This window comes from Kitasatospora sp. MBT63 (assembly GCF_000710465.2).
In the GTDB taxonomy this organism is placed as follows: domain Bacteria; phylum Actinomycetota; class Actinomycetes; order Streptomycetales; family Streptomycetaceae; genus Kitasatospora.
The window spans coordinates 7,711-61,258 of sequence record NZ_JAIZ01000687.1; the positions used below are offsets into that span (position 1 = coordinate 7,711).

Genomic DNA, 53,548 nt, shown 5'->3' on the forward strand with positions numbered 1-53,548 from the left:
TCACCAGATGCTCAGCGCGCCCGAACGCGCGGCGCTCAGCCCGGCCCGGCCGGCCCCCGGGGCGGCCGCCTCCGACCCTTCGGGTCCGTACGGCGTCGACACCGACGCGCTGGAGCAGTGCCTCCTCGACGCCCTCGCCACCGACGCGCGGCTGGGCGCGGCGGCCCTGGCGGCGCGTACCGGGCACCCGGAGAGCACGGTGCGCCGGCGCCTGGCCCAACTGGCCGCCCAGGGCCGGCTGGTCACCCAGGTCCTGGTCGAGCCGCGCCGCCTCGGGCTGCCGATCGAGGCCAAGCTCCTGCTGCACGTGCCGCCCGACCATCTGGCCGCCGCCGGGCAGGCCCTGGCCGACCATCCGGCGGTGCACGGCGCGTTCGCGACGTCGGGCCCCTCGAACCTGCACGCGGCCGCCTACTTCCCGGACGTGACCGCGCTCTACGGCTTCCTCTCCCACGACCTGGCCGGCCTGGGCATCAGCCACGTCGAGACGGCCATCGTCGGCCGTACCGCCAAACGCACTCCCGCGCCGGTCCGGCCCGACCGGTCGAGGTGAGGCGCCCTCGTGGCGGGGAGGGTCCCGGCGGTGACCGGAGGCGCGGGACCGGCGACGGCGCCGCGACGGTGATCGCGACCGGGGACCTGCCAGGCCCTGCGGCTCGGCCGCCTCGCCCGGGCGCGGCGGACCGTGGCTCGTGGTCGTCAGGTCGGCCCGGTAGTTCCCCTGCTGCCGCCCGGCCCCGAGGCGGTGCTGTGGGTTACACGAGGTCAGCGGCCCCACAGGTCGACGCTGGCCGACCAGGCGATACGCCTCTCGGTGGTGACGAGTTCGCTGGGGGCGTCGACCGGGTCGGTGACGATGGCGCGCTGCGCCGGCTGCCGTCCGCACGGGCGCGGTACCGCTCGACGAGCTGGGTGCCGTCCCGGAAGAAGGAGGTCTTGTCGGGTTCGTGGCCGTCCATGGCGAGGCGCCACTTCGCGGCGCGCTTGGCCGTCCGGGTCGTAGCGGTGGGCCCACGAGCCGCAGTCGGGTGTGTCGACACGGCCGACCTGGCCGGGAACAGAGCTGAGCGGCGAGCATCGCGCCAAGGTGCGGCCGGCGCACGCCGTGGCGCGTGCGGTCCCGATCGGCCGTGCTCTCTGCCCGCAGCTTGAGGAGCACCTTCAGCTTGCCGTTTGACGTCCGGCTTCGAACAGGCGGCCCCGGTGATCACTCGTCCGGTGCTCCTGGGACGGCGGCACGGCTACCGGGGGTGTGAACGAGATACGCGCCGGAGGGACGACGGAATCATCTTGAAGCCCTGCGCCCGGCCCCGCATTCCAGGGGGACGCTCGCGCTGTTCTGCCAGCGGCAGAACACCGGCCGGACCGGGCTCGACGATCACTACAGTCCACTCTCATGAGGACGATTACGACGCGCACGGTCGAGTACCCGGCGGACGGTTTGACGATGACCGGCCACCTCGCTCTCCCGGCGGGTGCCGACCGCAGGCCCGCGGTGCTGCTCGGACCGGAGGGCATGGGGCTCAGCGACGTCGAGCGCCGCCGGGCCGACGCTCTCGCCGAGCTGGGATACGTAGCGCTGGCCTTCGACCTTCACGGCGGACGCTACTTGGGCGCCCCCGAGGAGATGCTGGCCCGGTGCATGCCGCTGCTCGCCGATCCGGACCGGATGCGGGGCATCGGCCATGCGGCGCTCGACGTGCTGCGCACCGAACCGCGGACCGACCCCGACCGGATCGCCGCCGTCGGCTACGGCACCGGGGGCGCCGTCGGGCTGGAACTCGGGCGCGACGGCGCCAACCTGCGCGCGATCGGGACAGTCAACGCACTGACCACGGGCCGGCCGGGCGAGGCGGCGCGCATTCGCTGCCCAGTGTGGGCCGGGGTCGGGTCGGAAGACCCGATCATGCCGCCCGCGCAACGGAACGCGTTCACCGCTGAGATGCAGGCCGCAGGCGTCGACTGGCGCCTCACGGTCTACGGCGGCGCCTTGCACGCCTTCCACCACCCCCCGGTCGACCACCCCACGGTCCCCGGCGTCGGCTACCACCCACAGCACGCACAGCGAGCCTGGCGCGACGTCGTCAACCTGCTCGCCGAGTGCCTGCCCGTGACGGAGGATCTTGGGGCATGACCCAGGCAGACAGCCCTGGCGCCAGGCGGACGATCACTCGTCCGAGTGCTCCTGGGGCAGCGGTACGGCCTTCGCGTGATCCCGATCGGGCAGCTTCGATTCAACGAGGATTACGACCCGTACCTGCTGATCGTCAAGGACGGCACGGTGGCGAAGCTCTTCACCTGGAGCGCCGGTTCGGATGATGCCGAACCGTTCCTTCAAGGCCTGTAGCGATCGGAGCGAGCCGCAAGGAAAGCTGGCCTCAGTGGGTGGGCCAGCAGGCTTCCGCCGGCGCGTCGCAGTCTCGAGCCCCGTCGTGGGGGAGCCTGTCGTCCGGCATCCCCGGCCTGCAGCCCGCACGGGACGGTGGTCCGCACGCCCGTCCTGCTTCCCGCAGCACTCCGGGACACCGGCGAAAAACGGCTTGTCTCCCCTACCGGCGGTCCGGCACAGTGGGCACATCGCGCCGCACAAACCCAGGAAGGAGCGCGAGACGTGAACGCCATTCGTGTCCAGTCGTATCAGCGCTCCTCGAGTTCCCGCAGCAGCGGGGCATCCTCGTAGCGCGTTGACCGGCCTTGTTGCCGGGCCGCCCCGGGGATCGCCCCCGAACGGGCGGCCTCTTTTCGTGCGCCGCCCCTGTGCCGGATGGTGCAACTGGCAGCATGCCTGACTCTGGATCAGGAGGTTCGGGGTTCGAGTCCCCGTCCGGCAGCGCAGTACCGGGAGGGTTGGCCGAGTGGTAAGGCAGCGGCTTGCTAAGCCGTCGTCGGGTGCAAGCCCGCGCGCGTTCGATCCGCGCACTCTCCGCGCAACACAGCACAACAACACAGTCATGGAGGAGCCAGCCGACAGGTGGCGCCGGCCTCGGTCTCGAAAACCGTTGGGGTGCGCGAGCATCCGTGTGGGTTCGACCCCCACTTCCTCCGCCAAGGGCGAGCTGGGCATGGGAGAGCCCAGGGGCCTGTAAAGCCCCCGCTTCGGCTGTGGCGGTTCGACTCCGCCCTCGCATCCGGCTTCTGCCCTGAGCACTCCAAGATCCTCAAGTCGCCGTCGAGGGCACTATCTGCAGTGCCTCCAAGTCTCGAGAGACCTCACACGATGAGCAGGAGGCCGGCGAGATCAGCACGCTCGTGGTGGGTGAAGCGGGTGCCGTGGTACAGCACCGCTCCTCTCGTGGGACCGGTCCCTGCGGTGTGCAGCCGAAATCGGAGGGCCGCCATGCTGCGCATGCTGTTCGGAGGGTCGGCTCCCGAACCCGTCACGATCCCGCGAATCGGGCTCCGCGGCCGACGCGTCAAGACGGCATCTGACTGCGCCGCTACCGGGATGGGTACGTCTTGACGCTGACTGCGTGCCCGGCTCCGCGTTCGCGGATCAGCGCCCCGGCGGACGCAGCCTGCTGCCATCATGGCCCACCTTGCCCGCTGGGCACCGGCTAGCACAGCGGCCCTCGCTGGGCGTCCGGCGCTGGGTCAGCGGGCATCGTCAGGGTGGCCACCGCCTGGCGTGCAGAGGGTCCGCTCACTCCTCGACGTACAGGAACTCCGGCCCGTAGGTCTTCCCGCTGCCGTCGGGCAGCGCCAGCTGCACGAGTGTCCGCGCCTCCGTGCGCATCCCGCGCATGTGCCCGATCGCCGTGAGCAGCGTGGCTGAGTCGCCCGTCTGCCAGGCTGCCTCCAGCGCTCGCAGCATTGCACTGAAGTGCGCGTTGAACGCGCCGAGCACCTGCTGAACCGCGGGCGCGGGCGCGTTCGGCCCGCCGTTGCCCCATCCGCCCGGGGGCACTCGCGCCATGGGGAACGCGGGGGGCAACGGGACGTCGTCGCCCTGGAAGTCCCAGGCGACCGGGTTCTCCGACACCTTGATCATCTTCTTGCCGCGGAACATCTCCCGGAACACGTAGTAGTGCGCCAGCTCTCCGGGCTTGCCGGGGAAGGGGTTCTCGGGTGAGGCGGAGGTGCCCTCGCCCTGCTCCTTGATGATCTCGATGGCGGCCCGGACCTTCTCGATGGTGTCGAGCGGGAGGATCTTGTTGCCCTGTCCGTGGGCCTCCAGGGAGAACTCGATCTGCCGGGCGCCGCTGATCAGGTGCTGCTGCGTCTCGAAGGCCTCACTGATCGCTGTGTAGAAGTCCCCGATGGTCGCGGAGGCGTTCACCTCGGAGACCGGGTGGTTCGGGCTCTCGATCTCGGAGAACATCCCGACCGATTCGTGGGTCAGGCCCTCCAGGAAGACGATGAGATCGGGCCGCACGCCGCCCGGCAGCCTCTGCCCGTACTTGGGAACCACCTTTGGATCGGCGAGGATCGGTGTCCCTCCGATCGTGGTGAGCATGTTGCACACGAGTCCCATGTGGGTCATCTCGTCGAAGATGATCTCCCGGATGGCCTTGGCGACCGTCGCGCCCGACTCCTTGATCGACCACAAGGCGCTCGCGTAAGGCCCGATGGTCGCGATCTCCACCATGATCGCCTGCTGCAGGGAGTCCCTCAGCCACTCCGCGCCGCGGTCCGTGGGAAGGACTTCCAGCAGCTCGACGATGGCATTGCTCTCGTACTCCAGGGCCTGGGTCACGCCGCACCAACCTATCTCTTCCGTGTACGGACAGAATGAAAGCGTCATCCATTCGGCAGGTCGATCACGTGCTGGGCGCGCCGAACTTGGCGGCGGTTCACCCGATCGCGGCATCGCGGCCCCGGTGCCTCGTCATGCGGACACGCCACAGATGTGACGCGCACCATGGTGCTCCTGCTGGTACGTATAGGAAGAGTCTCGGAGGTGGAGCCTGATGCGAAGCCGACGGGGCATCAACTCACGTCATACGAGTGAGCCGGGCGACTTCGCGCAGGCGATCGACATGCCGCGCGCGCCCGACCGGCTGTGTATCCGGCGACCTGACCGGCCACTACTCCCAGGCCGCGCCGCACGGCGATGGGTCCGTCGGCCCGTGCGACCACGGCAGAAACCAAGTTTCCCCTGATGACACTCAGTACCCGCCGTCCTTCATGCCATGGGGGCGAGCCGCAGCAACCACCCGAGCTGATCGGGACGATCACGCTGAAGAGCATCCTGATGGAGGTGTACGGCCAGCATGCGCACGCCCGTGTTCGAGCTTCATATCCGGCCGATGTTCCGCGCCACCGACAAGGCCCATATGGGTTTCGCATTCGACCTGTGGGACTACGACGATGTCGTCGCGAACGCCGACGACATCCTGGCGCGACTGCAGGAAGACATGCCGCCACCGGCGACCGGCGGATTGTGGCCGCAGGAATGGGTCACGCTCTTCCAGGTCTGGAAGGACGGCGCCCGCAAGCGCCTGGACCTCGGCACCGCCGCCTTCGCCCTCCAGCAGGACAGCACAACGACCGCCATCACCGCGACCGGCACCTTTCCGGCCGCCGGATTCGAGGGCTGGCTTCAGCTGGAGAGTGAGACGGAGACCTCGAAGACCTACGTCCTGTACTTCGAGGCCCCGGACACTCCCGTCGGTGGCCTGCCCCAGTCCTTCAGCCTGGAGGAGAGTTACCCCTCCACCGACACCCGGTCCGTCTTCATCCACAGCAGCGCCGGAACCCAGCCGCTGAACTGACCGTGTCACCCGGACCCGGACTCTGACCCGGACTTCGGGCGTGGGAGCGGAGATGTACCGGCGGGAGTCGGGCCGTCTGTTCAGCGTTGGTAAGGACTGTCGTCACGACCGAGGAGTCCGTCATCGCGTCGCAGGCGTGCCCTGCCCGCGCCGGTGCGGGCAAGGTCGACCGGGGCGGGGTGCCCAGCCCGATACCGGTCCTGACGATGCGGTGGTGCGGGTGCGGACGCCCTCCGGGTCGGCCTCGCGAAGTTCGGGTCGGGCCCGGCGCGGCGGGCAAGGAGGTCGACGACCGCGTGTGCGTAGGCGTAGTCGTGCCCCTGCCTCCGGGAGGACCTCGGGTTGTCCGGGAGGTAGCGGTATGCACTTCCCGTCGCATCCGAGCTGCTCATGGGCCGTCCCAAGCTCAAGGTGCCTGGAATGCTGAGACACGGGCCATGTGGTCGCCGCCGCAGTACTGGCAGCCGCCACCGCCACGTCCCCGGTCGGTGCGAGCCCGGCCGACCCCGACCCGGCCGAGGCTCGAGGCCGGCGATGTGGAGAGAGCCCGCGTGGAGTTCCAGGAAGCACTGGACAGCGGATCCGAGGTCCTCCAGATTCGCGCGTTGTGCCCTGCTCGAAGCCTTGGAGAAGGCCTGCGACAGCGACCCCGATCCATGACCAGGCCGGATCTCGAAGCCCTCATCGAGCGGACCCGGCCGACCGCGGCCGCCATGCGGCTCGACATCGACCTGCTCGACCTACCCGCCAGCACTCGGCGGTCACTGGCCGATACCGCACGCCTCAGTCCGCGGCTGGCCCACGAGTACACCTGCCTGGCCAGCCTCCCACCGACACCGTCGCGCAGCAGGGCCCTGTGCTACCTTCGCCTCGCGCTGCCCAGCAGGGGCGAAAGGACGGATGCCTGGAACGACCCGTGCCTACGGCCACTGCGCGGACAGTGAGTTCCAGCAACTGGCGGACCACGTGGCCCCGGCAGCCTTCGTGGACCTGGCGGCTTTCGCCGCTCACCAGCAAGAACTCATGGACGCGGACCCGAGCTCGCCAACGGATCTCATCCGCTGCACCAGCACCGCCGGACAGCGAGCAGCGCTGGCAGCACAGCTGAACACGTCACCCTTCGTCGTCGGGCGGTACCGGCACATCGCGCGACTGGCCCGACTCGACCCCGAACTCGTGAATGCCGCCGTACTCGGCCTTCTGGTGAACTGCGAAATCGATTCGCCGACTCGTCTCAGATCGGAGGTCCAGCGGGACTCCGCCGCGCTGCTCGACGACCTGAAGCGGCGGGCCGACAATGCCGGTGTGGACCTTCCGGCAGATCCGCACCGGCTGCCAGCGGCCGTACGGACAAGCGGTTGGCGAAGCGCAGCAAGGACCCTGCAGCACCGGAGACACCGTGGGGCGAGTCGGTAGCGGGCCCACACCGCCGACCCGGACTCGTTCTACCTGGTCGAGAGCCGCTACCCGGCCACCGACAGACCTGCTGAGCGTCTGCAGGAACGAGGCCGCGACGGGTGGCCGGCAGTCCGCGGGTGGCGTCCTCCGGGTGGAGCGCGCCACCCGTGCGGGTAGTCGGAGCGGTGAGGGCGGAATGGTCCTGTCGGGAGGGTGACGGCCCGTGCCCGGGGTCACATCTCGTCGTCGGTGGGACCCGTGCACGGCATCGAGTTCAGGGGGTGCGGGGGGCGTGATCGCGGTGCCGGGCAACGGTGAACCAGACATACCTGATGCACGGTCAGTTCATCCTTCTTGCCTGCCCACTTCCAGCCAGGCCACGCGACGGGCCCTACTGCTGCCCGAGCCGGAGGTAGAAGAACAGGTCGAGGTCGGCGGCTCGCTGGGGATCGCGCTCGGAGACGAGCAGTTCTCGTCGTGTGTCCCGAGCGCTCGTTCCCAGATGCTCGGCGTTCAGGTAAACCGGGCCTTCGGTTTCGGGGTCGATCGCCCAGACATGGGCGGACCGGACCCGCAGCCGGCACAGGACCCGAGGAAGCCTGCCGCCCTTCCACCCGCTGGACCCGACGCTCTCCGTGTCGACGATACGGGTGCCCCACTGATGCTGCGGCGCGGTCGAGAAGAACGTGCGCGTCATCGCCGAGGGCCGCCACTCCAGGGTGCCGACCGGCCCCTCGGCCGTGGTCACCTGTCCGTCGAGGCGTACCCGGTGGAACCCGAACGGAGCGGTGAGCCCGCCGCTTTCGCCGTCGAAGCCCGACGCGCGTGCCCAGTAGACCTTGTCCGGGTCCGTCCCGGGGTACGGCAGGTCCAGTTCGACCTCGACGACCGGATCCGTCGGCCTGGGCGTCGACGCCAGCTGCACCGGCTCGCCCCGGAGGGTCGTGCCCAGGCTGATCCCCCCGACGAACGCGTCGTACGGCACCTCCAGCCCGTTCAGGATGAGCGACGTCCTCCGCACGCCGCTATCGACGTCGTGCCGAACCAGATCGCGGGGCCTCTCCTCGGGGTCGAGCAGTCTGATCGAGTCGAGCAGGAGGGTCGGGGCTTCCACGTCACCGCTGATGTTGGCGCACAGCACGTCGAGCGCGTCCTGCACCGTGCTGGTGTCCTGGAACAGGTTGCACCCGCGGGGTCGATAGCTCGTGGCCAGGGCCGTACGGAAGCGCGCGGTGAACTCCAGCGGTGGGCCCTCGGGGGTGCCGGTGGCCGAAGCGAGCGTCGCCCGGACCTGGTGGGGCTTTCCGATGTGGGAGTTGAGGGACCATGCGACCTCGCACAGACCCTCGGCGTCGGTCTGCGTAGTGAAGGTGCTCGCCTCGTCGACGGTCGTCCCTGCCACCCGGCTCGGGACACCGCCCGGGGGCATGCTCCAGGTCACCGTGGCCCCTTGGACAGGGGTGCGTCCGCGCATCACCGCGACCCGCAGCAGGCCGGGCGCGGTGACGTAGTCGGTTCCGGAGGGTGCGAACAGGTCCTGGCCGTCACCACCCCGATACAGCAGCGCACGGTCGGTCAGCGCCGCGGCCGGCACCCGGCAGTCCTGGGCGGACGTCGGGCCGGTGAGAGTGGCGAGCGGGGCGTAGCGGATCTCCGGGCCGTGCGGCGGCTCCGCCTGGTCCTTCGGCCAGTCGATCGACCCGTCGGCCCGGGCGTAGAACGTCCAGAAGTCGCCGCGGCGGAACACGCCGTCGCTGCCGCCGCCGAGCCGCATCCGCAGGCCGTCGCCGAGGTCGAGGAGCTGGGAGCGCCCCGGGTCATCGGCCGACGGCCGCACCGTCGCGACGCCCGTGCCGTTCGGGTAGGCGTCCCAGAGCCGCAGGAACCAGCCCGCGGGTCGGTCCTTGACCAGGTCCGCCATGCCCGCCGCCGCGGCCTCCAACGTGACGACGTCGTTCGTCGCGCGGTTGACCTGGAAGAGCCTCTCCCGGCGGGCGGCGTCGCGGGGGTCGACGTCGTCGTGCTCCGACACGAATTCGGCGTAGGCCCCGGGAGCGAACCAGTTGAGCGGGTCGAGGGCCGGCGGCTCGACGGTGATCCTGGTGCCGTCCACCTGCACGATCCCGGCCAGCACGGACGCGTTGCGCCGGGACAGCTTCAGGGTGAGCCCGTCCAGGCCGAACTGTGGGCCGTCCGCGGCCTGGTGGTCCGTACGGGGGATGCCATCGTGCACCTCGATCCGGTACAGCAGGTTCTCCGGCCTGGAGTACCCGCCCTGCGGGGCCAGCGAGCAGGGATCGGTGTCCGGCGCCGCGGTGTCCGGCAGCACGGTCAGGGTGCCCGACGACGGTCGCACCAGTGTGAGCCAGGCGGGCTGCGTCATCGAGGCGGCGCAGCCGGGGCGCCCGCCCAAGCCGCCGTCGAGGGCGAGCGGGAACACCTGCCAGTCGATCAGGGCCCGGCCCGCGGCCTGGGCGTCCCCGAGCGCCGGATCGGCGTACTTCACCTCCTCGACCGGGTCGACGTACCGGATCAGTGACTTGAGCACGAGCACCACCGGGGCGTCCGCGGTGGCGGCTGGGGTGGTGTCGGTGCGGGGGTGCGGCTGGGTGCTCAGCAGGCAGTTCGCGGTGGTGTTCTCCACCAGCCAGCCGCCGAGGTAGCCGTGGCCCCTCCCGAGCCCGCAGGCGTCCGGCGTCGCCGCCGGTGTCACCGCGAAGGCGGCCGACCCGGGCGGGACCACGAGGCATCCGTGGCTGCCGAGCATGTCGTCGGTGGCGGTCTCGATGCGGTCGAGCAGGTGCCCGCTCTGCTGGTCGAGGTCGGCGTCCAGCAGTACCTGCCCCTGCCGGCCCAGCAGCGAACGCGGCCGCCGGTCGTCCTTGGCCCGGACTGTCAGGCGCGTGGCGTCGTTACGGGTGGTCATGGCTTGTTCCTCCGTGCGGTCACGGCGCTGGAGCGCGTGTCGTCGATGATTCCGGCCTCCAGGGCGACCGGGAGGTACTCCTCCGTCAGAGCCCGCACGTTGGCCACGGCGATGCCGTACGCCGCGTCGGCGAAGGCGCCCATCTCGGCCTCGTCCTCGCCTCCCGAGCGGATGCTGTCGGGAGCCAGCGGGTGCAGCAGGGCCAGCGTCGGCTCGTCGGTGGAGGTGTCCAGGAAGAGGGGTTCGTTGGCGAGCCGGACGGCCTCGGCCTCGGCCGGGGCCAGCGGTCGGTGCGCGGCCCGCTCGGCCGCGGCCAGTGCGAGGGACGGCTGGCAGCGGAACGTGCGCGGTGTTGCGGAGCCGGGGGGCACATAGCTGTACCGCACACACCCGCTCTGCCGGCGGGTCACCTGGACGGGCTCGGTGAACAGGGCGTTCGTCGCGCGCAGGGAGCGCAGAGACGATGTCCCCAGCACGGTGACGTTGCTCAGGGTGACGTCGAGGGCCGGGGCGGCGAGGGCATCGCCCGGTGCGTCGTCGGCGGTCACGACACTGTCGCTGACCACGAGTTCGCCGCTCACCCGGTGGGTGGTGTCCCCGAGCCTCAGCGGGCCGCAGATCGTGCGGTCGATCGTGACCCGGACCCCGTCGAGCTCACCGTCGGCGCCGACCGCGACCTCGCCCGGGGCACGCACCGTGACGTACCGCAGTTCCAGCCCGGCGAGTGCCCCGCTCCGGAGCCGCAGGCCGCGGGTGAGCTCCAGACCGTCGAGCACCAGCCGGCCGGCCGGAGCGCTTGCGGCTCCCGTTCCGCGCAGGACCCGCATCGGTGCGTCCACCGTGTAGCGCCGCTCCCGGCGGACGACGAACCCGCGCAGGGCGGGGTCGGCCGGCGCACCGGGCGTCTCCTGCGGGCGCCGCCACTGGGCGGCGACGAGATGCACCTCGGCTCCGGGCGGCACCGTCACGTCGAACGTCGTCGAATCGGCCGGGGCTGCCTCCAGATCGCAACGGGCCAGCAGGACCAGGCTGCGCCGCCCCGCACCCTGGGCGGCGACCTCGGCGAGGGCGGCCGCGAGCGTGGGGACGGTGCGGCCCGAGGTCTCCGTGGAGCCGCCGGTCGGGGCGACGGCGTCGACCACCCAGACCAGGTCCTTCGAGCCACCGGTGTCCCGGATGTCGAACGGCTGGTCCGGGGCGTTGCGGTCCTGGGGGCCCGCGCCGACTGCCCGGCCGGCGGCGGTGGTGCAGGCCACCCGCACCTCGGCGACCTCCGGCAGTCCTGGGGCCCCGGGCAGGGCGATCCGCCCGGTCACGGGGTCGACGGCGCAGGCGATCGGACGCTTGGCGCTCCGGCGCTCCGGGCTTTCGGCCCCGGGCTCGTACCAGGTGTGCGTCACCTCGGCGGCCGGCCGGCCGGTCGGCGGCGACTCCAAGTTGACGATCCGGATCTCCTCAGGCGGGACCCGTTCAAAGTCGGGCCGGCCCTCCCGCCGGAGGAAGACGGTGAACGGCGCCCCGGCGTGGTCGAACCACGGCCGGTCGGGAAGCTGGGGCGGCCGCTTCTCCAGCCAGGCGGCGCGGAGCTCCGCGGTCTCCTGGTGCAGTGGGAGGCGGCGCAGCCGGTCGGGCAGGTCGACCTCCCGGGGCCTGGTGCCTGCGGCGTCGGCGCGGCGGTCGGGGTTGAACAGGCGCAGTTTGGCGCCGGGCTGCTGCGCCAACTGGAAGAGGCCCGGTAGTGGCGGTGTGCCGACCTCCCACCGCCGGGCCCTCGGGAGTCCGGCGACGTCCGCCGTCGTGACGTGCTCCACCGTCGGAGCGGGGAAGGTCATGACCAGTGGCCGCAGGAGGTGCACGCCCACCGAGGTCGGCGCGTGGCGCCCGGCGGGCCGGCCCGGCCGGGGCTGGTCGACCCGGCGGACGTCGAGCAGGCGGGGCAGCCGGTCGAAGGCGCCGCCGACCGAGGACGCCGTCCCGCCCGATGTGGGATCGGCGGTGGTCGGCCGGTCCGCCCGCAGGTCAAGCAGGTGCCCGAGCCGGGCCAGCCGCTGGTGGTACTCGACCACGACCGCGGGCAGGCCGGTGACGTCGGCGGCGGCCGACTCCACGACGCGGGCCGTCCCCTTGCCGCGCCGGTACCGGATCGTGTTGGCCACGAAGGCCCGACGGCCGGTCCCGCCGTCTCCCGGAACGCGGTGCAGCGCGGGCGCGGCGACGAGGGCGGCGATCGCGGCGAGAGCGGCCTCGTCGGCGGTCTCCACGAACAGTGCGTCGTACCACGCCTCGATCTCGGCGTCGATCTCGGCGCTCGCCAGGCCCAGCACGCCGAACAAGGCCCGCAGAGCGCCGGTGGAAGCCAGGTCGGCCTGGCGCACATGGGCGGGCAGCAACCCGTACAGGGCTGTGGCGACGGCCTCCACGCGGGTCTCCGGCAGGGCCGTCCCGTCGTACGCGGTGGTCGGTGCACTCATCCGGTCAGCTCCGTGAAGGTGATGTCAGGCCCGGCGACGGACAGCAGCCGGGCCGGGTCCAGCCGGGGCCGGCCGGTGCTCGGGTCGGTCACCATGGCCGCGGCGGGGCAGGGGAGTCGTCCTTCGGCGTCCTCGGCCGCACCCGGCGCCGAGATTGCGGTGAGTACGGCGGCCACCACCCCGGGGACGTGCTGCACCGTGGCGATGATCTGCGAGCGGTGCACGGCGGTGCCGAACGGACGGGCCCGTCGGCCGAAGTCGCGGACGAGGGCGGCCCGGACGGCGGCCTCCACGGCCGGCCGGGGCAGGGCCGGGTCCGAGGCGAGCGCCAGTCCCACCGACATCGGCAGGTCGACGAACCCGGCGATCGCCACGTGCGTCCCCGGTGGCGAGGCCGCCACCAGCGCCTCGTGCAGGCCGGTGACCAGGTCGGAACCGGCCGCCGGCGGATCGAAGGACGTGGTGGCGACGGTCAGGCAGACGATCCGGCGCAGCCCCGCCCGCAGTTCCACGACCGAGGCTCTGCCGACCCCCCGGTATCCCTGGGCGAACGCCTCGAAGTCGGCCAGGGAGACCACCCGGTCCAGGGTCCGGATCGTCTTTGGGGCGGAGCTGCGCAGCTCCTCGACGGTCTCGGCGTCGCTGCCGCCCGCCGCGGGCAGCGGGTTGGTCACCGTGGCGATCCCGTTCACCGGTGTGAGGATCTGGGTCAGCCGGTCGTTCGGGAGGTTTCCGGCCGATCCGCCTCCGATCCGGTAGCGGGCGGAGACGTTGCCCGTCCCGCTCGGCAGGCGGCCGGCGAACTGCACCTCGGCCCCGCCCTCGGGTTGGTCGGTGACCCGGAACCGGAGGCTGTCCGGCCCCTCGTCGTACAGAGTGTCGGCCGGCTCGTAGCGCCGGTCGTCGACCCGGATCTCGATCGCCGGGGCATATCCGCGCGTGCCCGGTGCGGCGAGCCGGGCGAGCGGCGACTGCTTGAGGGGGAAGCGCGGCAACGCGACCGTCCGATCGCCTGATCCCAGGATCTCGGCGCCCGCGGCGGGTGTCCGGGCGTGCGAGGACGGGACGATGTTGGCGAGCACGGTCAGCGTGGCGCCGGTCCACCTCCCGACCGGCGGTCGCTCGAGGACCACGAGCGTCGCCCGTTGCTCCGGCGAGCCGCCCGTGCGGATCTCGGTCCGCAGCACCGTCGCCGCCTCGGACATCGGCTCGCCGTCGGCCGTCCGCCCGGTGAGGATCACGCGCCGCCCGGGCGGCAGTACGACCGCCCCGGTCAGGTAGAACCGGTCGGGCAGGTTCTCCGACACGAAGGCCGGGTGCTGCGCTGGTGACGCGGTGCCGGTGATCGGCAGGACGCGATCCTCGGGGTGGACCAGGAGGTCGCCCCGGGCGGTCTCCAGCTGGATCGTTGTCTCGCGGACCTTGGACTTGAAGGCGGTGGCGAGGGCGGTTCCGAGGGTGACGAGGGTGCATCGGGCGGAGAGGCCGAAGTCCGACCGTGCCGTCTCCCGGGCGGCGACGATGCGTTCGACACCGGGATGCGATTGGTCGGAGCCGGAGTCCAACACCACGGCGCGGCCCGGCGCGGCCGCCGGGTGCACGGAATCCAGGTGAATGCGCCAGGCCTCGCCGGAGACGCTGCCGACAAAGAAGTCCGCCCAATCGATGGGCAGCGCACGCTTAGGAAGAGCCTTGCCACGCGCCCGGCGCACCGCCTCCGGCATGAACATGAGGTCCGGCGCGGTGGCGCCGAACGGCTGGGCACGCTGCCCGAGAAGGATCACCGTGCCGGGGCGGGACGGCGCCGTCAAGGCATCGGCCACGGTGAGCAGCTCACCGGCGGCGAGCGTGAGCACGGTGCGTGCGGGCACCGCGGCGGCCGCGATCTCTACCGCTGTGACCAGGGCGAACAGCCAGGAGGCTGTGCCGGTCTGCGTCGGACCGGCGTGGACCAGCACCCGGTCGCCGACCCGCGCACCCAAGGCGACCCCCTCGACCTCGACGCCCGTGGTGGCGGCCGAGATCACCGGCAAGGCCGGGGCGCGCAGCGGCCGGAGCGCGTTCCACCCGGCGCGGGCCTCCACCGCCGAGTCCGTCTCGAAGGTCACCGGCTGGCCGCCCTGCTCGGGCACCGAGGCCACCTGGAGGCCCTGCGGGATCGTCACGACGTCCGGCACACCAGGAGTCACGGCGCCCTCGGGCGCACCCGGCGTGCCGACCCGGAAGGACAGCAGAGCGTCGGCGGCGATCGCCGGCCGGGGCAGGTGGCCCAGCATGCCGGTCAGCCGGACCAGCGCCGCGCGGTCCTCGGTACCGGGCAGCGTGGAGTCCACGGCGAGCCGGTGCAGTGTCCAGCCCAGCACGTGGTGCGCACCGGCCGCCGCCGCGAGCAGGGCGACGGCGGGATCATCAGGCGCGCGCCCGAGCGTCGCCAGCGGCCGGCCACCGAGGGCCTCGGCCCGCGAGATCCGGTCGAGCAGCCGCTCCAGGATCGCGCCGTAGCGGAACCGCGCCGGGGCACCCGGGAGCTGCCCGGAATCGACGTGCGGGCCCGCCGCGGAGTCCCCACTGTTGCCGCATCCGCAGCTCATCGGCCACCTCCGGTCGTGATCCGAAGACGTCCGCGCTCCGGGAAGCTCGGATCGTCACGCAGTTCGAGCACCTCGGCCGCCACCGGGCGGATGACCCCGCGGCCCAGCTCGCCCTGGGCGGGCCGCCCGAAGCGCTGGAACACCAGGGGGGTGACGCTCTGGACCCCGGGGACGGCCAGGACGGCGGCGAGCAGCGAGGAGAGGTACAGGGGGGTGCCGAAGGTGAACCGGTCGGGATGGAAGAACCCGGGCGCGCCACCGATCCCGGCGGGCGACAGGACCGCGCGCACCTGCCGGCCCACCTCGCTGCGCACCCGTCCGGGCTCGGCGCACACCGACAGGTCCACATCGAGCGGTACGGTGCGGGCCGCGCGGACCGCGACGTCGTACCCGGCCAGCCGGTAGGCCTCCAGATGGGCGAGCAGGCCGGCACGGAAGGCCGCGTCGACACCGGCACCGCCCTGCCGGTCGACGTGGACGAGTACGGTCTGCCAGGCGCCGGTCCAGCGCGGGACGGCGACGGCGTCGGAGACGCCGGGGTAGCGGCGGGCGGCCTCGGCATAGTCCTCGGGGATGACCGCGCGCTCCTGGCGGCGGAACGCCCGGGGGGCGGCCACCCGAACCGCCGCGTCCTCCTCCGGCGCCGTGCCGCCCGACGCCGCGACCGGGTTGGTCACTCGCGAGATCGGGAGGCTCCGGTCGGTGTCACGCAGGACGACGTGGCCCAGCGCGTCCGGTCCGAGGCTCCCGTCCGGGCCGGTGCCGAATCTCCCGCTCACCGCGAGGGCGTCACCCACGGCCGGCGCCAGGCCGTACCTGCCGTCGCCGAACCGCAGGACCGCACGGCCGTCCGGTCCGGTCTCGACGACGAAATCCCGGGAGAACCGCCCGCTCGCGAGCAGGTCCCGTCGGACGGTCCAGGGCGCGAAGGCGTCGAGCAGGGTGATCTGCGGAAGGCAGCGGGCGGGGTCGACGGTCACCAGGGCAGCGGCCGGCGTCGGCCCGGCGTCGGCCGGCCCGTGCTGCGCGACCCGTGCCAGGGGCCCGATTCCGCCGGTCACCCGGGGACGCCAGACCGTGCCCGCCTGCGGGGCGGCTGGGGACAGCTGTGGCGTGAGCGCACCGGTGGCCGACGGCGGCAGGTGCAGATGTGCCGGCGGCGGAAGGGTCGCTCCGTGCTCGGCGAGGACGACGTTGCCCTGCGCGACGGCGCAGACGACGTGCCGTGCCGGGCCGGACGGCTGCGGTACGCGGGCGGTTACCGGCAGGTCGAAGGGCAGCGCGTCGGCCGCGTCCCACTCGACGTCGATCAGCGGCGTGTCGTCGGCGAGGACGTCCGTCGCCGTCGACACGCGGGTCAGCCGTACGACGTGCCGGTGCGCCGGATCGGCGTCCTCCAGGCGCCCGGTGTCGGGTGCCGCGATTTCGGCAAGCAGAAGGAGGTGGCCGGGTTCGAGGCGTCCGGGCCCGTCGACCGCGTCCACCAGGGTGGCGGCGGTCGCGCCGGCGGGCAGCGTGCAGCTGTCGTCGCTCCAGGTGTGCAGGGCGATGTCGTCGCGCCGCCGCCACAGCTCCAGGTCGGCCAGGGTCTCGAAGACCACCGGCGAGGAGGCGAGGAGACCGGGGTAGTCGGCGGCCGCCACGACGGTGGGCAGCGCGTCCGAGCGGGGCAGTACCGGCGTCCCACCAGGCAGCAGGTGGCCCTCGCCGAGGGCGGAGCCCGGGTCGAGGGCGAAGCGGACAAAGGTGCGCGCGGAGGCGCCCTCGCCGGGTGTGTAGTCGAGCAGTCGGGCGTGGCGGGTCACCGAGGTCCGGGTGCGAGCGGTGTCCAGGAACGCCTCCGTGCCCACCCAGTCGAGGGTGTAGCTCTGCTGGTCCGCGCGGAAGGCCAGCGCCTCGACGATCGTGGTCGTCAGGTCGACCGGGTCGTCCTCGCGGAATCCCGGGACGAGCACCGCCAGCCGGTCCAGCATCAGCCGCCGGAAACCTGCCCAGTCGCGGGTGCGGTAGTCGAAGTGCGGGTCTGGCGGGGCCGGCTCCGGGGGGTCGGTGCAGCCGGGCTCGCAGTCGCCGTCCGCGGGGCAGTCAACCGCGAAGGAGAAGTCGACCGCGGAGAGCCGTGGGTCGATGAACGCCGGCGGAGTGGTCGTTCCCGGCCAGTCCACGATCGCGAGCCGGTACGTCGAGAAGTCGGTCGGCTGGCCGCCGGGCACGGTGACCGTGTACCGCGACACCTCCGAACCGCCCGGCGTCGCCGCCACGATCGGGTCCACGCGGGGCGCCGGGAACCGCACGCCCCCGGTGAGCGCGATGCGGTCGCCGGTGAGCGCGGCGAGCGGCAGCGGGAGAGGCTTGACGAGCACGATGTCGATCCGGGTCGGGTCGGCCGTCGTGCCGCCCCGGTGGACCTCCAGGTAGTCGATCCCGGACATGTCGGGCTGCCCCGACGCGGCCAGGGCGGACCGTCGGCGCTCGTCGCGGCAGTGGTAGCGGGCACCGGTCATGCGAGGTCCCTCCGCAGCCGTACCTGGCCGGCGGCCCCGGTCGAGTGGACCTCGTAGTCGACAACGATCTCCAGCAAGCCTGTTCCGTCGGCGGGTTCCACCGCCACCTCCAGCACCGTGAGCGTGTCGCCGAGCCACTGCTGGATCGCCGCCTGGAGGGCGGCGCCGAGCGCGACGGTGGTCGGGCCGCCCTGCGGAGCGAACACCAACTGCTTTGCTGGACTGCCGAGTTCCGGTCGCATCACACGTTCGCCGGGTAGCGTGAGGACGAGCAGTTCGAGCAGCTGACGGACATGCTCGGGGCTTCCGTACGGTACCTGCGCGCCGTGCCCGAGCGCGGTGACGGCGAATGGGAAGGCCAGTCGGCTCATGTGCTCACCTCGCTGTGCTCGGCGTGGGCGATCGCCCACGCGTACTTCCCGATCGTTCGCCGGCTCATGTCGCGACCACCTGGGTCTGGGTGGCGCAGACGATCGGCGGGCCGGCCGGGATCTGGTCCGCGGAGAGGCAGAGCGCCCCGACGGGGTTGACCAGCAGCGGCTGCCCCGAGGAGGTCACCCTGGCCGCTCCGGCCAGCCACTTCGTGCTCACGCAAGGCTGGGGCTTGCCCGGCGGCACGGTGAACGGGCAGCCTGCGACCAGGCCTTGATCGGTCAGGACGGCGGCCGGGGCGCCGGACACGGTGACCCGCGGGCTGGCGGTGACGACGGTCAGCGGAGCTCCGTGCGGGCAGGTCACGGTTGCTCCGGTGTGCAGGACGGGCCCCGGCATCAAGGCTTCCTTCCGCTGCCCGGCGGGCAGCTGGCTGGGGACGGATGGACGGCTCACGGGCCGGGTGTCGCCCGGTGCGTGGCGGGTCGCCGGCTCAGGTCACCACGAGCGCCCCCCCGTTGATGATCACCGAGGGACCGGAGAGCACGATCGACGCGCCCTGACCGTTGCTGATGCTGACCCCGGCTGTGCCGACGATGATCGTCGCCCCCGTCGGCGTCATCACCTGGACCTGGGACGCGGGCAGGTCGGAGAGGGTGACCGAGACTCCGGTCGTGGTCTGCAGATGGATGTTGGGTGTGACGGGGGTGCCCGCCATCGCCAGGAGCGGAGCACCGGCCGGCTCGGGCCAGAACGCTCCGCTCCAGATGGGGTAGTCCGGGTCGCCGGCCTCGAACTCGACCCAGACCGCGCTGCCGGTCTGCGGCAGCGCGATGATCCCAGCGGTGCCCTTGGCTGCGAACGGGAGTGCGGGGAGCGCCCAGGTGGACGGGAACAGCCCGTAGTGATCGGAGAGTTGAACCTGGACCCGGCCCTGCGCAAGGGGGTCGGTGGTGTTGAGGACGGTGGCCCGGTACTTCCCGTAGTGCCTGGGTCCTGTGGTCATGGCGTCACCTCCGGGACGTTCGAGAGCAGGCCGTCCCGGGCGAGCTGGAACGCCTGCTTCCAGCTGCCCCGGCCGAGAGTGTGGGTCACCGACCGGACGAACCAGAGGCCGTCGTGCGCCCGGCCCGCGCCGCGCACTCCGACCAGGGCGCGGGCGTCGAGGGGCTGCCCGTAGCGGGCCAGGTCCATCTGGCCGGTGGCGGTGACCGGGTCCACCGCGCCGCGACCGGCCAGCAGGGTCATCATGACCTCCGGCAGCGCCATCCGGTCGGTCCCCAGCAGCTTGGTGCGGGTCGGTACCAGCGGTCGGGCGGCCAGGGGTGGTTTGAGCAGCTCGATGTCCGGCAGGGGGACCGGGACGGCGAAGTTCGCGACCTTGACGTGCGCGTACGGCAGGATCGCGGCGTTGCCGTCGGCGGAGAAGCTCATGCTCTCCAGGTTGGACGCCGCGTCCATGTCGACGGTCAGGGCCGGCTGCACGGCGCCGGCCCGCACCGGGGGTCCCCAGTAGGCCGTGTTGGCGCCTGGGACCGGCCCCGGCGTCACGTAGAACTCGCAACTCGCGTCCTTCGCCAGCTTCGTGGCGTACTCGAAGTCGGTCCCCACCTGGTGGGAGAACCTCTCGACCGGGTTGGCCACCGGCTGGAACGGTGGGGGGACGGTCAGCGGCAGGACACCGAACGGCGCGTACTTGGCCATCATCAACGCCACCCGGGCGAACGGCGGCATCCCGGGATACGGGAAGCCGGTGAGGTCGGCCACGTCCATGAACCCGGAGACGTCCTCGCCGGTGACGACCAGCCGGTGCTCGCCGGGGCGGCCGGTGGCGGTCACGTCCTGGCGTTTGATCGGGCCGTCCGCCAGCACCTTGGGCACGCCGCGCAGCGTCGCCACGAGCACGACCCGCACCATCGGGTCGAAGAAGCCCGAAGGGAGCAGCGAGGTCGCGATAGGTGAGGTCTTCGCGTAGGTGAAGCTCAGCTGGAACCCGGACCGAGTCCCGACCGCGTGGGTCACCGTCGCGCCGTCCAGGGCGTCGAGCACCTCTCGGGGCGCGGGCGCGACGGCCACCGGTCCGGTGAGGACTGTCAGCGTGACGGTGCTAAGCGTTGCCACGGGCGGTGATCTCCAGGGGGAGCGGGATCATGACGAGCCGGCTGTCCGAGCCGGTCAGCCGGGCGGGGTCGGCCTCGCCGGCGGCGTCGACGACGCGCCACCAGAGCGCGGGGTCGCCGTAGGCGTCGTAGGCAAGGGTGTCCGGACGCTCCGCACCGTCGAGCCGGCGGTGCCCGAGCGGGACGTGGAGTCCGGGCGCGGGCAGGATGCGGCGCGCGAGGTGGACTTCCGTGGTGCCGTCGTCGCGGACGCGGCTGACGACGGGGATCCCGTAGTAGCGGCTGTTGGGCGGGAACGGTGCGGCGGTCACGGCATCCTCGCCAGGCCGAGCGTCCGGATGTCGGCGCCGCGCCGGCCAGCCAGCCGCTCGCGGCGGCGGGCGGCGGTGAGGAAGAGCTCGGCGCCCTTGGAGCCCATTGGCAGGTCGTCGAGGGACAGTACGCGTAGTCCGAGGCCCACCCGGGCGAGAACCGGGTTGAGCCGCGTGTCGAATGCCTCCTCGGTGACGGTGAACTCGGTGATCCGTACCGGCAGGGTGCGGTTGGCGCCGAGTACGAGCAGCAGCAGCGGGGAGGGCAGCGGGAGGATCTCCAGCGTTCCGCGCCGGGTGAGCGCCTCGGCGGCGACCAGGTCGGCGGTGGCCGGCGCGATCATGGTCTCCAGCTCGGCGAGGTCCGCGCCGATGCCCTTGGCGACGGTGTCCGGGTTCTCGGTGGGATGCTCCAGCCGGTCGGTCGCGTCGAGAACGACTTCGATCTTCAGGGTCTCCACCGGTGGCCCGACCAGCCGGAGCGCCTCCAGCCGGTCGCCGCCGTCGGTGGTGGCACCGCGGGGGGTGAGGGTCCGGGAGAGAGTCTCGGGGTTGTACTGGAACGGGACGGTGCGCACGACGGCTCGCCCGTCGCCGTCCATGACGACGAATCCGCCCCGCATCGTCCGTGGTGAGCCCGGGAACGCGGTCATCGCGGTCCTCCCTTCGGTACCCGTGTGGTGAGCCCTGCCGTGTGGGGTCCGGTCATTTCTCGACCGCCTTGCCGCGTTCGAGCATGTCCTTGACGACCTGCATCGGGTCGATGGACTCGGGCTCCAGCTTGATCTGGGACAGGCTCGGCCAGGTGATCTCGCCGTTCTTGGCGTAGGCGATCCGGCCGAGGGTGAGTTTGAAGTCCGGTCCGAGCGCGGCCGAGACCGAGGCCGCCTCGTATGTCCAGCGGTGGGAGAACACCCCCCAGGCGGCGTAGAGCTCGGCGACCAGCAACACCTTGGCCGAGGCCGTCAACCGGCCCTTGGCGTAGGCCTCGGCGTCGAACGAGAACCCGTCCTTGTCGTAGTCCGCGGCGACGGCGATGCCGCCCTCGCCGTCGATCCGCAGCGACGGTGTGATGTCGATCCCGCCCTTGGCGCCGACGGCACCGAGCGCCACTTCGGCCCCGATGTAGGCGCCGAAGGTGCCCGACAGCTCGGCATAGGCGGGCACTGCGAAGGTCCCCACGAGCTTCGCCGCGACCTTGGGGTCCTCCTCCAGCGGGTAGAGCTCGCCCTTGAACAGGATGCCCTTCAGCATCACCGGCCCCACCCCGTAGCCCAGTTGGAGCGAGCCGCGCAGTTCGAGGAACGCGGTCACAGCCGGGACGGGAGTGGGGACGGAGACCTTCACTCCGACGCCCTTCAGCAGCGGCACCGTCCCGCCCTGCGCCGACGGCCACCTGCGGACCAGCACGATGTCGCCGACGGCGACCTCCCCGAAGAGCCTGAGCCGCTCCTTGGTGATCTCCACCCCGAGCACCGGCCGCAGGTCCTTGGTGACCTGGTAGCCGATGCTGCCCTTGCCCCAGTAGTGGCCCTCCTCGTCGAAGTTGAGGTTCAGCGAGCCGTCGGCCTTGGCGGTCCTGACGACGATCGTGGCCGCGCCCGAGAACCGCCCCTCCCGGTCCTCCTCGGTCCGGTTGTATTCGACCTTCATCGTTGCCTTGAGCTGCTTCCAGGCGATGTCCGCCTCGCCCTGGAGGAACAGGCCGCGCTCGCCGTACCGGCCGCGCAGCTTGACCGAGTCGACCAGCGGAAGCGGCTTCGGGACCGTCACCGACCCGGTGTGGTCGAGGCTCTGCCCGTCCCAGCGAGTGCTGAGATCGAGGCGGGTGTTGCGCACGCTGGTGACGATCCCCCCGGTCGCGTACGGCGCGAACTTGCCGGCCACCGTCCGGAAGCCGAGTTCGACGTTGGCAGTGGCCCCCGGGATCGCCGACGAGTCGGCCGTGACCTTGCCGGACCACCCGGCCTCCGAGTTCCACTCCACGTGCCCGGCCGCCGCGTTGATGCCGGGGAGCTTCCCCGCGGGGGTCAGGTCGCCGGCGGCGACGAGCGCACCGCTCTGCAGGGTCACGGTGAGAGTGCCGAGCAGCAGGGGCTTGGCGGCCGGTCCGACCGAGAAGGTGAGCTTCCCGCTGGGCACCAGGGAGGGGGAGAGCTGCAGGGCGAGTTCGCCGCCGGTGAACCGGAACGCCGCGGGCAGTGGCGAGAGCAACTTGTCCGCGGGGATCGGAGCGGCCAGCTTGAGCTCGTCCTTGGTGTAGAGGACGTTGATCTTGCCCAGGAACGGCACGGAGGAGTTGATGACCCCCTTGCCGGTGAGGTTGCCCTGCTCGTCGAGGGCGGCCGTGGTCAGCATGCCGGGGCTGAGGTACGGGTAGTAGAACGCGATCTTCGGGTTGTCATTCTTGTCGAGCTTCAGCCTCCTCGCCTCGCCCGGGGGCGCCGCGGTGGGGTCCGCGTCGGTCTCGGGCCCGGCGGCGGTGGCGGCGGCCGGGGCCGTGGCGGGCACCAGTTCGGCGTCGAGGGTGACCGTCGAGTCGGCCCCGGTGGCCTTGACGGCCCTGCTGTCGAGCACGCCCAGGACGGTGTCGTGGGCGGACTTGGCCCCCGTCTTGGCGCGCCGGTAGGTCTCGATGCGCAGGCCGGGCACGAGGCGGCGGACGAAGCTGTCCAGCAGGGTCTCGCCGGTGTCCCGCAGCCGCACCGTCTCGCTCTGGCCACCCGCCGCGAGTACGACCGGTTTGCCTGCCGCCTTGGCCTTCTCCGCCTCGGAGCCGTGTACGGCGCCTGAGCGCAGCAGGCTCTCGATCTCGAAGCTGGCGTCGGGCTGCCCGGTCGGCACCGTCGCCCTGGCGATCCGGATCTGGAGCTTGCGGACGTTGGGGCCGCGCATGGCGGGGTCGCGGATCTGCCGGACGAGGCCGACCAGGGCCTGGTAGGTCTCCTGGCCCGATGACCGGTTCTTGGTGCTGGTCAGCAGCTGGAGGTTGGAAGGGATCGACGTCCCGCCCAGTTGCTTCTCGACGATGTGGTCGACGTCGCACTTAGCGGGCCCCAGGCCCTTGGCCAGTCCGGTGACGACCTGTTTGACGGCGGGATCTGCCAGCTTGGTGCGGACCGTCTCGTTGTCGTTCGCCGCCGCGGTGATCGCGCCGGCGAGGCTCGTCGTCGACGCGAAACCGAAGGCTCCCAGCCACACGTCCTTGTACTTCTCGCCGCCCTCCTTGTACGCGGCGACAGAGTTGCCTTCGATGAGGGGGTTGAACACCAGACTCCCGCCGGCCGCGGCGTTGTCGTAGGCCTGCTGCACCCAGTGGCCGGCCCCCTTCTCCAGCGGGAGGGCGAACTCAGCTAGCCCGACGACCAGTTCGGTCGTGCCGATACCGGCCGGCTCGTCGGTGACGATCGTCAGACCGGGAGGCAGGTTCTGCGCGGGGCCCGCGGTCCTCCCCGGCTGCGCGGCCGCCTGCTGCGGTGCGGCGCCAGGGCCCGGCGCGGAGGCGGGTACGGGTGCCGGGACGGGGGGTGGGGGTGCCGTGCTCCTGCCGGACCGGCGGACGACCGGCGCGCCCGGCAGCGGCTCGACCGTGGGCCGGCCGCCATCGGCGAGCGCCTGGACGGCCCGGTCGGCCTCCGCCTCCGGCCGCGGGTCGTCCACGACGGGGGTGTGGGAGCGGCCGAAGCCGTCGGTCTGCAGTACGTGCGCCAGTTCGTGGGCGAGGAGGCCGCGTCCGGCGGGAGTGTCGGGGCGGTACTGCCCGGAGCCGAAGACCAGGTGCGTCCCCAGTGAGAAGGCCCGGGCGTCGAGGGCGGCCGCCGCCTGGTCCGCGGTCGGGCCGTCGTGGACGCGGACTTGGCCGAGGTCGCGGCCGAACCCGGCTTCCATCTCCGTGCGCAGGGCCGGCGGCAGGGGGCTTCCGGGCTGGGCGACCACGGCGTCCGCGTGCTCGGTGCCTGGGCGCCCGGTCACCCCGCCCGGCGCGGAGGAGGGGTCCGTCGGCGCTACGGGAGCGGGTCGAACGGTGGCCGTCGGGACGAAGGCAGGTGCCACGGTGGTGGCCGGGCCGATGCGCGCCGGGGCGGGCGCGGCGGTGGGGTGGGCCTGCCGCGCCGTCACTGACGGGCCCGGGGTGAAGACCGGCGCCGGCGCCTGCGGGGTGCCGGTGCGCGGGTCGGCGCCGTGCCGGGCAGGACCTCCGGACGACCTCGGGTGCGCCTGCCGGGCGGTGCGCACGGCCTGGGCCAGTCGCCTCATCGCGGCTCCCCGCTCCCGGACTCGGCCCGTGCGGCCTCGACGATCGCCGTGGCCACCTGCTGCGCCCGGCGCTGCGCGGCGTCGGAGCGCGGCCCGGTGGCGGGCGCCGCGGCCTCCGGCCACGACCGCAGCGCCTGTTCGAGCGCCGCGGGCAGGGCGTCGGCGAGCAGTCGCGCCTCGACGGCCGAGCGGGCGGTCACCCGCAGGGTGCCGACCCGGACCAGGACCGCCGGCGGAGGTGTGGTCATACCGGTTCCTCCCAAGCCACGAGGGGGACCGGGAGGTTCTGCTTGCGCAACTCCTCGGCGAGCTCGGCCTCGATCATCCGCCGGTCCACCGGGCGGTCTCCAGCGGCGGCCAGGAAGGCGGCGCCCAGAGCGACGTTGCGGATCGATCCGCCGGTCAGCGGCAGCGGGGCCAGCGCCTCCCAGCGCACGGATTCGACCGGGGTCTTCGGCGGGAAGGCCGAGCGCCACAGTCGGTGCCGCTCCGCCTCCGAAGGCAGCGGGAAGTCCACCACGAACCGGAAGCGCCGCAGGAACGCGGGGTCGATGGCATGCCGGAGGTTGGTGGTGATGACCGTGAAGCCCGAGAACGTCTCGATGCGCTGGAGCAGGTCGCCGACTTCCGCGTTGACGTGACGGTCCGTCGCTGAGGCGACGCTGCCGCGGGTGCCCCAGACCGCGTCTCCCTCGTTCCAGACCATCATCGATCCGGAGCACTCGGCGGCCTCGAACACCGCCGCGACGTTCTTGGAGGTCTCGCCCACCCACTTGGAGATGATCTGGCTCAGGTCGATCACCATGACACGCAGGTCGAGGGAGGCGGCGAGCACCTCCGCCGCCATCGTCTTGCCCGTGCCGGACGGGCCGCAGAAGAGCGCCGCCACTCCGCGCCCGCGCCGGTTGCCGCGACCGCCCACACGGGCGGCGAAGCCCCAGTCGTCGAACACCTTGGCCGAGTGGCGCACATGCGACTCGATCCGGCGCAGGGCGGCCTCGGTGGCGGGCGGGAGCACGATGTCGTCCCAGCCGTAGGCCGGCTCGACCAGACCCACCCCTGGCAGCGGGGACGGCGTGAAGGATCGGGCGGCGACGTGCCAGAGCTCAGCCGCAGCGCGCGCCTCGTCCGGGGCGGCGTCGACGGCGGCCGCGGCCCGGGCCACGGCGGCGGCGATCCCCTTGGCGTCCAGCCGGAACTGCGCGGACACCCGGTCAACGCCGCGCCCGAGTCGGGCGGTGCGTTCGGGGCCGAGCGCGGCGGCCCAGCGGCGGATGGCCAGATCGGGGTGGTCGGCCCGGGCGGGGAGGACGTGGGACCCGCGGGCGAGTCCGTCGGGGATCTGGGGGCCCGTCAGCAGCACATGACCGAGCACGCGGTCGGCGAAGGCGGCGACCGGGGCGCCTGGCGGGCCGGTGGCGGTGTCGATCACCAGCGCGGCCGGGTCCAGCATCGCCTCGCGGCTCCACCGTGCGGCGAGGCGGTCGCGGGCTTCGGCGTCCTCGGGGATGTCGCTCCCGGCGATCCGCCACGGGGCGAGGCCCAGGGCGGACAGTATCGGCGCGACGTCCTCGGGAGCGGCGTCCGGAACCAGTACGAGAGGTGGCAGGCCGAGCGGGCCGCGTGAGGCCAGCGACCGGGCCAGGTCGGCCGTCTGTTCGCCCTCCTCGTCGGTGCCGGCGGGGACCGGGACCGGCGCCATCCGGGTGGACACCAGCGGGTCGTGGACGGGTTGGCCGAGCAGGCGGTCCAGCACCGGCGCGGCCAGCGTCAGCCGGGCCTCGACGCGGGGCGCGGGCGGCTCCACCGCCACGAGGTCGAAGCGGACCAGCGGTAGCGCCGCGCCCAGCATCGCGGGGTGCAGCTTCGGGACGGCTCGGCAGGCCAGCCACACCGGCAGCCCGCCGCCCGCCACACCGCCGTTCGCCGTCGTCGCGTCGGCCACGGCACGGGCGACCGGCTCGGAGGTGCCCGCCGCCAGCAGGAGCACGATCAGCTGGAGTTCGGCGACGGAAAGGTCGAAGCCCTCGGCCATGCGTCGCAGCGGGGCGTCCGGATCGGCCCGCTCCATCCACTCCACGAGCGGTGCGAACCCGTCCACCGAGGGCTCCCCGCAGGCGATGCCGGTCAGCACCGACAGTGACACCGCCTCGGCGAGCCTGGCGAGTTCCGGCTCGTGAGGGTGGGCGTAGTGACCCGTTTGCGAGGGGCCGTCGGCGCCCGGGCCGTCGGTCTGCGGCGTCGTCATCAGGCTCCGTCCGCGATTGTCAGCGTGTTGCCCGGCGGCACGGCGGTGGACGGTGCCGGGTCCGGTCGTACACCGACCCGGGCCTGCGTCACCTCGGTGACCGGGGGATAGGTGTCGCCGGTGTCGAGGAACACGGTCGTCACCAGGAAGTGGGCGCAGGGCCGCATCGGCGACTGCAGGGCCGACCAGATCTTGGTCGACAGGTCGATGTCGACCGGTGCCTGAGACACGGAGATCTGCTCCGGCTGGCGGGCCGGATCGTCGAGAGGCTCGGAGGTGAGGAGGTCGATCAGCCGGGTGGGCGTAGTGGGGATCAGGATCGAGTCGAGGATCGACCGGATGAGCGGCCGGGGGACGATCCCGTGCCGGTTGAGCGCAGCGATCCCGAGGCCGAGGAGCACCTCGCGTTCGAGGTCGGCCCCGGTCGCGGCCAGCAGGTAGTGCAGGTCGACGGCCAGCGGGGACGGACCGACCCGGCGCCCGCCGGAGTCCACATGCGGCTCGTGCATGTTGCGCCAGGCCGGGTTGGGTGCCACGTGATGGAGGAACAGGTGCAGGCTCGCCGGCTCCGGCTGGGGGGCGGGCGCCGGGGTGGCTGCCGTCGCCGGCGGGCGCGGCGGCGGGTCGACCGAGACGGCCGGTGCGGTCAAGGACCCGTAGGCGAGCTTGAGGCGTCGCTGGAGCACGGCCTGCAGGACGAAGGTGGTCGCCGGGATGGCGAAGTGGGCTGTCATGAGGTTCCCCGTTCCGTCCCGCTCCCGGCGCCGGACGCCAGGTAGTCCTCCAGGGTCGGCCCGGTCCGGATCCGGGGGCCGGGGCGGCGGGCGGGAGTCGTCGGTGGTTCGGCAACGACCCGCACCTCGACCCGTCCGATCTCGACGACCACCGGGGTGGGTTCCGGTGGTGGGTCGGCCACCGGCCGCGGTTCCAGGGGCAGCGGGTCGGCGCGCACGACCTCGAACGCGGGGGTGGCTCCGGCGGCCGGTGCATCGTGCGTGGGCGCCATGGCGGCACCGACCACCTGGGCTGCCGCCGCGCCCTCGGTGAGGGTTGGTGGCAACGGTCGGGCGGCGGCCGACGGGTACGGTGCGGCCACGGGGGTGGCGCCCGGAGCCGGTGCCGGCGGGGTGATGCTCCGGCCTGCCGGTTCTCCGGCGTCCGCGGTGGGCGTCGGACCGGCGGCCGGCGCGAGGAGGGCGGGTACAACGGCGCGCGAGGTCTCGGCTCTTCGGCCGAGCGGGCGGTCGCGGCCGCCCGCCGAGGCGCTCGGACGCGGTGGCGCCGGGATCTCGTGCGTGGACTGCCCCGGCCCCGGAGCGGGCGCGGCGGCGGGAGGTGTGTCCACGGCGGTCGGACGCGGTGTCACAGGGCTCTCGTGCGCGGTCTGCTCCGACCGCGGCCGGGGCGCGGCGGCAACGGTGTCCACCGGCGGGGGAGTGGCGGGGTGGGCCGGGCCCGCCCGGAGGCGGTGATCGGCAGGGGACGGGGGCGCGGTGGATCGGTCGTCCGCAGGAGGCGGCAGCAGGTCGAAGCCCGTCTCCTCCCAGTCCTCCTCGAAGCGGGAGCGCGGTCTCGGTTCTGCGGAGACGGCCGGCCCGGTGTCGTCCACGGGCTGGTCAGCCGCCATGTTCCCGGCGCTCCGCAGGGCCTCCGCGTACGCCGACCGTCGTGCTGTCATCAGGCCCCCATCAGGCGTCGGGTCTGGGAGCGTCCCTCGGTGAGGAGTTCCACATAGCGGTGGCGGCGCTCGGCGGGCAGCCGCAGGATGGCCTCCTCCGACCAGCCGTAGCCGCGGGCGATCACGTCGATCTCGCGCAGCAGCCCTTCGACGAGCAGGTCGAGGTCCCTGGCCACGAAGGCGGCGGGATCGGCGTCCGCCGCGATGTCGTGCTCGCACCCCGCGCAGGACAGGTGGACGCGCATCGAACCGGCCGGGTCGAGCGCCTCCCAGGCGTCAGCGAGCCGGTCGAGGTCGTCCGGGCCCAGATGCGGGATCGGTGGCTCCAGGCAGGTGTCGCTTGCCAGCGCATGCAGACTGCCGGCCGGGGGCCGGCCCCCGAACCGGGTGAGGTCGGCGAGGACCGGTAGCCGGAACGTCAGGGCGACACCGTCCACGAGGAGGCGCGCCACCGCGCCGACCTTGGCGGGGGGCAGTTCGGCCATCCGGCCGACGGGCAGTGTGAACTCGTTGTCGGTGCTGCAGACGGGGCAGCCGACGTGCGCCTGGACCGGTCGGCCGACCACGGCCCGGTGCACCGCGAGCAGCCGCCGGTTTCGGGACCCCAACGGATAGTCCAGCGCGTCCGGGCCGTCGAGTGCCAGTAGCAGGCCGACGGCACGTTCTGCCGTGGACCGGCGCGGGGCGAGCGGCCACAGCCGGACGACCTCCTCCGCGTTCGGAGCGGGGCCGTGCCCAGGGGCGGTGTTCATCGGACGGCTCACGGCTCGACGTAGCTGGGCTCTTTGGGCTCCAGGACCGCGTAGTCGCGTTCCCAGCCCTCGTTCTCCAGCTTGAGCTTGGAGATGGCCACCGCGTTGGCATTGGCGTCGAGGTCCGGCAGCGCCTGGTACTCCGAGACCCAGCACCGGTAGACGGAGTAGCTCAGGACGACCTGTCCGGCCTCGTTGAGGAGTTCGATGATGATGTCCTTGCGGAAGTCGGCGAGCGACACCTCGCCACCTGCCGCGGAGCCGTAGTTCCACGTCTTGTTCGCCCACTGCTCGAACTCCTGGTCGTGGGTGACTCCGCGTTCGAGCGTGATCGCGTCGTACTCGGTGCGACCGGGGGACTTGTAGGACGTGGAGGGGTCCCCGCCGGAGCGGTGCTTGACGACCTCGGTGGTCCGCTTCAGGAGGGAGGCCTTCGAGACCCCGGCCACGTATCGGCCGTCCCACTTCACGCGGAACTTGAAATTCTTGTACGGGTCGAGCCGCTGGGCGTTGACCGAGAACTGTCCCACGATGTGCTCCTGTCTCAGACGGCCGGCTGGACGATCTGCTTGAGGCTGATCACCACGAACTCGGCCGGTTTGAGCGGCGCGAACCCGATCACGAGGTTGACGATCCCTTGGTCGATGTCGGTCGGGGTGGTGGTCGACGCGTCACAGGCCACGAAGTAGGCCTCCCGCGCCGAGACGCCCTTGAACGCGCCCTGCCGGAACAGACCGTGCATGAACGCCGTGCTGTTGAGCCGCAGTTGGGACCAGAGCTCCTCGCCGTTGCGCTGGTGGACGGCCCAGCGCAGCGACTCCGAAAGGGAGCGGAGGATGTGGTTGGCGGTCCGGCGGACGGGGATGTACTTCCACTGGCTGGCGAGCGCGTCCGCGCCGTCCACGGTACGGGAGCCGAACGCGACGGTCTGGTAGATGGGGAAGCGTCGGATCACGTTGAGCCCCAGCGGGTTCACCAGTCCCTGCTCGGCATCGGACACCTCGACGGAGGGGCCGTAGGCACCGGCCACGAAGGCATCGGTGCCGGCGGGTGCCTGCCAGACCCCCACCCGGCTGTCGGTCCGGGCGATGACGCCCGCGATGGCGCCCGACGGCGGATGCGACACGATCGCGCCGGGATGCAGTGGGTCGTCGACCCGGATGTTCGGGAACCAGGCACCGGCGTGGGTCGATCGCAGCCCCAGCTTGGTGGACTTCCACGCCGAGGCGGAGCCGATGTCGACGGCGTCGGGCGGCGGGTCGACGATCAGAAAGGCGAACTTGTCGGCACACACCCGAGCGGCCTCGGCGTACGCGGTGAAGGCGGCGTCGCCGTGGTGCAGCGCCTTCGGGTCGGTGAGTGACGGGCGGACGAGATCAGGCAGGCAGAGGAGGTTGAAGAACGGGTCTGTTGTGTCGAGCGCGGTGATCGCGGCTTTGAAGTCGGCCGACGCCGGTTGGCCGGCCGGGTCGCCGTCCGAGGCTGCCTTGCTCTGCACGGCCTGGGCGACCTTGTACAGGTGGCCGAGCCGGTAACGCGACGGGTTGGCGACCTTCTCGACGATCGAGTACTCCGTCAGGAGGGAGGTGTCGGCTCCCGGATCCGCCAGTGTGACAGTGGCGTCGTGGATGCGCTCGACGCCGGGCGCCCCGGTGGGGCGGCTGACAGTCAGGCACAGGAGGGAGCCGCCCTCGTGGAGGCTGCCTTCGATGACGGCTCCGGCGAGCATCTTCTTCCCGTTGGGGTCTGCCTTGACCGCCTGGTTGATCGCGGTCACGAGCCGGGTGACGAGTTCGACGCGGCTGGTCGGCTTGGCCTCGTCCTTCCGGAAGACGGTCACCGGAATTCTGTCGACCCAACTGAGGGCGTCCACCGTACCGTCGTCAGTCTTCCGTCCGATCACCGACAACCTGATGGTGACCGGACCGGCGAAGGTGCCCGCGGTGGGGTCGGCGCCGATTCTGTAGATGCTCCCAGTGGCCTGCGGGCCCGCCTTGCCCACACCGCTCAGCGTCAGTCTGACCAGCTGGGATCCGGTGGTCGGATCATTGACCACGGTGTCTGCCGTCCTGGCTCTGCCCGCCTCGGTGGTGAGGTCGGCGAACCGCTCGACCAAGCCGGTGACGGGGTCCTGGACGGTGAGGTTGAAGCGGTTCCTGTCGTACGTGGCCGTGGCATCGGTGGAGTAGGGATTCGCCCCGATGTCGAACGGGTCGATCTCGACGAAGAGCGCGCCGCTCGCGGCGCCCGAGCTCAGCGCGGTCACGGTCAGGGAGGGCTTGGTGGAGTCGCCCTGCAGGATCGTCTCCTCGGCGGCGGCGGCGTTGTTCGCCGGAAGCCGGATGACGACGGCCTGGCCGCCGCCGTTGCCGAAGAAATGCAGCACCGAGTACGACAGCGAGCTCTTGGTGTGCAGCCCGCCGAAGTTCCGCTCGAAGTCCGCGAAGTTGAGGCAGGTCACCGGTCGCTGGTCGATGCCCGTCCAGGTCGGGCCGATGAAGAGCGCGACCGATGTGGGAGCGCCGGCGACGGTCCGGACGCCGGAGTCCAGCTCGCGGGTGTAGACACCGGGATAGGTCAGGTTGAGCATCTCATCGCCTCCGTGGGCCGGGGCTTTCCTGGCGGGTGGCAGCGACGCGCGACGGCGATTGGTGTCGGTGGTTCCCAACCCGGGGCAGGGGCGTACGTGACGAACCATCAGCTCGCTGCTGCCGCACCAGGCTCCCACTGCAGTTTGTGCACTGTCGATCCTCCAAATGGCTGATCAGTGCGGTGTTTCGGGAGTACCCAGGGCCTCGGGGTCGGCGGCTTTCCAGAGGCGGATCCCGGCCGATGCGAAGGGGCACATTGGCGAGCGAGTGGTTCATGCCGTCGAGACGGGCCTCTGGGCGCCGGGCGACCGGCGCCGGCGGAGGATCGAGCTTGATCCACCATGACGGCCGCCATCGTCGTAGTGGTGAGGGCGACAGTGGGGCCTCGTCATCGGTGGGACTGCGGTGGTCGAGGCTACTGTGCAACCTTCGTATGGTGTAGCAGTTTTGGATCCAGGACGATCGCGTTGCCACGCTGCCGCCCGGCTGGACCCGGTTCGTCGAAGCCGCCGCCCGGACACACCGCCAGCTCGCCCCGGTCGCTGCCGTACGCCGTGCCGACCCGAACCCCGGGCAGCACACTCCCGTCGCCGCTCACAGGAGTGAACGCGAGGACCGGTGCTACGTCGACGGTGTTCGGGTTGGTGATGCTCAGCATCTGGTCGATGCGGTTGGAGCCGCCATGTGCCTGGTACGCGAAGGTCGGTGGCGTCACCGCCGACTGCGCCGGACCCCTGGTCCGCGCGGGGTGAACACGCGTGGCAACGGCTGCGACGAGGGTGATGCCGCTGGCCAGGCTTATCAGCTGAGGAGAAGAAACGCAGGGAGTCTAGTAGTTGCGGTTCCATCAACTGGTTCTTGCCGTCGAGGCAGGCCGACGGGCAGGAAGGACGCCGGGACGCCGTCCAGGCAGAGCGTCAGCGAACACCCAGCTCCGGCGGTCGTGCGGGCCGGGCGCGGGGCGGCGGTCCGGCAGATGCTGAAGGGGTGCCAGTGCGGCGGCCACAGGACTGGTCGGGATCCACGACGGAGAGGCCCAACTTCCCTACGCTGACCGCCGGGAGGCACCCGCGGGGTGGCCATCCGGACCTGGCCGCGCCGACCGGGTCGTCGGGTGCCTCGGCTGTTGGACAGCGTCGTCCGTGCCCGGACTCGATCGCGGGGACGTGGAGTTGGTGGCAGACCCCCGACGCCCACATGCGACACGGCTACCTGATCACCTTCTGTGCAGCCGTGCTGGCGAGGGCTCCCAGGTCGATCGTGCCCGACCACGCGGGTCGGAGTCACTACCTCCGGGCCGCGGGTGTGTCCGGGTACGGCCGTTACCCAGCGCTGTCCGCACCTTCCGCCAGGTCGACGCCACCAGCGACACGAGCCCCGCCGTCGCGGTCTTCAACAGCACGATCTTCTGCGTGTACAGGGGTGCCGGAAGCGACAGGCGGCTGTGCTGGCGCAACTTCAACAGCACCACCTGTGGCTCCGCCACGGCCTTCCCTTCAGGGGGACTTCGCTCGCGCCCGTGCTGCCCGCGTACAACGGCAAGCTCTACTGGCTGATCGACGACAGCGGTCTGCGCTGGAGCAGCTACGGCGCCGGTATGCGGAGCGCCTTCACCGAGATCGGCGGCAGCAGCCCGTACGGCCCCGGGATGGCTGCCCTCGGCAACCGGCTCTGCGTTGCGTGGCGAGGCTCGTCCAACGAGGAGCTGTACTGGAGGAGCTTTGACGGCTCCGCCTGGACTGCGCTTCAACGCTTCCCCTCGGGAGCCACTTCCAACGCGATGGTCCTGGCCGCCCACGACGGAAAGCTCCACTGCGAGGTGCGCGAAGACGGCACCAAGGAGACGCTGCGCTGGTGCAGCTTCGACGGCACCACCTGGTCCAGGTTCACCGCGCTCGCCGCAGCAAGCCCGACCCACCCGGGCGTGGCCTCCTACAACGGCAACCTCTACGAGGCCCACATCCAGTAGAAGCTCCCGGGCCGGACGCGCGTCCGCCCCGGGCGGCCACGGCCGCCCGGCGTCGCAGCCCCCCGGTCCTCGCCGATCGCGCCGGGGACCGGGGGACATGGGGTCCTCAGTCCGGGGTATTGGCCGTCCGGCCTGCTGGGGGCCTGCCGTCAGACGGTCGCCGACCAGGAGGGGGCGCTGGCGATGCCGCACGTGTTCTTGCCGCGAGCGATCTTGCCGAAGCCATCTTTGCCCCACGAGGTGCCCCAGCTGTTCTTGACGATCCAGTAGTCCACGCCGCCTTGGGTCCCGTAGCCGACGATGGAGACGACGTGGTCGATCGTCCTCGGGCAGCTCGGGTTGTCGAGGATGCCTTCGCCGCTGAAGGACCGGAAGTCGGAGTTCTCGCCCGCGATGCTCACGACGACGGGGCCCTGGGAGACGGCGGCCTTGATGGCGTTCTCGTCACCGGCGGGGATCTGGGTCCAGTGGACCTTGCGCGGCCCGGGCGGGTTCTCCGGGCGAAGCAGGGAGGCCAGGGTGCAGGGGAGGGTGTTGCGGCCGGGGGTGAGATGGTCGGGCTCGTCCTCGGGTGCGTACACGTAGTTGTGGTGCTGGCCCGTCGCGATCTCGACGGCGCTCTCCACGACGGCGGCGGTGGCGTATCCCTCGCTGTCCGGGCACAGGCCTTCGTCGCGGACGGGTTGCACGGCTCCCCGAGCGCGCCAGTCGAGGGAGTCGGGGAGATCGTCGGCGTGCGCCGGCGTCAGCCCGGCGGGCGCGGTGGTGAGTGCGGCAACGGTGAGCGCGGCCGCGGTGAGGGCGAGCAGGGAACGACGGGCAATGACGGCTCCTGGGTCGTGCGGACGGTGAGGTGCACAGCGCCGCCGTCGGCGCCTTGCCGAGCGTGATCAGTCCCCGCGGGCCGACGTGACCATGCCGATTGCCGGCCGCGGTCAGCCTGCTGCGCGCATCGGGCCGGCCGGCCGGGCCATCGGCACCGCCCCGCCGGGACGGCCCTACCAGGTCAGGTGGTGCCACCATCGCCGGGCGGGTGAGCACGAGCAGGTGCCGGCGTCGGTGGCGACGCGGTTGGTCGACCGGGAGCCATGGCGTCGGGGCCAGCTCCCCGGCCCGTCGGGCACTGATTCCGTTGCCCACCGGGCGCGTGCCGGTGCAGACACCGGAACGCCTTGACCGGCTGACGCTCCGTCCAGTGGGTGCTGTCGGCCGGTCCGCCGCCGCGGCCGGCCCGGTGCAGCCATGCCGTTGTTCATCCTTGACCTCCGGCGGGGCGGGTGGTGGCGCGAGTGCTGCAGGGCGCCGGCCGCGGGTGCCCAGTGCCAGAGGGTGTTCCAGTCCTGGTCCGCGGTCCGGTGTCCATGTCCGCGCTGGACAGCAGGCCGATCAGGAAGAGGACCACCACGGTCACCGAGTGCTGGTTCACACCGTTCGGCTGACGCGTGCACCCTGCCCGGGGCTCCGGAGCCCCCCACCAAGGGGCATGGTCACGGCCACGCGCGACCCGGCCACCTCGACGCCTGACGGCTGCGATCGGAGCAGGGTGCGGCGCCCCGGGTAAGGCCGGGCGTCCGGCTGCCGGCGGCGCCGGCTCCGGTGGGCACCGTGCGGGCGGGCCCGGGCGTCCGGTCCTGGTGGATGGTACGGTCCGGCTCGCCACGCCGAGGTGTTGTCGCCGATTCCGGCGGCGATCCGGGCAGCAGTCCGCGCCGCCGGTGCGGCGGTGACCTGACGGGAGCTGTCCGGCCGTGTCTCTGCCACCTTCCGTGGCTGTCGGATACGGGCCATGTCGTGTCCGATGAAGAACCGGGAGACGCGCTACCGGCGGACCGCCGAGATCAGTCCGCCGGGCCGCTCCTCGCGCTGCGACGGGGTGCTGATCGGGCGGCCGTAGGCGGAGGCGCACTCGCGCAGGGTGTGGCTGCTGGCCTCCCAGCCGTGCCCGGCCAGCCAGTCCACCGGGTCGTCGGGCATCTCCGAAACCCACATGGACGCAGCCGAACCCTGCACGGCGTCCGCGCCGAAGCGCTCGATCACGCCGCGCGAGCCCAAGCTCAGCCCCATCCGGCTGCCTGCCGCCGACTGGGCGCCGATCCGAGCCAGCAGCAGCTCCACCGCGTCCTCGGGTAGATAGATGAGCAGTCCCTCGGCGATCCACACGGTCGGCACCGCCGGGTCGTGGCCTGCGGCGGCCAAGGCGGCCGGCCAGTCCTCACGCAGATCGACCGCGACGGTGATCCGCTCGCAGCGTGCGACGGCCCGCTCCTGGCGCAGCACCGAAGCCTTGAAGTCCAGGGGCGCGGCGGTGTCGACCTCGAAGAGCCGGGTGCCCTCGGGCCAGTCCATCCGGAAGGCCCGGCTGTCCATGCCGGCGCCGAGCAGGACGACCTGCCGTACCCCGGATGCGGAGGCCTGCTGCAGCAGGTCGTCGAGGAACTTCGTCCTGATGACGATGGAGAACGACACGGCCAGCCGGCGGCGTCGCGCGGCCTCGTCATCGGGCAGCGGCGGCGAGGTGGGCCACAGGCCGCCGGCGGCGCGGTCTTCCGCGCTTACCGGTACGCGGCCTCCGAGATCCCCTGGCTGTGAGGAGCCGGGGTGCCGCCGGCCAGCGGCAGGGAGCGGGTGTCGGCGGCCTGGGAGGTGCCGGAGCCGAGCGGCGGTTTGAGGGCCGTGGCGGTGTACTGCGGGATGTCGATTGACTGGGCGGAGCGGACCCGGTGCCGGTGCTGGTGGGTGGGTGATGGTGGTGATGATCAGTTCGTCCGCGCCGGTGGCGTCCCGGAGCGTCTCCAGTTGGTCGGCGACCTGCTGTGGTGAGCCGACGAACTGGGTTTCGGTGCGGTCCGCGACCAGCGTCCGGTCGCTCCAGGCGTGGGCACGGGCCTCGTCGAACTTCACGACGCCTCCGCCGCGTGGGTCCGGGCCGGGCGCGCTTCGCCGAGCCCGAGGTGGTCGCGCAGCGTGTCGCCCTCGTACTCGGTGCGGAACACGCCCCGCTCCTGGAGCAGCGGAACGACGGTGTCGGCGAACTCGTCCAGCCCGCCCGGAGTCAGGTGCGGTGCGAGGATGAACCCGTCGCTGCCGTCGGACTGCACGAACTCGTTCAGCGCGGCGGCGACGTGCGCCGGGGTGCCGATGAAGGACTGCCGGCCGGTCACCTCGATGACCAGCTCCCGGATCGAGAGGTGCTTGGCCTCGGCCAGGGCGCGCCACTGCGCGGCGACGGCCAGTGGGTCGCGGTGCAGCCGCACCGAGGCGCGGCCGCGGGCGACGGTGTGCTCACCGAGGAGCGGATCCACCGCCGGCAGCGGCCCGTCGGGGTCGTAGGCGCTGAGGTCGCGGTTCCACAGCTGCTCCAGTAGCTTGATCGCGCTCCGGCCGCTGACCTGCTGATGACAGATCAGATCCGCCTTCTCCTGAGCCTCGGCGTCGGTGTCGCCCAGGACGAAGGTGACGGCGGGCAGGATCTTCAGCTCGTCGGGGGAACGGCCGTAGCGGGCCAGCCGCCGCTTGACGTCGGCGTAGAAGGCCTGGCCGGCCTCCAGGGTGCCGTGCCGGCTGAAGATGGCGTCGGCGGCCGAGGCGGCGAACTCGCGGCCCTCCTCGGAGTCGCCCGCCTGGAAGATCACCGGGCGGCCCTGCGGGCTGCGCGGGACGTTGAACTGCCCGGTGATGTCGAACTGGCTTACATGGTGGTCGAATTGCCCTGCTGTCGGCTTGCTGAGGAAGATGCCGGACTCCTTGTCCGCCACGATCTCGTCGCCCTGCCAGGAGTCGAACAGCTCCCAGGTCGCGGCCAGGAACTGCTTGGCGCGCTCGTAGCGGTCCCGCTCCGCCAGGAACCCGCCGCGCCGGAAGTTCTGGCCGGTGAACTCGTCCCAGGAGGTGACGACGTTCCAGGCCGCGCGCCCGGCCGACAGGTGGTCAAGCGAGGCGAACTGCCGGGCGACTTCGTAGGGTTCGTTGAAGGTTGAGTTGATGGTTCCGGCGAGGCCGAGCCGGTCGGTGACGGCGGCCAACGCGGTCAGCACGGTGAACGTGTCCGGCCGTCCAACGACGTCCAGGTCGTAGATCTCCCCGCTCTGCTCACGCAGGCGCAGCCCTTCGGCGAGGAAGAGGAAGTCGAACTTCGCACGCTCGGCCGTGCGGGCGAGGTGGACGAAGGAGCTGAAGTCGATCTGGCTGCCGGCGGCCGGGTCACTCCACACGGTGGTGTTGTTCACGCCCGGGAAGTGCGCGGCGAGGTGGATCTGCTTGACGGGCTTGCTCATGGGTCGTGCGGTCCTTCCGTCAGATCGCGGCGTAGCGGTTGGCGGGGCGCGGCAGGCCGAGCAGTCCGCGCAGGGAGCGCGCCTCGTACCCGGTGCGGAAGGCGCCGCGGCGCTGCAACTCGGGTACCAGGCGGCGGGTGACCTGTTCCAGGTCGTACGGGAGGGCGGCCGGCCGCAATCGGAATCCCGTGAGTCCGGCCTGCTGCAACTCCTGCAGGAGGTCGGCAAGTTCCACCGATGTCCCGGTGAAGACGAATGCGTCGCTGGTGTACTCGAAGCCGGCGAGCTCGTCGAGGCGGGCCTTGCGGTCGGCAGCGGCGCCGGGGGCGTCGTCGAGGAAGACCACCAGATCGCCGAAGACGTGCACAGTCTCGTCGGTTCGGCCTGCCGCGGCCTGGGCGTCGCGGATCTCGGAGACGATCGCCCGGGCCTGCCCGGCGTCGTGCGGGGTGACGAAGCCGAGGTCGGCCGAGCTGCCGACCAGCCGGAAGGGCTCGCCCCGGTGCGCCAGCGCGGCGACCACGGGCTGGCCCTGCGGCGGACGCGGGGTGATCGACGGTCCCCGCACGCTGAACCTGCTGCCCTCGAAGTCGATGTAGTGCAGCTTGGCGCGATCGACGAAGCGGCCGCTGGCGGCGTCACGGATCTCGGCGTCGTCCTCCCAGCTGTCCCAGAGCCGTCGCAGGACCTCGGCGTAGTCGCCGGCCTCGGCGAACAGGTCGCGGAGCAGTTCCCGCCCCGCCGGTGAGTCGAGGTCCTCGAGCCGCAACGGTGGCAGCGAACGGCGTCCGAAGTGCGCGGCCTCGTCGGCGCGGCCGGAGACCCTGACCTGGACCCCGGCGCGTCCGGTGCTCACGTGGTCGAGGGTGGCGATCGCCTTGGAGAGATGGAAAGGCTCGGTGTGGGTGACCACCGCGACCGGGACCAGTCCGATGTGCCGGGTCAGCGGCGCGACCCGGGCGGCGACGAGGACCGCGTCCAGCCGGCCGCGCACCTGGTCGGTCCGTCCGTCCGGCTCGAAGGGACGGGCGGACTGCAGGCCCAGGGAGTCCTCGATGGTGACCAGGTCCAGCAGGCCCCGCTCGGCCTCGGAGACCAGATCGGCCCAGTACCGCGCGGTGAACAATTCGTCGGGCCGGGCCTCGGGCTCGCGCCAGGCCGCGGGATGCCAGCCGGCGCCGTCCAGGGCGACGGCCAGATGAAGGGCTGAATGGGCGGCAGGCATGGGTGTACCACCGCTTCCTTCGGATGGGTGTCTCGGCTGGGACGACGCGGCACGCGGCACGCCGAACGGCGGCGCCTGCGGTAACGGGACCGGGGCGGTTCGGTGTTCTGGTTCGAGGTCCGGCGAGAGCGGGCTAGGCGGCGCTGCGCGGCGCGCAGGCGAGCCGCTCGGGGGCGTTCGCGTTCGCCGGACACAGCGCGGTGGCGACGCGCTGCAGATCGATGTGGCGACGGGAGTACGTGGTGGCGACCCGGCACCGGGCCTTCACCGTGACGACCTTCAGGGTGAGTGCCGCAGACCGCTTGAGGGTGTCCCGCACTGTCGTCACCTCCGTCCCGATCGGCCGCACCGGCTCGAACTCGCGCTTGCGGCGCCGTCTTCGGCTCCGCCGGGTCGTCACCTGGAGCACCCCTCCCACGCGGCGAGGTGCCCCAGGTGATCGACGCCTTCTTCGACCTCGCCGACACGATCACCGCCGTACGTAGCCTGATCCGGCAGGCATGGACGGCTCACCGCTGGGGCGAACGCCCGCGATCGGAGGGCGCGGGAGCGTGCGGGGACAGGTGCGGAGCCGGTACGGACGGCTCCGCACCCGGCGGCGTGACGGGCAGTCCGGCGGCCGCCCAGGCCTGGAAGCCGCCGATCACGTCGGTGGTGCGCCGCAGCCCCAGCTGCTGCAGGGACACCGCGGCGAAGGAAGAGGCGTAGCCCTCGTTGCACAGCACGATCACCCGTAGGTCGTGATGGACGGCCTCCGGCAGCCGGTAGGGGCACTGCGGGTCCAGGCGCCACTCAAGTTCATTGCGCTCCACGACGACGGCTCCCGGGATGCACCCGTCGCGGTCGCGCAGGGCGCCGTACCGGGTGTCCACCAGCAGCGCCCCCTCTTCCTGTGCGGCAGCAGCGGCCTGGTGGGGCGTCAGGCGATCCAGCCGGTCTCGGGCTTCGGTCAGCAGCTGTTCGACGCTCTTGAAGTGTCCGGTCATGATCACCACTCCTGCGACTGCTCGATCTTCGACAGCCGCAGGATGCGGCCGTCCCGGGTGTAGCGACGCATCAGCGGAAGCGGCGGATAGTAGACATGGACGGACACCGCGCACTCCGTCCGGGAGGGATTGACCACCTGGTGGACGTGGTGCGGGCCGAAGGCGCGGCCCCGGCCCGCGAAGAGATCGCGGCTGCGGTCCACTCCGTCGGCCAGTTCCAGAACGCGCCAGCCCTCGGTGGGCAGCTCCACAGCGATCGAGCTCTCGCGCAGCAGCCCGGAGGCCGTGGCGAAGGCGCCGTAGGAGCCGCCGTGGTCGTGCCAGCCGGTCTCGGCCCCCGGAGGCCACCCGATCACCCAGGCCTCGCCGCCGCCGGGCGCGGGCAGTGAGATCCAGCTGCGTGCGTCGGCACGGCGGGGCAGCCGGGCCAGGATGCCGGGGTCACCTGCGGTCCGGTGGGCGAAATCGAGCAGCTCGCCCAGTGCGGGGCCGCCGTCTTCGGCGGGGATGATCCCTGGGGAGGGGGTGGATACGGCATTGCCGGTGGTTCGGAACAAGGGGAAACCGTCCTGCGTGTGGGGCGCCCTCTCGAACGGGCTGCGGATGGCGAGCGGTCCGAAGCCGACTGATCACGCACAGGAGGCTGTGCACAGGCGCAGGGCGCGGCATGGCTGCCGGGAGATGGCCGCAGGGAGCGCGACGGCATGCGCCGCGCGGGGCCCGGGGAGCTGCGCTCTGATCAGGCGGCGGGGCGACAACACAGGCAGCCGGCGTACCGGACGGTGTCCAGGTGCGTGCGCCGGAAGAGCCTGAGGTCGAGGTGTCCCACGTTCGGCAGTGAACCAGGAGCCGGCGGCATGGTCAAGCAGGGCGCGTCAGGCGGCAGCACCGGCTGATTCGCGATACACCGACTGGGAGCGGCCCCTGGACGAGGACCGTCCGCGTGATCGCAGTCGCGGGTCGGTGGGTGGCTTCCCCGGGCGTCGTGTGGTCCCGGAAGTCAGCCCCGGGCGGGCGGCGCGAAAATAGCCACGGGCCACCGATCGCCACCGGCGCCCATCCACCGCAATGCGGCGCCACAAGCTTTCAACACCCTTTCCCACCAAGCGAGATGGTTTTGAGCGTCGAAAATGGATTTGACTCCGCCCCTGGTCGGCACGCATAGTGCCCGCATGGCTGGATATCTGGTGACTCGCAGGCACATCGACCTGCGCCGCGTGACGGCGATGAGCTGTCGCGCCGGTCGCTGAGCCCATTCGCGGGCGTCTCCTGACGCCGTCTGCGACGCTTCCGCCCATCGGCCGCCCGCTCGGCCCATTCTTCCTCAATCACTCTGCTGTGGACGGCTGTTGGCCACTGCCGCCGCCCCGTGGTCCGTCGACCCCGGGAGGTCCCGGTATGCGCCTGTCCACGCGTCACCATGTCTTCAGGAGCTCCCGTGCGCCCCCGCATCGTCCTCGGCACCCTCACCGCCCTCGCCACCCTGCTGTCGGTCGCCGCCTGCGGCAGCGGCTCGTCCCAGGGCTCGTCCCAGGGCTCGTCCGGCGGCAACCCGTACCAGCTCGTCGAGGCCGGCACCATACATGTCGGCACGCTCTCCGACGCCCCGCCGAACGTCTACCTCAAGGACGGCAAGTTCACCGGCTTCGACAACGACCTGTTCACCGCCGTCGCCGCCAAGATCGGGCTCAAGGTGCAGTTCGCCTCGACCGACTTCTCCGCGCTGCTCTCCCAGGTCGCCAACCACAAGTTCGATGTGGGGAGTTCGTCCATCACCATCACCGAGGCCCGGAAGAAGACGGTGGACTTCAGCAACGGCTACGACTTCGGCTACTTCGGCCTCGACGTCCCCACCGGCTCCCCGATCGCCAACTTCGACCAGCTCTCGGGCAAGCGGGTCGTGGTGGTCCAGGGCACCGTCCAGGACGACTACGCGACCAAGAACAACCTCAACCCGGTGCGAGTGCCCGACTACAACAGCGCGCTCAACCAGCTGAAGGCCGGCACTGCGGAGGCCTGGATCTCGCCCGCCGAGATCGGCGAGAAGAGCGCCGCGGACAGCGGCGGCAAGGTGGTGCTCGCGCAGAAGCGGCTCAGCCCGGCGCCGACCGCCTTCGCGGTGGCGCACGACCACCCGAAGCTGCTCGAAGCGCTCAACAAGGCCCTCGACCAGGTGATCGCCGATGGCACCTGGACCAAGCTGCAGGAGCAGTACTACCCGGGCCGTCCGGTGCCGGCCGACTTCAAGCCCGGCAGTGGGTCGGTCGCCTTCCCACCGGTCACCGGGGCCGCCGCCTCGCCGACCTCCTGAGCCTCCGCCGTTCCCGCGACCGACCGACAGGAGACCGACGTGGACCAGCTCGGCGTGCTGGTGGAGACGTTCTTCGACTGGGGATCGATGCGTGCCGCGATCTCCGACCTGCTCACGACCGGCGTGCCCAACACGCTGATCCTCTCGGCGTCCGCCGCAACCGCCGGCACCCTGATCGGGCTTCCGCTGGCGGTCGCGGGAACGGCCAGGACGCGCTGGCTGCGCTGGCCGGCCCGGGTGTACACCGATGTGTTCCGCGGTCTGCCAGCCGTGGTCACCATCCTGCTGATCGGCGTCGGTCTGGCGCCCCAGGGGTTGGCTGTCTGGGGGCCGGACCCGTACCCGCTCGGCATTCTGGCACTCTCGCTGATCGCCGCCGCCTACTTCGGCGAGATCTTCCGCGCCGGCATCGAGAACGTGGAGGCGGGCCAGCTGGAGGCGGCGCGCGCCCTCGGGTTCTCCTACCCGGCGGCGATGCGGCTTGTGATCATCCCACTGGGCGTCCGGCGGGTGCTGCCGGCCTGGGTCAACCAGCTCATCGCGCTGGTCAAGGACTCCAGCCTGATCTACTTCCTCGGTCTGACGGCCGATCAGCGGGACCTGTTCCGGATCGGCCAGGACTCGGCGGCCAACACCGGAAACGAGTCCGCGCTGGTCCTGGCCGGGTTGTTCTATCTGCTGCTGACGGTACCCCTGACCCATCTGGTCAACGTGGTCGACCGGCGGCTGCGGCACGGGCGGCGGGTGCTCGAGGAACCCGCTGGCCTGCCGGAACCCGTGAGCCCTGACACCACGACGCCCGACACCGCTGACGAGGGAGCCTCCCGTGCCTGACCGGCGACCCATCGAGACCGCACCCACCGGCGCCCGCGTCGGCTCACTCTTCTCCCCGGTCAGCCTGGCCACCCGGGACCTGCACCTGTCGCTCGGCGGAAACCCGGTCCTTCGCGGCGTGGACCTCGACGTGCCACGTGGCCACACGCTCTGCGTCATCGGCCCCTCCGGCTCCGGCAAGTCCACGCTGCTGCGGACCGTCAATCGGCTGCTTGAGCCCGATCGAGGCGATGTGCTGCTGGACGGCGAGAGCGTGCTGCGGTGCGATCCGAATCTGCTGCGCCAGCAGGTCGGCATGGTGTTCCAGCAGTTCAACCTGTTCCCGCATCTGAGCGTGCTGCGCAACCTCACCCTTCCGCTGCGCAAGTTGCGCGGACTCTCCCGAGAGGAGGCGGAGGAGACCGCGCTGCGCCAGCTCGACCTGGTCGGCCTGCGGCACAAGGCCCAGGCGCGGCCAGGACGGCTCTCCGGTGGCCAGCAGCAGCGGGTGGCCATCGCCCGCGCCCTGGTGATGGCACCTCAGGTGATGCTGTTCGACGAGTCCACCTCCGCGCTCGACCCCGAGCTGGTCAAGGGCGTGCTCGGCCTGATGGCAGAGCTCGGCCGCGAGGGCATGACCATGGTGGTGGTCACCCATGAGATGGGCTTCGCCCGCGAGGTCGCGGACCGGGTGGCCTTCATGGACCACGGGGTGGTGTTGGAATCCGGCTCACCGGAGGCGCTGTTCGACGCTCCGCGCAGCCCGCGGCTGCGGCAGTTCCTCGCGGATGTGCTGTGACCGGCGGCCGGGCCGGCGCTGCTCCGCTGACCGGCGCTCGGACCCGCCACCGACGCCGGGCGGAACGCGGGACTACCGTTCGAGCACGCGGGAGAGGAAGCGCCGGGTCGACTCGTGGCGGGGATCGGTGAGCACCTGCTCTGCGCTGCCCTGTTCGCGGATCACGCCGTCCTCCAGGAAGCAGATCCGGTCGGCGGCATGCCGGGCGAAGCCCATCTCGTGAGTGGCCATCAGAATGGTCAGGCCACGCTCCTTCAGGTCCGCGACCACGTCCAGCACTTCGCCCACCAGTTCGGGGTCGAGTGCTGAGGTGATCTCGTCGAAGAGCAGCACCTGCGGGTCGGTGGCAAGGGCACGGGCGATCGCGGCACGCTGCTGCTGACCGCCCGAGAGCCGGTCCGGGTAGTCCTGTGCCTTGTCCGCGAGGCCCAACCGGGCGAGCAGTTCCCGGGCGGTCTCCTCGGCCTGCCTGCGTGGCACCTTGTGCACCTGGCGCGGTGCGAGCGTGATGTTGTCCAGCACGCTCAGGTGCGGGAACAGGTTGTAGGCCTGGAAGACGATGCTGATCTGCCGGCGGGCCAGGCTGGCGTCCAGGCGGGGATCGGTCAGCTCGGTCCCACCCAGGTGGACGGTGCCGTCGTCGACGACGTCCAACAGGTCCACGCATCGCAGGAGGGTGGACTTGCCCGAGCCCGAGCCGCCGATCAGGCAGACCACCTGGTGCTCGGCGACGTCCAGGTCGATCGAGCGCAGGACCAGGCGTGAGCCGTACGCCTTGCGCAGACCACGGATCCGCAGAGGTGGCTCGCTCACTGTCCCGCCTCCGCCCACGTGCGCTGCGCCCCGCGGCTCTGCAGCCGGTCGGCATACCTGGTCAACGGGATGGTCACCGCGATGAACAGGACGGCCGCCGCCAGGTAGGGGGTGTAGTTGAAGTCGTAGTCCGCCTTGATCTGCGCGACCCGTAGCGCCTCCAGCGGCCCGAGGACGGCCACCAGCGCGGTGTCCTTCTGCAGGGCGATGAAGTCGTTGAGCAGCGGAGGCAGGACGTTGCGCACCGCCTGCGGCAGGATCACCCGCCGGAGGGTCTGCGACTCGCTGAGCCCGAGCGCCCGAGCGGCATTGCGCTGCGCCGGGTGCACCGAGTTCAGGCCGGCCCGCAGCACCTCGCCGACGTAGGCGGTGTAGGAGAGCACCAGTGCGATCACCCCCAGTACCCAGGGCTGGGAGGGCGTGCCCTGCAGCTGGAGCGCCGGCAGGCCGAAGCCGACCAGGAAGACCAGCAGCAGGGTCGGCACCCCGCGGAACACGTCTACGTACAGGGTCGCGGCCACGCGCAGCGGCTGCAGTCCGGGAGACCGGGTCACCCGCACCAGGGCGATCAGCAGGCCCAGGACCAGGATCAGCACCTCGGCGATCAGAAACATCCGGACGTTGAGCCAGAAGCCGTCCAGTACCGCGGAGAACGTTCTGCGGAACTCCGCGCCGTCCAGGAACCGGCTGTGCAGCCGGTCCCAGCCCGGCGAGGCGACCACCGCCGCCACCGCCGCCACCAGGCTCGCCAGGGTGCACAGGGTGGCGATCCAGCTGTTGCGGCGCTTGCGGGCGCGGCGGAACCGCTCCCGCTCGAGCTGTCGCTCACTGGGCCGGTACTGCTCGTCCTGCATGTCGGCCTGCTGATTCAGCTCGGCCGTGGTCTCGTGCTCCACCGCTCGACCCGCTACGGCTTGAGCTCGGGGGCGTTGGCCGAGGCCGAGAGCCACTGGGAGGTGATCTTGTCCAGGGTCCCGTCGGCCTTGAGCGCGGCAAGCGCCTGGTTGACGCAGGAGGTCAGCCCGCTGCCCTTGCCCAGCAGCAGGCCGAACTGCTCCGGCGTGCCGCCGGCGTACCCGAACTGGCCCAGGATCTTGCCGCCCTGCAGCTCCGACCCGGCCAGGTAGAACACCGTCGGCAGGTCGGTGACGAGTGCGTCGATCTGCCCGTTCTGCAGGGCGTTGACCTCGTCGTTGGTGGTGTTGAAGACGCTTGGCTGCTGACCGGGCTTGATCTCGTCGATCACCGCCTGGTAGCTGGTGGTGGCCACCTGCACGCCGATCTTGGCGTCCTTGAGCGCGGCCAACGTGGTCGCACCCGCGTACTTCGACTTGCTCAGCACCAGGACGGCCTGATTGGCCGTGTAGTAACTGGTGGAGAAGTCAACCGCCTTCGCCCGCTCCGGCGTACTGGAGATCTCGTTGACGTCGAAGTCGAAACTCTTGGCCCCCGGGGCATAGGAGTTGTCGAAGGGTTCGACCACCCACTTCACCTGGTTCTGGCTGAATCCGAGCTTCCCGGCCACCGCGTAGGCCACGGCACTCTCGAAGCCCTTGCCGTCCGCCGGGTCGTTGTTGTCGAACCACGGCGAATAGGCGGGGGAGTCGGTGGCGACGGTCAACTGCCCCTGCTTGTAAAGGCTTGGGCTGGTCGCGCAGCCGGCGGGCGCTGTCGCGGCCGAGGTGGCCGGGGCCGTGGTCTGCGGCTGGGGCGCGCAGGCGGCGGCCGTAAGGACGACGACGGCGCCCAGCGAGGCAGCGGTGAACGTGCGGGCACGAGGCATGGGAGGTTCCTTCGAGCAGGGGTCCGGAACGGACGGTACGAACAAGGGGAGATCAGGGCAGCGCGTTCAGCGACAGAGGTCACCGGCGCAACGCACGTGGTCAACGTGCCTGCGGCGTACCAGGGGGAGGGTTCCGGACATGCTTTTCAGCATTCCGGGCGGTGCGGTGCGATGTCAATCAGGGCGGCTACCGTTCGATAACGGCGGGGCAACATGTCAGCTGGTGAGATGGAGAACCCGGTCGCCCTCGCGCAGGCCGAACAGTTCGGCCGCGGAACCGCCGCGCACCACCAATTCGGCGAAGCCCAGACCCGAGCTCCCGACGGTGATGCCCGGTTCGCCGTACGGTACGTCGGGCAGCCGGTCGTAGCAGCGCACCTGCACCCCGCGGCCCTCGCGTGCACTGTGGACGGGCACGACGGCCGTGGCCCGGTAGCCGGGGATGGCAGTGGCAGGCCGGTCCAGCTTGCAGTTGCCGAAGTTGTCCACCACGGCGACCCGCACCGCACCGGCCCCCTCGGCGTCCCCCACCTGCCGATCGGGCGGGGCCACGACATGCGGGCGTGCGGGGATCGGGCGGCCGTCCACCAGCCAACGGGCCAGCAGCGGCACGTACCAGAGACTGCGGAACTGGGTCCGCGCGAGGGACCGCCTGCGGCCGTACGCCACGCGCGGCCGCTGCCAGGCGCGTGCGTCGGCGGCGTGTCGCGGCGCCCAACGCGCCGGCTCTCGCTGTCGGGGGGTCGACCCTCGTTCCGTGGGAGCTGGACCATGGGAGGTCGTGAATTGTCCAGTCTTGCCCCGTTATGAGGGTAGTGGGTTTGACTATTTTCTTATGGTGACTCAAAGTTCTGCGTATGTCTCCGAACGGTCCTTCCCGCCCCTGCGCTGCCTTTGAGCCGGCGCGGTTCGGCGTGTGCGCGGCCTTCGTGGACGGCGTCACCTGTCGATGTCGGTGACGTCCGGGCGCTGACGATGCGGCCCTGCGGGCCTGCGTCGCATTGACTCCCGCTGTCCGGCCATGGCCCTCTCCTGCCTGTCGCCCTGTCGCCCTGTCGCCCTGTCTGCTGACCGGGGCCCGGTGTCGGGTGTCGTCCGCCGTTCCCTCCGCCACGCCCTTTCCGCACTGTCCCGTAGGCCGCCCTGACCGGTTGTCTACGATCCAATTCCCCGAAGAGGTAATCATGACCAAGAGCAGGGCCGCCGTAGCGGCTGCCGCCGTCGTACTGCTGGCCGGGTTCACCGCGGCCTGCGGCGCCGGTGGGAGTACGAGTTCCTCGGCGCCCGCCGCGTTCGACCCCAACGCCTGCCAAGGTGGCACCCTGACGGTGCTCAACCACCGCGGGCAGGGGAACTTCGACCCGGCCGAGCTCTACACGTCCGGTGGCGGAAAGGTGCCCACCCTGGTCTTCCGGACGCTGACCACTCGCAACCACACCACCGACGGCCCGGACAGCGCCAAGGTCGTGCCGGACCTCGCCACCGACACCGGCGAGCCCAACCAGGACGCCACGGTCTGGACCTACCACCTCAAGCCGGGGGTCAAGTTCGAGGACGGCACCCCGATCAGGTCCGCCGACGTCAAGTACGGCCTGGAGCGCTCCTTCGCGCCCGAGCTCCCGGGCGGCCCGCCCTACCTGCGCGACTGGCTGGTCGGCGGCGAGGCGTACCAGGGCCCGTACAAGGGCGGCGAGTTGGCCTCGATCGAGACTCCCGACGACAGCACGATCGTCTTCAAGCTGCGCAAGCCCGAGGGCGACTTCCCGTTCCTGGCGACCGCCACCCAGTTCGCGCCGGTGCCCAAGGACAAGGACACCGGCACCGCCTACCAGAAGCATCCGGTCTCCTCCGGCCCGTACAAGGTCGTCAGCAACGACGGCGGCAAGAGCATCCAGCTGGACCGCAACCCCAACTGGTCGCGCGCGGTCGACGACCAGCGCCTCGCCTGCCCCGACAGGATCGTGGTCACCTCCGGCCTCGACCAGTCCGTCATCAACCAGCGCCTGGCCGCCGGCACCGGCGACGACGCCCGCGCCGTGACCACCGACACCAATGTCGACGCCTCGGTGCTGGCGAAACTGAACGGGGATGCCGCCCTCAAGAAGCGAGTGGTCACCGGTTACTTCGGCGAGACCCAGTACCTGGCGTTCAACCCGAAGGTGAAGCCCTTCGACGACGCCCGGGTGCGCCAGGCGATCTCGTACGCGATCGACCGCGAGTCGGTGGTCAACGCGGTCGGCGGCACCGCCGTCGCCAAGCCCGCCACCACCTTCCTGCCCGACCAGCCCGCATTCGGCTACACGCCGTACGACTACTTCCCGGCGGGGCAGAGCGGTGACCCGGCCAAGGCCAAGGAGCTGCTGGCGCAGGCCGGTTACCCGAACGGCCTGACCATCACCCTCGACCACTCCACCGTGACCGGCGACGGCAGCGGCCCGGAGGTCGCGGCCGCCGTCCAGCAGGCGCTCGGCAAGGCCGGGATCACCGTCAAGCTGGAGGGCACCGCCGACGACGACTACCAGACGAAGTACCAGAAGCCGGCCACCGAGCCCGGCCTCTTCGTGGCCAGTTGGGGCGCCGACTGGCCGTCCGGCGGACCCTTCCTGGCGCCGATCTTCGACGGGCGGCAGATCCTGGCCGACGGCGGCAACTACAACTCCGCGCAGCTGAACGACCCTCAGGTCAACGCGGAGATCGACGCGGCGAACAAGATCACCGACCCGGCCAAGGCCGCCCAGGCCTGGGGCAGGCTCGACGCCGAACTCGGCAAGCAGGCGTACACCGTGCCGCTGTTCCACCCGATCTACAAGCGGCTCTACGGCACGGGCGTGAAGAACGCCTACGTCAGCCAGTGGAACGGCCTGTACGACCTCTCCCGCATCTCGGTGAAGTAAGGACCAAGCACAGTGAGCAAGGCCCTGACGGCCGCTCAGGCGCCCGGCACCACCCCGCAGGGTGGTGCCGGGCCCCGGGCCGACCGCAACCAGGTATGGCGGCGCCTGCGCGCCGACCGCTCCGCGATCGCCGCACTGGCGGTGGTCGCCCTGCTGGTCCTGACGGCGGCCGCGGCCCCGCTGGTCGCCGCGCTGGAGGGACAGGACCCGACCACCTACCACAACGCCCTGATCGACTCCGCCACCGGTGGCGTGCCGATCGGCCCGTTCGGCGGCGCGAGCGCCGTGCACTGGCTGGGTGTCGAGCCCGGCACCGGCCGTGACGTGCTCGCCCGCCTGGTCTACGGTGCGCAGATCTCGCTGTCCGTCTCGCTCGGCGCGACGGTGGTCCAGATCGCTCTCGGCGTGCTGATCGGCCTGGCCGCCGGGCTCGGCAACCGGCTGGCGGACACCGTGATCAGCCGGTCGATGGACCTGGTGATCGCGTTTCCGTCGCTGGTCTTCGCGGTGGCGCTGATGGCCGTGGTGCCGAGCGGCTTTCCCCGTCCGCTGCTGCTGATGCTGGTCATCGGTGTCCTCGGCTGGGGACAGACCGCCCGAATCGTCCGCGGCCAGGTCCTCACCCTGCGCGGCCTCGACTACGTCTCGGCGGCCCGGCTGGCCGGCTCCCGCCGCTGGCGGGTGGCCCGCCGCGAGATCCTGCCCGCCCTCGCCGCACCCGTGATCACCTACGGCGTGCTGCAACTCCCGCTGAACGTGGCCCAGGAGGCGGGTCTGTCGTTCCTCGGTGTCGGAGTGCGCCCGCCGACCCCCTCCTGGGGGCAGATGCTGTCCAGCGCCACCAACTGGTTCCAGGCCGACCCCGCCTACGTCCTGCTGCCGGCGGTGCTGCTCTTCGTCACCGTGCTCGCTTTCACCGTCCTCGGTGAGGGAGTGCGCACCGCTCTCGACCCGCGGGCCGAGTCCCGACTGCGGGCCGGGATCGAGCGGCGACGCAAGAAGACCGACGCCCAGGAGGTGCCGGCGTGATCCGCTTCCTGCTCCGACGGACCGTCAGCACCGCGGCGGTGCTGCTGGTGATGTCGGCCGTCGTCTACCTCGTCTTCTACGCCGCCCCGCACGACCCGGCCGTCCTGGTCTGCGGCAAGGGCTGCGACGGCACCCGCCTCGCGGTCGTGCGGCACAAGCTCGGCACCGACCTCCCGGTCTGGGAGCAGTACGGCAACTTCCTGCGCGGCCTGGTCGCCGGACGAACCTTCGACTCCGGTAACGACGTCACCCGGTGCGCCGCGCCCTGCCTCGGCTACTCCTTCCAGACCGACCAGCCGGTCCTGCAGATGATCACCCAGCGGATCCCGGTCGACCTCTCGCTCACCCTCGGGGCGATGGTCATCTGGCTGCTGCTGGGCGTCGGCACCGGACTGCTGTCCGCGCTGCGCCGCGGCCGCCTCGTGGAGCGCGCGCTCACCACGCTCACCCTGGCGGGGATGGCCACGCCGGTCTTCCTGGTCGGCCTACTGGTGCTGATGCTGTTCTGCGCCTCGCTGCAGTGGATGCCGTTCCCCACCTACACCGCGTTCACCGACGACCCGGCGCAGTGGGCGGCGAACCTGGTGCTGCCCTGGTTCTCCCTCGCACTGGTCATCTCGGCGGCGTACGCGCGGATGACCCGCAGCAGCCTGCTGGAGACCCTCGCCGAGGACCACATCAGGACCAACCGCGCCTACGGGCTCTCCGAGCGCCGGATCGTCCTCGGCCACGCGCTGCGCGGCGCGCTGGTCCCGGTGCTGACCATGCTCGCCATCGACGTGGGCCAGATCCTCGGCGGCGCGATGCTCACCGAGTCGGTCTTCGGCTTCGACGGGCTCGGCCGGCTGCTGGTGACCTCGGTGAACCAGATCGACCTGCCAGTGGTGGTCGGAGCCACCCTCTTCGCGGGGTTCTTCGTCGTGATCGCCAATGCCGCCGCGGACCTGCTGTACGCACTGGCCGACCCGAGAGTGAGCCTGGCATGACGGATCGTCAAAAGCTCGTAGAAGTAACGGATCTGAGGGTTCGGTTCGCGAGCGAGAGCGGACCGGTCACGGCCGTCGACGGTCTCTCCTTCGGTCTGGGGGCGGGTGAGTCGCTGGGGTTGGTGGGGGAGTCCGGATCCGGGAAAAGCACCGTCGCCTTCACCCTGCTCGGCCTGCACCGGGGAAGTGGAGCTGAGGTCACCGGCACCGTCCGGGTCGACGGGACGGACGTCCTGGCCGCGGCCGAGAATGAACTGCGCGCGCTGCGCGGCGCACGGGCGGCCATGGTCTTCCAGGACCCGCTCTCCGCACTCGACCCCTACTGGGCGATCGGCGAGCAGATCGCCGAGGTCCACCGGGTCCACACCGGCTCCTCCCGGGCGGCCTCGCGCAGGCGCGCCGTCGAGGTCCTCGACCGGGTCGGGATCCCGGACGCCGCCCGGCGTGCCGGGGCCCACCCGCACGAGTTCTCCGGCGGCATGCGCCAGCGGGCACTGATCGCCATGGCCCTCGCCTGCTCGCCCAAACTGCTGATCGCCGACGAGCCCACCACCGCGCTGGACGTCACCGTGCAGGCGCAGATCCTCGACCTGCTGCACGACCTGCGCACCGAGCACGGCATGGCCCTGCTGCTGGTCACCCACGACCTCGGTGTGGTCGCCGGCAACACCGACCGGGTGCTCGTGATGCGGGACGGCCGGGCCGTGGAACGCGGCCCGGTCGCCGAGATCCTGGGCACCCCCCGCGAGCTTTACACCCGGGAGCTGCTCGCGGCCGTACCCCGCCTCGACGGTCCGCGCGAGCGGCCCGCCGGCGCGACCGGCGACATCCTGCTGAGCGTCACCGACCTGCGCCGCCACTACCCGGCACCTGCCCGGCGGAGCGCGGCCCCGGGCCGGCGGGCCCTGCTCGGCGGCCGCGAGGAACTGCGCGCCGTCGACGGGGTCAGCCTGGACATCCGGCGCGGTGAGACGCTCGGCGTCGTCGGGGAGAGCGGCAGTGGCAAGACCACCCTCGGCCGGCTGCTGGTCCGGCTGACGCAACCCACCTCCGGGCGGATCCGGTTCGAAGGGACCGACCTCGCGCAGGCGTCCGAGCGTCGACTGCAGCCGTTCCGTCGAGACTTGCAGATGGTCTTCCAGGACCCCGTGGCCTCGCTCAACCCGCGCCGCACCATCGGCGACTCGATCGCCGACCCCCTGCGGGCGCGGGGCGGCCCGTCCGGCCCGCAGGTCCGGCGCGAGGTCGGCGAACTGCTGGAACGGGTCGGTCTGCGACCGGACTGGTACCACCGCTATCCGCACGAGCTCTCCGGCGGGCAGCGCCAGCGGGTCGGCATCGCCCGGGCGCTCGCCCCGCGGCCGAAGCTGATCGTCTGCGACGAGCCGGTGTCCGCGCTCGATGTCTCCACCCAGGCCCAGGTGGTCCGCCTGCTGTCCGATCTGCAGGGCGAGTTCGGGCTGACCCTGGTCTTCATCGCGCACGACCTCGCGGTGGTCCGCCAGGTCAGCGACCGGGTCGCCGTGATGCGGCACGGCAAAATCGTCGAACTCGGTACGGCGGACGACGTCTACGCCGCACCGGAGCATCCCTACACGCGCCGGCTGCTGGCCGCCGTTCCGGTACTGGACCCTGCCGAGGCGGACCGGCGGCGAGCGGCCCGGGCCGAACTTCGGCTACCGGAAAAGGAATCCGCTCTCGCTTCCTGAACCGGGTCCGGAAATCCGGCCCGGCGG

At 71.8% G+C, this 53,548-nt stretch carries 44 protein-coding genes, 4 tRNA genes, 2 pseudogenes and 1 riboswitch; of the genes and pseudogenes, 18 read left to right on the top strand and 32 right to left on the bottom strand.

The window, feature by feature from the left end; genetic code table 11:
• The 7 genes from AA75_RS52830 to AA75_RS48455 all read left to right on the top strand — a co-directional run.
• Window positions 1-553 (top strand): Lrp/AsnC family transcriptional regulator (locus tag AA75_RS52830; RefSeq protein ID WP_233289336.1); only part of this gene is annotated, 553 nt, incomplete at its 5' end.
• Window positions 554-1,396: 843 nt separating this feature from the next.
• Complete coding sequence (locus tag AA75_RS36170; RefSeq protein ID WP_033824642.1) at window positions 1,397-2,134, top strand: dienelactone hydrolase family protein; 738 nt, start codon at window positions 1,397-1,399, stop codon at window positions 2,132-2,134.
• A 75-nt stretch (window positions 2,135-2,209) separates the two neighbouring features.
• On the top strand, window positions 2,210-2,347 hold the full coding sequence (locus AA75_RS50240) for a hypothetical protein (RefSeq protein ID WP_158515625.1): 138 nt from the start codon (window positions 2,210-2,212) through the stop codon (window positions 2,345-2,347).
• 411 nt (window positions 2,348-2,758) lie between these two features.
• Window positions 2,759-2,831, top strand: a tRNA-Gln gene (locus AA75_RS36175).
• 10 nt (window positions 2,832-2,841) lie between these two features.
• Window positions 2,842-2,926, top strand: a tRNA-Ser gene (locus AA75_RS36180).
• Between the two features lie 27 nt (window positions 2,927-2,953).
• Window positions 2,954-3,048, top strand: a tRNA-Ser gene (locus AA75_RS48450).
• A 1-nt stretch (window position 3,049) separates the two neighbouring features.
• Window positions 3,050-3,130: transfer RNA gene (locus AA75_RS48455), tRNA-Tyr, on the top strand.
• Between the two features lie 80 nt (window positions 3,131-3,210).
• Here the strand turns inward: AA75_RS48455 and AA75_RS53595 are convergent.
• Together AA75_RS53595 and AA75_RS36185 are read right to left on the bottom strand one after the other, a co-directional pair.
• The gene (locus tag AA75_RS53595; RefSeq protein WP_255369539.1) at window positions 3,211-3,339 is read right to left on the bottom strand and encodes a hypothetical protein; all 129 of its coding nucleotides are present in this window, start codon (window positions 3,337-3,339) and stop codon (window positions 3,211-3,213) included.
• A 301-nt stretch (window positions 3,340-3,640) separates the two neighbouring features.
• Window positions 3,641-4,693: a ferritin-like protein gene (locus AA75_RS36185; RefSeq protein WP_033824643.1), complete on the bottom strand. Its 1,053-nt coding sequence runs from the start codon at window positions 4,691-4,693 to the stop codon at window positions 3,641-3,643.
• A gap of 517 nt (window positions 4,694-5,210) precedes the next feature.
• Between AA75_RS36185 and AA75_RS36190 the strand changes: the two genes are divergently transcribed.
• Window positions 5,211-5,711, top strand: coding sequence for a hypothetical protein (locus AA75_RS36190; RefSeq protein WP_033824644.1), 501 nt, complete (start codon window positions 5,211-5,213; stop codon window positions 5,709-5,711).
• Between the two features lie 900 nt (window positions 5,712-6,611).
• Complete coding sequence (locus AA75_RS48460) at window positions 6,612-7,127, top strand: hypothetical protein (RefSeq protein WP_149038583.1); 516 nt, start codon at window positions 6,612-6,614, stop codon at window positions 7,125-7,127.
• Window positions 7,128-7,500: 373 nt separating this feature from the next.
• Here the strand turns inward: AA75_RS48460 and AA75_RS36200 are convergent, their stop codons facing one another.
• From AA75_RS36200 to AA75_RS48470, 19 genes are all read right to left on the bottom strand, one after another.
• Entirely contained in the window at window positions 7,501-10,035 is a 2,535-nt protein-coding gene (locus AA75_RS36200) for a DUF6519 domain-containing protein (RefSeq protein WP_051814045.1), read from the bottom strand.
• A complete protein-coding gene (locus tag AA75_RS36205; protein ID WP_051814046.1) occupies window positions 10,032-12,506 on the bottom strand; it encodes a hypothetical protein in 2,475 nt (824 codons plus the stop codon). Before AA75_RS36205 ends, AA75_RS36200 begins: the two co-directional genes overlap by 4 nt.
• The gene (locus tag AA75_RS36210; protein ID WP_033824648.1) at window positions 12,503-15,097 is read right to left on the bottom strand and encodes a baseplate J/gp47 family protein; all 2,595 of its coding nucleotides are present in this window, start codon (window positions 15,095-15,097) and stop codon (window positions 12,503-12,505) included. Before AA75_RS36210 ends, AA75_RS36205 begins: the two co-directional genes overlap by 4 nt.
• Window positions 15,094-17,601, bottom strand: coding sequence for a baseplate J/gp47 family protein (locus tag AA75_RS36215; protein WP_033824649.1), 2,508 nt, complete (start codon window positions 17,599-17,601; stop codon window positions 15,094-15,096). The genes AA75_RS36210 and AA75_RS36215 overlap by 4 nt, the downstream gene beginning before the upstream one ends.
• Entirely contained in the window at window positions 17,598-17,972 is a 375-nt protein-coding gene (locus tag AA75_RS36220) for a GPW/gp25 family protein (protein ID WP_051814047.1), read from the bottom strand. The genes AA75_RS36215 and AA75_RS36220 overlap by 4 nt, the downstream gene beginning before the upstream one ends.
• A 64-nt stretch (window positions 17,973-18,036) precedes the next feature.
• Complete coding sequence (locus AA75_RS36225) at window positions 18,037-18,372, bottom strand: hypothetical protein (protein WP_033824650.1); 336 nt, start codon at window positions 18,370-18,372, stop codon at window positions 18,037-18,039.
• Between the two features lie 94 nt (window positions 18,373-18,466).
• Window positions 18,467-18,979, bottom strand: a complete 513-nt coding sequence (locus AA75_RS36230; RefSeq protein ID WP_033824651.1) for a phage baseplate assembly protein V — start codon at window positions 18,977-18,979, stop codon at window positions 18,467-18,469.
• Complete coding sequence (locus AA75_RS36235; protein WP_033824652.1) at window positions 18,976-20,094, bottom strand: hypothetical protein; 1,119 nt, start codon at window positions 20,092-20,094, stop codon at window positions 18,976-18,978. The genes AA75_RS36230 and AA75_RS36235 overlap by 4 nt, the downstream gene beginning before the upstream one ends.
• Window positions 20,081-20,404: a hypothetical protein gene (locus AA75_RS36240; RefSeq protein ID WP_051814049.1), complete on the bottom strand. Its 324-nt coding sequence runs from the start codon at window positions 20,402-20,404 to the stop codon at window positions 20,081-20,083. The genes AA75_RS36235 and AA75_RS36240 overlap by 14 nt, the downstream gene beginning before the upstream one ends.
• Entirely contained in the window at window positions 20,401-21,057 is a 657-nt protein-coding gene (locus tag AA75_RS36245) for a hypothetical protein (protein WP_033824653.1), read from the bottom strand. Before AA75_RS36245 ends, AA75_RS36240 begins: the two co-directional genes overlap by 4 nt.
• Before the next feature lie 52 nt (window positions 21,058-21,109).
• Window positions 21,110-24,661: a DUF4157 domain-containing protein gene (locus AA75_RS36250; protein WP_051814050.1), complete on the bottom strand. Its 3,552-nt coding sequence runs from the start codon at window positions 24,659-24,661 to the stop codon at window positions 21,110-21,112.
• Entirely contained in the window at window positions 24,658-24,909 is a 252-nt protein-coding gene (locus tag AA75_RS36255) for a hypothetical protein (protein ID WP_033824654.1), read from the bottom strand. Before AA75_RS36255 ends, AA75_RS36250 begins: the two co-directional genes overlap by 4 nt.
• A complete protein-coding gene (locus AA75_RS52835; RefSeq protein WP_051814051.1) occupies window positions 24,906-26,909 on the bottom strand; it encodes an AAA family ATPase in 2,004 nt (667 codons plus the stop codon). Before AA75_RS52835 ends, AA75_RS36255 begins: the two co-directional genes overlap by 4 nt.
• Window positions 26,909-27,643 carry a DUF4255 domain-containing protein gene (locus AA75_RS36265; protein WP_033824655.1) on the bottom strand — a complete coding sequence of 245 codons (735 nt, stop codon included), beginning with the start codon at window positions 27,641-27,643 and terminating at the stop codon, window positions 26,909-26,911. Before AA75_RS36265 ends, AA75_RS52835 begins: the two co-directional genes overlap by 1 nt.
• Entirely contained in the window at window positions 27,640-27,915 is a 276-nt protein-coding gene (locus tag AA75_RS48465) for a hypothetical protein (protein WP_149038584.1), read from the bottom strand. The genes AA75_RS36265 and AA75_RS48465 overlap by 4 nt, the downstream gene beginning before the upstream one ends.
• 671 nt (window positions 27,916-28,586) lie before the next feature.
• On the bottom strand, window positions 28,587-29,339 hold the full coding sequence (locus AA75_RS36275; RefSeq protein ID WP_033824657.1) for a hypothetical protein: 753 nt from the start codon (window positions 29,337-29,339) through the stop codon (window positions 28,587-28,589).
• 8 nt (window positions 29,340-29,347) lie between these two features.
• Window positions 29,348-29,869 (bottom strand): phage tail protein, encoded by a 522-nt coding sequence (locus tag AA75_RS36280; RefSeq protein ID WP_033824658.1) that lies wholly within the window; start codon window positions 29,867-29,869, stop codon window positions 29,348-29,350.
• 14 nt (window positions 29,870-29,883) lie between these two features.
• On the bottom strand, window positions 29,884-31,929 hold the full coding sequence (locus tag AA75_RS36285; protein ID WP_033824659.1) for a phage tail sheath C-terminal domain-containing protein: 2,046 nt from the start codon (window positions 31,927-31,929) through the stop codon (window positions 29,884-29,886).
• A 416-nt stretch (window positions 31,930-32,345) separates the two neighbouring features.
• The gene (locus tag AA75_RS48470; protein WP_149038586.1) at window positions 32,346-32,645 is read right to left on the bottom strand and encodes a hypothetical protein; all 300 of its coding nucleotides are present in this window, start codon (window positions 32,643-32,645) and stop codon (window positions 32,346-32,348) included.
• An 804-nt stretch (window positions 32,646-33,449) separates the two neighbouring features.
• On the opposite strand from AA75_RS48470, the gene AA75_RS36290 reads away from it, so the two are divergent.
• Window positions 33,450-33,899 carry a hypothetical protein gene (locus AA75_RS36290; RefSeq protein WP_033824660.1) on the top strand — a complete coding sequence of 150 codons (450 nt, stop codon included), beginning with the start codon at window positions 33,450-33,452 and terminating at the stop codon, window positions 33,897-33,899.
• 149 nt (window positions 33,900-34,048) lie between these two features.
• Here the strand turns inward: AA75_RS36290 and AA75_RS36295 are convergent, their stop codons facing one another.
• From AA75_RS36295 to AA75_RS36315, 5 genes and pseudogenes are all read right to left on the bottom strand, one after another.
• On the bottom strand, window positions 34,049-34,723 hold the full coding sequence (locus AA75_RS36295) for a C1 family peptidase (RefSeq protein ID WP_082527089.1): 675 nt from the start codon (window positions 34,721-34,723) through the stop codon (window positions 34,049-34,051).
• A gap of 994 nt (window positions 34,724-35,717) precedes the next feature.
• Window positions 35,718-36,437: pseudogene (locus tag AA75_RS36300) on the bottom strand (SAM-dependent methyltransferase); the annotation flags it as partial.
• Window positions 36,438-36,796: 359 nt separating this feature from the next.
• Window positions 36,797-38,173 (bottom strand): NtaA/DmoA family FMN-dependent monooxygenase, encoded by a 1,377-nt coding sequence (locus tag AA75_RS36305; RefSeq protein WP_033824662.1) that lies wholly within the window; start codon window positions 38,171-38,173, stop codon window positions 36,797-36,799.
• A 19-nt stretch (window positions 38,174-38,192) separates the two neighbouring features.
• Window positions 38,193-39,398 carry an LLM class flavin-dependent oxidoreductase gene (locus tag AA75_RS36310; RefSeq protein WP_033824663.1) on the bottom strand — a complete coding sequence of 402 codons (1,206 nt, stop codon included), beginning with the start codon at window positions 39,396-39,398 and terminating at the stop codon, window positions 38,193-38,195.
• Between the two features lie 133 nt (window positions 39,399-39,531).
• Window positions 39,532-39,798, bottom strand: coding sequence for a putative leader peptide (locus AA75_RS36315; RefSeq protein ID WP_149038587.1), 267 nt, complete (start codon window positions 39,796-39,798; stop codon window positions 39,532-39,534).
• Window positions 39,755-39,855, bottom strand: a riboswitch (SAM riboswitch). Its footprint overlaps the gene before it by 44 nt.
• Between AA75_RS36315 and AA75_RS52840 the strand changes: the two are divergent.
• Window positions 39,834-39,929: pseudogene (locus AA75_RS52840) on the top strand (IS5/IS1182 family transposase); the annotation flags it as partial. Its footprint overlaps the riboswitch before it by 22 nt.
• On the opposite strand, the gene AA75_RS36320 reads toward AA75_RS52840, so the two are convergent.
• Complete coding sequence (locus AA75_RS36320; protein WP_051814052.1) at window positions 39,908-40,384, bottom strand: rhodanese-like domain-containing protein; 477 nt, start codon at window positions 40,382-40,384, stop codon at window positions 39,908-39,910. The pseudogene AA75_RS52840 and the gene AA75_RS36320 sit on opposite strands and share 22 nt — an antisense overlap.
• A gap of 2 nt (window positions 40,385-40,386) precedes the next feature.
• Complete coding sequence (locus AA75_RS36325) at window positions 40,387-40,896, bottom strand: cysteine dioxygenase (protein ID WP_033824679.1); 510 nt, start codon at window positions 40,894-40,896, stop codon at window positions 40,387-40,389.
• A 926-nt stretch (window positions 40,897-41,822) separates the two neighbouring features.
• Here AA75_RS36325 and AA75_RS36330 point away from each other — a divergent pair.
• The 3 genes from AA75_RS36330 to AA75_RS36340 all read left to right on the top strand — a co-directional run bounded on the left by AA75_RS36330 (window position 41,823) and on the right by AA75_RS36340 (window position 44,307).
• The gene (locus AA75_RS36330) at window positions 41,823-42,695 is read left to right on the top strand and encodes an ABC transporter substrate-binding protein (protein WP_033824665.1); all 873 of its coding nucleotides are present in this window, start codon (window positions 41,823-41,825) and stop codon (window positions 42,693-42,695) included.
• A gap of 39 nt (window positions 42,696-42,734) precedes the next feature.
• Window positions 42,735-43,529, top strand: coding sequence for an amino acid ABC transporter permease (locus tag AA75_RS36335; protein WP_063794513.1), 795 nt, complete (start codon window positions 42,735-42,737; stop codon window positions 43,527-43,529).
• A gap of 64 nt (window positions 43,530-43,593) precedes the next feature.
• On the top strand, window positions 43,594-44,307 hold the full coding sequence (locus AA75_RS36340) for an amino acid ABC transporter ATP-binding protein (RefSeq protein WP_033824681.1): 714 nt from the start codon (window positions 43,594-43,596) through the stop codon (window positions 44,305-44,307).
• A gap of 72 nt (window positions 44,308-44,379) precedes the next feature.
• On the opposite strand, the gene AA75_RS36345 is transcribed toward AA75_RS36340, so the two are convergent.
• From AA75_RS36345 to AA75_RS36360, 4 genes are all read right to left on the bottom strand, one after another.
• Window positions 44,380-45,120, bottom strand: a complete 741-nt coding sequence (locus AA75_RS36345) for an amino acid ABC transporter ATP-binding protein (RefSeq protein ID WP_051814054.1) — start codon at window positions 45,118-45,120, stop codon at window positions 44,380-44,382.
• Window positions 45,117-46,016, bottom strand: a complete 900-nt coding sequence (locus AA75_RS36350) for an amino acid ABC transporter permease (RefSeq protein ID WP_368666627.1) — start codon at window positions 46,014-46,016, stop codon at window positions 45,117-45,119. Before AA75_RS36350 ends, AA75_RS36345 begins: the two co-directional genes overlap by 4 nt.
• 11 nt (window positions 46,017-46,027) lie before the next feature.
• Window positions 46,028-46,903, bottom strand: a complete 876-nt coding sequence (locus tag AA75_RS36355; RefSeq protein WP_033824667.1) for an ABC transporter substrate-binding protein — start codon at window positions 46,901-46,903, stop codon at window positions 46,028-46,030.
• 216 nt (window positions 46,904-47,119) lie between these two features.
• The gene (locus tag AA75_RS36360) at window positions 47,120-47,434 is read right to left on the bottom strand and encodes an SAM hydroxide adenosyltransferase (RefSeq protein WP_233289337.1); all 315 of its coding nucleotides are present in this window, start codon (window positions 47,432-47,434) and stop codon (window positions 47,120-47,122) included.
• 653 nt (window positions 47,435-48,087) lie between these two features.
• On the opposite strand from AA75_RS36360, the gene AA75_RS36365 reads away from it, so the two are divergent.
• From AA75_RS36365 to AA75_RS36380, 4 genes are read left to right on the top strand one after another with little or no spacing between them, the layout of a single operon-like run.
• Entirely contained in the window at window positions 48,088-49,797 is a 1,710-nt protein-coding gene (locus tag AA75_RS36365) for an ABC transporter substrate-binding protein (RefSeq protein WP_033824668.1), read from the top strand.
• A 12-nt stretch (window positions 49,798-49,809) separates the two neighbouring features.
• Complete coding sequence (locus tag AA75_RS36370; protein WP_033824669.1) at window positions 49,810-50,826, top strand: ABC transporter permease; 1,017 nt, start codon at window positions 49,810-49,812, stop codon at window positions 50,824-50,826.
• Window positions 50,823-51,812, top strand: a complete 990-nt coding sequence (locus AA75_RS36375) for an ABC transporter permease (protein ID WP_033824670.1) — start codon at window positions 50,823-50,825, stop codon at window positions 51,810-51,812. The genes AA75_RS36370 and AA75_RS36375 overlap by 4 nt, the downstream gene beginning before the upstream one ends.
• Window positions 51,809-53,521 (top strand): ABC transporter ATP-binding protein, encoded by a 1,713-nt coding sequence (locus AA75_RS36380; protein ID WP_033824671.1) that lies wholly within the window; start codon window positions 51,809-51,811, stop codon window positions 53,519-53,521. The genes AA75_RS36375 and AA75_RS36380 overlap by 4 nt, the downstream gene beginning before the upstream one ends.
• Window positions 53,522-53,548: the final 27 nt, after the last annotated feature.

Bases quoted from the DNA above. Each gene is read 5' to 3' on its own strand.
- AA75_RS36170 (WP_033824642.1), top strand. From the start codon at position 1,397: ATGAGGACGATTACGACGCGCACGGTCGAGTACCCGGCGGACGGTTTG.
- AA75_RS53595 (WP_255369539.1), bottom strand. From the start codon at position 3,339: ATGGCGGCCCTCCGATTTCGGCTGCACACCGCAGGGACCGGTCCCACG.
- AA75_RS36190 (WP_033824644.1), top strand. From the start codon at position 5,211: ATGCGCACGCCCGTGTTCGAGCTTCATATCCGGCCGATGTTCCGCGCC.
- AA75_RS48460 (WP_149038583.1), top strand. From the start codon at position 6,612: ATGCCTGGAACGACCCGTGCCTACGGCCACTGCGCGGACAGTGAGTTC.
- AA75_RS36200 (WP_051814045.1), bottom strand. From the start codon at position 10,035: ATGACCACCCGTAACGACGCCACGCGCCTGACAGTCCGGGCCAAGGAC.
- AA75_RS36205 (WP_051814046.1), bottom strand. From the start codon at position 12,506: ATGAGTGCACCGACCACCGCGTACGACGGGACGGCCCTGCCGGAGACC.
- AA75_RS36210 (WP_033824648.1), bottom strand. From the start codon at position 15,097: ATGAGCTGCGGATGCGGCAACAGTGGGGACTCCGCGGCGGGCCCGCAC.
- AA75_RS36215 (WP_033824649.1), bottom strand. From the start codon at position 17,601: ATGACCGGTGCCCGCTACCACTGCCGCGACGAGCGCCGACGGTCCGCC.
- AA75_RS36220 (WP_051814047.1), bottom strand. From the start codon at position 17,972: ATGAGCCGACTGGCCTTCCCATTCGCCGTCACCGCGCTCGGGCACGGC.
- AA75_RS36225 (WP_033824650.1), bottom strand. From the start codon at position 18,372: ATGCCGGGGCCCGTCCTGCACACCGGAGCAACCGTGACCTGCCCGCAC.
- AA75_RS36230 (WP_033824651.1), bottom strand. From the start codon at position 18,979: ATGACCACAGGACCCAGGCACTACGGGAAGTACCGGGCCACCGTCCTC.
- AA75_RS36245 (WP_033824653.1), bottom strand. From the start codon at position 21,057: ATGACCGCGTTCCCGGGCTCACCACGGACGATGCGGGGCGGATTCGTC.
- AA75_RS36250 (WP_051814050.1), bottom strand. From the start codon at position 24,661: ATGAGGCGACTGGCCCAGGCCGTGCGCACCGCCCGGCAGGCGCACCCG.
- AA75_RS36255 (WP_033824654.1), bottom strand. From the start codon at position 24,909: ATGACCACACCTCCGCCGGCGGTCCTGGTCCGGGTCGGCACCCTGCGG.
- AA75_RS52835 (WP_051814051.1), bottom strand. From the start codon at position 26,909: ATGACGACGCCGCAGACCGACGGCCCGGGCGCCGACGGCCCCTCGCAA.
- AA75_RS36265 (WP_033824655.1), bottom strand. From the start codon at position 27,643: ATGACAGCCCACTTCGCCATCCCGGCGACCACCTTCGTCCTGCAGGCC.
- AA75_RS48465 (WP_149038584.1), bottom strand. From the start codon at position 27,915: ATGGCGCCCACGCACGATGCACCGGCCGCCGGAGCCACCCCCGCGTTC.
- AA75_RS36275 (WP_033824657.1), bottom strand. From the start codon at position 29,339: ATGAACACCGCCCCTGGGCACGGCCCCGCTCCGAACGCGGAGGAGGTC.
- AA75_RS36285 (WP_033824659.1), bottom strand. From the start codon at position 31,929: ATGCTCAACCTGACCTATCCCGGTGTCTACACCCGCGAGCTGGACTCC.
- AA75_RS36305 (WP_033824662.1), bottom strand. From the start codon at position 38,173: ATGAGCAAGCCCGTCAAGCAGATCCACCTCGCCGCGCACTTCCCGGGC.
- AA75_RS36310 (WP_033824663.1), bottom strand. From the start codon at position 39,398: ATGCCTGCCGCCCATTCAGCCCTTCATCTGGCCGTCGCCCTGGACGGC.
- AA75_RS36320 (WP_051814052.1), bottom strand. From the start codon at position 40,384: ATGACCGGACACTTCAAGAGCGTCGAACAGCTGCTGACCGAAGCCCGA.
- AA75_RS36355 (WP_033824667.1), bottom strand. From the start codon at position 46,903: ATGCCTCGTGCCCGCACGTTCACCGCTGCCTCGCTGGGCGCCGTCGTC.
- AA75_RS36365 (WP_033824668.1), top strand. From the start codon at position 48,088: ATGACCAAGAGCAGGGCCGCCGTAGCGGCTGCCGCCGTCGTACTGCTG.
- AA75_RS36380 (WP_033824671.1), top strand. From the start codon at position 51,809: ATGACGGATCGTCAAAAGCTCGTAGAAGTAACGGATCTGAGGGTTCGG.